We start from the raw sequence: 57,671 nt of genomic DNA on the forward strand, positions 1-57,671 counted from the left end.
GCTGGCGTTATGTACAGCCTATCCTGTCGTTTAATCAGGACCCGCATGCGCTGTTTGGCTATGCTTGCGGAACCTGGGGACCGAAGGAAGCGGATGAGCTGCTGGCCCGTGACAATCGTGCCTGGCGTTTTCCGTGTTCAAACCTGACCAACACTGAATATTGCGAGCTTTAATCATGACTGAGCTGAAAATTCATGACAATGCGGAAGCGGTTGTTCAAAGTCTGGCTGATGAGATGATGGCCATCAGCCAGCAGAATACGCCGGTTCATATTTCGCTTTCGGGTGGCAGCACACCGAAGCAATTGTTTTCGGCATTGGCACAAGCCCCGTATGCCGAAGGTGTGAACTGGAAAAATCTGCATTTCTGGTGGGGTGACGAGCGTTGCGTTGCACCGGATGATGCAGAAAGCAACTATGGTTGTGCACAGGCACTGCTGTTTGATCACGTCGAAATTCCTGCAGAAAATATCCACCGCATCCGGGGTGAGGATGAACCTCAGGCTGAAGCCAAGCGCTTTGCTGAAGAAATGGCAGCAGTTATCCCGTCTGAAAACGGTGTGCCGGTATTTGACTGGATTCTGCTGGGCGTTGGTGATGACGGCCATACTGCTTCTCTGTTCCCGGGGCAGACAAATTACGATGAGCCTGCACTGAGCTTAGTGGCACCTCATCCGCAAAGCGGTCAGCTGCGTGTGAGTAAGTCTGCGCGTGTGCTGGAAGCCGCAAAACGTATTTCTTATCTGGTTATCGGTGCAGGAAAAACTGAGATTGTGGAAGAAATCCACACGCAACCTGCCGAAAGCCTGCCTTACCCGGCCGCAAAAATTCAGGCCCGTAACGGTAAAACAGAATGGTATTTGGATGCAGTAGCAGCCAGTAAGTTAGCGATTGGAGAATAAAAGAATGAAAGGTGATATTGGTGTAATCGGCCTTGCCGTGATGGGCCAGAACCTGATCCTGAACATGGATGACCATGGCTTTAAGGTCGTTGCGCATAACCGTACAGCTGCCAAAGTCGACGAATTTCTGAACGGCCCTGCAAAAGACACCAACATTGAAGGTGCTTACAGCCTGCAGGAGCTGGTGGACAAACTGGAAGCGCCGCGCAAAATCATGCTGATGGTGCGTGCCGGTGATGTGGTTGACAGCTTTATTGAGCAACTGATCCCGCTGCTGGACAAAGGCGACATCATCATTGATGGCGGTAACTCAAACTATCCGGATTCAATTCGTCGTGTTGATTACCTGAAAGAAAAAGGCCTGCGTTTCATCGGTGCCGGTGTTTCCGGTGGCGAAGAAGGTGCGCGTTTCGGACCTTCTATCATGCCGGGTGGCGATGCTGAAGCATGGCCGTTCGTGAAGCCAATTTTCCAGGCGATTGCAGCTAAAACTGAACAGGGTGAGCCTTGCTGTGACTGGGTTGGTGAATCCGGTGCCGGTCACTTTGTGAAAATGGTCCACAACGGAATTGAATACGGTGACATGCAGCTGATCAGCGAAGCATATCACTTCATGAAGACCGGTCTGGGCATGACACATGATGAAATGGAACAGGCTTTCCGTGACTGGAATGAAACGGAGCTGAACAGCTACCTGATTGAAATCACAGCCGATATTCTGGCCTATCGTGATGAAGATGGTGAGCCGCTGGTTGAGAAAATCATGGACTCAGCCGGTCAGAAAGGTACGGGTAAATGGACAGGCATTAATGCACTGGACATGGGCATCCCGCTGACGCTGATCACTGAGTCTGTGTTCGCGCGCTGCCTGTCTTCCCTGAAAGACCAGCGTGAAGAAGCCGAGAAGCTGTTCAACAAGACTGTTGGTACGGTGGAAGGTGACAAGGCCGAGTGGCTGGAAGCAGTTCGTCAGGCACTGCTGGCATCGAAGATTATCTCTTACGCACAAGGCTTCATGCTAATGCGTCAGGCTTCTGATGAGAACAACTGGAACCTGAACTACGGTAATGTTGCTCTGATGTGGCGTGGTGGTTGTATCATTCGTTCTGCATTCCTGGGCAATATCCGTGATGCTTTCGAAAATGCACCGTCTCTGGCATTCCTGGGCTCAGATCCGTACTTCAAAGCGATTCTGGACAACAGCATGAAGTCATGGCGTAAAGTTGCAGCGAAATCTCTGGAAATCGGCCTGCCAATGCCATGTCTGACATCAGCACTGACTTTCCTGGATGGCTATACAACTGCACGCTTGCCGGCAAACATGCTGCAGGCACAGCGTGACTACTTCGGTGCGCATACATATGAGCGTATCGACCAGCCTCGTGGCCAGTATTTCCACACCAACTGGACCGGTACAGGTGGTGACACTGCATCCACAACTTACGACGTATAAGTTCAACGATCAGTGACGACAGAAGGAGCCAGCAATGGCTCCTTTTTTGTCACTCTTATTTGGGGCTTCTGAGAACTTTCTGGGATTTCAGAAAGGGGAAAGGGGCCTCCCTGGCCCCTTTGAGATAGCCTTCGCAAGCGGAGATAAGGCAAGCAAAGGCGGACGCGCTCTTGGATGGAGTAACGCTCGGTCTTAAGCCTTCTGATAGGCTTCGTTGTGTACGGCTGCAACTGCCCGGCCGGATGGGTCTGCGCTGTTTTTAAAGCTCTCATCCCACTCAATCGCTTTGGCTGAAGAACAGGCAATTGAAGGGCCTCCTGGTACACATTTGGCTGCGTCTTCCAGCGGGAACAATTCCTCAAAGATCTCACGGTACACATACGCTTCTTTGGTGGTCGGCGTGTTGTACGGGAAACGGAAGCGGGCAGTTTCCAGTTGCTTATCCGTTACTTTCGCTGCAGCAACTTCTTTCAGGGTGTCGATCCAGCTGTAGCCAACACCGTCGGAGAACTGCTCTTTCTGACGCCATGCCACGGACTCTGGTAACAGGTCACCAAAACACTCGCGGATGATGTGTTTTTCCATCTTGCCGTTGCCGCACATTTTGTCCTGCGGGTTGATGCTCATGGCGACTTCCAGGAATTCTTTATCCAGGAAGGGAACACGTGCTTCGATACCCCAGGCTGCCATAGATTTATTTGCACGGGCACAGTCGAACATGTTCAGAGCCAGCAGCTTACGAACGGTTTCTTCATGAAATTCCTGAGCGTCAGGCGCTTTGTGGAAATACAGATAGCCACCGAAGACTTCGTCAGCTCCTTCACCGGACAGAACCATCTTAATCCCCATGGCACGGATTTTACGGGACATCAGGTACATTGGTGTGGATGCACGGATCGTTGTGACGTCGTAGGTTTCGATGTGGTAAATCACATCCCGGATCGCGTCCAGACCTTCCTGAATGGTGTAAGTCAGCTCGTGGTGGACAGTACCGATATGATCGGCCACTTTTCTCGCGGCTTTCAGATCCGGTGCGCCTTCCAGGCCAATTGCGAATGAGTGCAGGGTCGGCCACCAGGCATCAGACTGTTCGTTGTCTTCAATACGGCGTGATGCAAACTGCTTGGTGATTGCAGAAATCACGGAAGAATCCAGACCGCCTGATAGCAATACACCGTAAGGGACATCGGTCATCAGCTGGCGTTTCACGGCACTTTCCAGTGCAGATTTCAGTCTCGCTTTGTCAGTAGCTGCGTCGGCGACCGTGCCATATTCCATCCAGTCACGTTTGTAGTAACGGACAGGCTCGCCTTTTTTGCTCCACAGGAAATGACCCGGAGGAAATTCACTGATGGTTTTACACACCGGAACCAGCGCTTTCATCTCAGAGGCAACGTAGTAGTTCCCATGTTCATCATGACCATGATACAGCGGAATGATACCGATATGGTCCCGGCCAATCAGGTAAGCATCTTCTTCTGCATCGTACAGAATGAAACCAAAAATACCGTTCAGGTAGTCCAGCAGCTCAGGGCCTTTCTCTTTGTAAAGAGCCAGGATGATTTCGCAGTCAGATTCGGTTTGAAATGGGTAGTCTGCAGCCAGCTCAGCCTGTAAATCTTTATGGTTGTAGATTTCACCGTTGACGGCCAGAATATGAGTACGGTCAGTGTTATACAGAGGCTGTTCACCGCTGTTCAGGTCGACAATAGCCAGACGCTCATGTGCAAGGATGGCTTTATCTGATGAATAAATACCAGACCAGTCTGGTCCGCGGTGACGCATTTTTTTCGACATTGACAGCGCGGTTTCGCGCAGGGCCGTTGGGTCACTTTTAATATCTAGAATCCCGAATACTGAGCACATACTGACTACTCCAACACATAGTTAAATAGGGGGAAACAAAGCCTGAATGAAGCAAGGGTATTGTTATTGTCCCTCAGCTTTTGTTCCGTTCTGATTGTTAAAATTGCGTATTCAACAAACAAAAGCAACCCAAAACCATCAATCAATGTAAAAAAGACATCTTTGGTGAATAATATTTAATAAAATTGGGTTTAGGTGAATTTTTTTTAAAATCGGCTGGTTTTTTGGGCGGGAATCCGAACGGCCACCTTGGTGGCCGCTCGGAAAATTCAGAGGAATTAAAAGGATTTGATATCTGCGGTGATTGATTCACAGACATGCCGGGCGAAACCGTTACCGGCTTCCCGGTAGATGTTGAAGGCCGCGTCAACACCCTGTTCGAGGAGTGCTGCTTCTTCATCTTCATACCGGGCAATCGCTGCGATTTTTCCCTTGTAGCCAAGCTGGCGGATTTGCTCAAGAGCAACAGTGTTTGCCTGACTGTGAGGCATCGCCAACAGGATCAGGCGGGTTTGGTGACGCGAAATCACCCGTGCCCAGAAATCCGGATCGGTTGCATCCCCAAGGATGACGTGGCGGCCTTCCTGAACATGGCTTTCTACGGCCTCTTCGCGGTTTTCGATACCGACGACCTGGGGACCGAAGCGGCGAACCATTTCTTCATAAGCCCCGGTGCCGATTCTGCCCATCCCAAGGATAAGGACTTGTTTCTTTCCTAAGTCGATGAGCCGGTCATTCGGATTCAGTTTTTCCGGCTCAAATTCCTTCAGCCATCGGGTACTTTCCAGATAGATTCGGTGGCTCAGGCTGTTCAGCGGAGCGGACAACAAGAAGGACAGTGACACGGCAATTGCAATGGCGACCAAAAAGTCGCCCGGCAGCCAGCCAAGCTGATAGGCAAGTCCGGCCACTATCAGACCAAACTCACTGTAGTTGAACAGTGTGAGTGTGCCGAGTAATGAAGTCCGGACCCTGAAATGGAACTTATGGAATACCAGATAGTAAAGTAATCCCTTCAGCGGCAGCAGCAACAAGAGCAGCAGTGCTAACAGGAACCCTTCCCAGGTGGGCGATTCTGCAAGTCCGATGTTCAGGAAAAAGAAAACCAGTAACAGTTCTTTCAGGTTAAAGAGTGACTTCGACAGTTCGGACGATTTGGGATGAGCTGCCAGCAGCATTCCCAGTACCAGTGCACCCAGATCTGCCTTCATGCCGACCAGACTGAAGAGCCCGGCCCCGGCAACCAGAGCAAGAAAAATGCCATAGAGAACCAGCATTTCTCCATGTCCGGCTTTATCCAGAATCTTGAACAGAGAGGGACGGAGTAAGGGTAAGGCAAACAGTGCCAGTGCAGTGATTTCGGGTAATTTGCCAGTTGAGGCGGTCAGGAAAATGACCGCGAAAATATCCTGCATAACCAGCACGCCAATGGCAAGGGTACCATAGGTCGCATTCAGTTCACCTTTCTCTTGTAAGGCTTTGATTGCAAAGACAGTGCTGGAAAAAGAAAGCGCGAAGCCGAGTAAAGCAAGTTGCGCGATTTCCAGGTCTTCAAGGATACCCAGCCCTAAGGTTTTGAGGGCGAAGAGGGTAAAGGTAAAGATAGCTGTCGTGAGAATGTTGTGTATCGTCGCTCCGGCCCAGACTTCTTTTTGCAGCAGGGTTTTAATGTCCAGCTTCAGACCGATGCAAAACAAAAGGATGGTGACCCCGAGATCAGCAATGGCACTAATCACGGGAGTGGTTGAATAGCCGAAAGAGTTCAGTACAAATCCTGCGACCAGGAATCCGACTAACGGAGGGAGTTTGCTTCTAAGCGCTAAATAACCTGCCAGAAAAGCAGCAATGATATAAATCAGATCCATAAGAAAGCTTCGTATCCAGAGCAATAAGAAATGATATCATTTCAATTGGTTGCATTTGTTGGGCCGAATATAACACAGGGTATGCCTTAAAAAAGACATACCCTGTCAACATAATAGTTTTCTAATTGTAACTGTTTTTAATCTTCAAGCAGGCGTTGCAACAGAACTCCGTTGAGCATCGCACGTTTGATCATCGAAAATGCTCCGATTGTGGGTTGCGTATAGAGCTGGGACTCCACAATTGGCAGTGACTGGTGGAAGGTAGACAGTGATTGTGTTTCGATACAACGTCTGATTGCCGGGAAAACAATATCTTTTGCGAGTGTAATGTTGCCTGCAACAACAATCTTTTGCGGATTGAACAGGTTGATTGTCATCGCCAGCGCTTTGCCTAGCTGGTTCCCCACTTTCACCAGCGCTTGTGTTGCAAGCTCATCACCTTGATTCGCCGCTTCACATATCGCCGGCATGGTCACGTCTTCCAGTTTGTGCAGGCTGCTTGGATAGCCCTGATCAAGCAATGCCTGAACGTGGCGGATAATTGCTGGATCGGCTGCAACAGTTTCAAGGCAACCGAAATTGCCACACTGGCACTTATCACCGAGAGGATCGATTTGGATATGACCAATTTCACCTACATTTCGGTTATAACCCAGGAAAACCTGACCATTGACGATGATTCCGGCCCCTGTACCACGATGGACACTGACAAGAATCGAATCTCTGCAGTCCTGACTTGCGCCAAAGTAGTGTTCGGCCAGAGCCAGTCCACGGATGTCATTCCCGACGAAACAAGACACCCCATATTTATCCGTAATGATATCGGCAAGTGCCAGAGGAGACTCAATCGTAATATTTGGCATGTACTCTACAATCCCTTTTTCAGGGTCGATGAGTCCGGGGAGAGTGATGCCAAATGCGATGAGTTCTTTCAGGATGGACTGATTCGCACTGATAAACTGGCGGATATGCTCCGAGAGTCCGTCGAGCAGTTCCTGCTGATTTGAGTAAGGAAAGTGATGAGCCGTTCCTGCCAGGCTCTTACCGCTCAAATCGTAAAGCGTCATTTCGATATAATCGCGACCCAGCCGGATAGCAATCGAGTGGAAAGGCGCTGACTCTGTTGTGAGAGAGATTGCGCGACGGCCACCTGTCGAAGCTTGTTGTGCGACCTCTTTGATGAGGCCGCGTTCAAGCAATTGGCGGGTAATCTTGGTCACACTGGCTGGCGCTAATTGACTGACGTCTGCCACTTGAATTCGAGAGATAGGGCCTTGCAAGTCAATGAGCCGGTAAACAGCAGCACTATTCAGCTGTTTCACCAGGTCGACATTACCGATTTGTCCGCCAGTCATAGTTAAGTTTGCTCGTATTTTCCGTTAACCACTGTCGCCCTGACACGGAAATCACGATCAAAAACAGCCAGGTTAGCCACCATGCCTTTTTTGACAGCCCCCAGTTTCTTATCCACACCAATGGCGCGGGCAGGGTACAGGGTAGCCATACGAATCGCTTCGTCCAGGGCGATACCTACATGTTCAACACTGTTCTGAACGGCTTCAATCATCGTCAGTGCAGAACCGCCAAGTGTGCCGTTTTCATCAACACACTTACCATCACGGTAATATACTTTCTTACCAACAAAAATAAAGTGATCTATGTCTGCTCCTGCTGGTGCTGTCGCATCCGTCACAAGAATCAGTTTTTCCCTTTTAATTCTGTGAGCTATACGAATATTGGCATAGTCAACGTGAAAGCCGTCAGCAATGATGCCAGTGTATACTTCTGGCGTATCGTAAATAGCTCCGACCATTCCCGGTTCGCGTCCGGCAATGGGAGTCATCGCATTGAACAGATGCGTACTGAAAGTGATACCTGCAGCAAAGCCTCTGCGAGCTTCTGCGTATGTTGCGTTCGTATGGCCTGCAGAAACTACAATGCCGGCCTGGGCCAGTTTCTCGATATGTTTAGCGGGGGTCTGCTCCGGAGCCAGGGTCACTTTGGTGATGATATCAGCGTTTTCACACAAGAAATCAATCATCTCATCATCTGAACGACGGATGTGATCAACACTGTGGATCCCTTTTTTCATCACATTCAGGTAGGGCCCTTCAAGGTGAAGACCCAATGAATGGTTTTGGTAATTTTCTTCATACTCACGGGCAGCGAAAACGGCAGCTTTCATGTCATTATCTGACGAGGTGATCAGGGTCGGAAGAAAGCTGGTGCAACCTGACTTGAGGTTGGCTTTGTGCATGGTGTGAATTGTGTCAGCTGTGATTTCATCGTTGAACATCACGCCACCACAACCATTCAACTGAAGGTCAATAAAGCCAGGAGACAGGTTCGCCCCATCCAGATTCTGGATAGGAAGATCAGCAGGTAGCTCTGCCTCAGGGCATACAGCGCGAATGTTCACTCCGTCAATAATAACAGCGTGGTTATCCAGCACATCGCTACCGGTAAAAATGCGGCAGTTGGTCAGCGCGTACATGAACATGTCCTATTGATTAAAGGTGTTTGATGTTTTCTGCTTCCAGTTCCTCAAAATAACGAACTGTTTTCACTTTCAGCTCCTGCGTTGCAGGTTCATCACAGACGATCAGAGATTTCGGATGCAGCTGCAAGGCAGAAACCGTCCAGAGGTGGTTTACACAGCCCTCAACAGCGGCTTCAAGTGCCAGAGCCTTGTTATGGCCTGTTACCAGAATCATGACTTCTTCCGCATCCAGCAGAGTACCGACACCGATAGTCAGTGCATACTTGGGTACTTGTTTCATATCGCCATCGAAGAAACGAGAATTAGCAATACGTGTGTCTTCGGTCAGGGTTTTAATCCGGGTACGTGATGCCAGGGAAGACGCTGGTTCATTGAATGCGATATGGCCATCGTTGCCAACACCGCCCATGAACAGATGGATTTTTCCGTAAGATTTAATCTTCTCTTCGTAACGCTTGCACTCTGCTGAGTGGTCATCGGTATTTCCGTTCAACAGGTTTATGTTTTCTTCTTGAATATCAATATGATTGAAGAAGTTGTTATACATGAAACTGCGGTAGGATTCCGGATGGTCAGAAGGCAGGCTAACGTACTCATCCATGTTAAATGTGACCACATGCTTAAAACTTACTTCACCAGCATTATAAAGCTCAATCAGACGCTTGTAGGTTGCCAGAGGCGTACCGCCGGTAGGCAGGCCAAGTACGAAAGGACGATCAGCAGTTGGCTTAAATTTATTAATACGATCAACGATATAACGTGCTGACCACAAACCAACTTCGCGTGCGTTGTTCAGTGGGATAAGTCTCACGGTAACACCTCATTGCTATAAAAGAATACTCGAGAATTTTAGCTTTATATCCGATTTCTTTCGAATGATAAAATAAGTTTTATGACCGGGCTAGCAAAATCGTGTAAACAGCGCAGGTGCTGGTGATTGGGATCACAAATGATAACGTTTTAATTTGCGGGGCGAAATTAAAGGCATAAACTGCAACTAACTTAATCGGGTAACTAAAATAAGTTATCTAAACCGCATCTAAGAAAACCATAGGGGGAACTAAGGGTGAATATTCTTGGATACTTTCAAAAAGTAGGTAAGGCGTTGATGGTGCCAGTCGCCACGCTGCCTGCCGCCGCAATACTCATGGGTATAGGTTACTGGATTGATCCGAACGGCTGGGGTGCCAACAGCGCACTGGCAGCTTTCCTGATCAAAGCCGGCGGCGCGATTATCGAAAACATGTCTGTCCTGTTTGCTGTCGGTGTCGCGTACGGTATGTCAAAAGATAAAGATGGTGCAGCAGCACTTTCTGGCTTCGTTGGCTATCTTGTTGTCACCACTCTTTGTTCTCCAGCGGCCGTTGCTCAGATTCAGGGTATCGACCTAAGTGCTGTTCCTGCGGCATTCGGTAAGATTGAAAACCAGTTCGTCGGTATTCTGGTCGGTATCGTTTCGGCTGAGCTGTATAACCGTTATTCGACGGTTGAACTGCACAAAGCATTGGCTTTCTTTAGCGGTAAGCGTCTGGTTCCTATCCTGACTTCTGTTGCAGGTATTTTCCTGGCATTCGTTCTGATGTACGTCTGGCCACACGTCTATGGCGGTCTGGTTCACTTTGGTGAAGGAATTCAAGGGCTGGGTGATGTTGGTGCGGGTCTGTATGCATTCTTCAACCGTCTGCTGATCCCTGTTGGTCTGCACCACGCACTGAACTCAGTATTCTGGTTCGATGTTGCAGGTATTAATGACCTGCCTAACTTCCTGGGTGGCGCGAAGTCTATTGCTGACGGTGTGGCGGTTCCTGGTCAAACCGGTATTTACATGGGTGGTTTCTTCCCAATTATGATGTTCGGTCTGCCTGGTGCTGCACTGGCGATGTACCATACAGCGAAGCCTGAAAACAAAGAGAAAGTTGCTTCTATCATGATTGCTGCTGCTTTTGCTTCATTCTTTACTGGTGTGACTGAGCCGCTGGAATTTGCCTTCATGTTCCTGGCCCCTGCGCTGTACGTTGTTCACGCAGTTCTGACGGGTATCTCCGTTTATATCGCAGCAAGCATGCAGTGGATTTCCGGTTTCGGTTTCTCTGCAGGTATGGTCGATATGGTTCTGCAATCTAAAAACCCGCTGGCGACACAGTGGTATATGCTGATTGTCCAGGGGCTGGTCTTCTTTGCGATTTACTATGCAGTCTTCCGTTTTGCAATCGTGAAGTTCAATCTGAAGACTCCTGGTCGTGAAGATGCTGATGCCGACGAAGCTATTGGCGCAGGTTCTCAGGAAACCGGTGAGCTGGCGAAACAGTACCTGAAAGCACTGGGTGGTCATGGCAACCTGGAAAACATTGATGCTTGTATTACTCGTCTGCGTCTGACACTGAAAGACAGCAGTCTGGCTGACGAGAAAACACTGAAAGCACTGGGTGCCATGGGTGTTGTGAAACTGGGTTCAAACAACCTGCAGGTAATTCTTGGCCCACTGGCCGAAATCGTTGCGGGTGAGATGAAGAAGATCCCGGCATCAGAAGACCTGTCTGCGGTAAAACTGCCGTAACTGACAGCTCATCTGAGCTAAAAATCGAGTGAAAAGTGAGGCCGGCCCAAATGGGCCGGTTTTTTTTCGCTCTGATCATGAATCAATGCATACTAATTGTTGAGTCATGGCCTGTATTTGTGGATCATTACAGGTTTGAAGATCCTGTTAGCACACGAGGTGTTATTGATGAGTGAATCTGAAGCTCGTCCAAGCAATTTTATCCGCCAAATTATCGATGCGGATTTAGCCAGTGGTAAGCACACCAGCGTCCACACACGTTTTCCGCCTGAACCGAATGGCTATTTGCATATTGGTCACGCAAAGTCTATCTGTCTGAACTTTGGTATTGCTCAGGATTACCAGGGACAATGTAATCTGCGTTTTGATGACACGAACCCGGAAAAAGAAGACATTGAATACGTAGAGTCAATCAAGAAGGACGTAAACTGGCTGGGCTTTGAGTGGAGCGGTGAGATTTGTTACTCATCTAACTACTTTGATCAGCTTTATGCATATGCTCTTGAGCTGATTCAGAAAGGGTTGGCTTACGTTGATGAGCTGACGCCAGAGCAGATGCGTGAATATCGCGGTACTCTGACTGAGCCGGGTAAGGAAAGCCCATACCGTGATCGCCCGGTTGAAGAAAACCTGGCTCTGTTTGAGAAAATGAAAAACGGCGAAGTTGAAGAAGGAAAAATGTCGCTTCGTGCCAAGATTGATATGGCTTCACCGTTTATGGTGATGCGTGATCCTGTGCTGTACCGTGTTCGTTTTGCAACGCACCATCAGACCGGTGACAAATGGTGCATCTATCCGATGTACGATTTCACGCACTGTATCTCTGATGCGCTGGAAAACATTACACATTCACTGTGTACGCTGGAATTTCAGGATAACCGTCGTCTGTATGACTGGGTGCTGGATAACATCACAATCGATAGTCGTCCACGTCAGTACGAATTCAGCCGTCTGAATCTTGAATATACAGTGATGTCGAAGCGTAAGCTGAACCAGCTGGTGACAGAGAATCTGGTTTCGGGTTGGGATGACCCGCGTATGCCAACAATCTCTGGCTTACGTCGCCGTGGTTTCACGTCAGCTTCGATTCGTGAGTTCTGTAAGCGCATTGGTGTGACCAAGCAGGAAAACACCATTGAAATGAGCTCTCTGGAATCCTGTATTCGTGATGATCTGAACGAGAATGCACCGCGTGCGATGGCTGTTCTGGATCCAGTGAAACTGGTGATTGAAAACTTCGGTGACACTGAAACCCTGAAAATTGGTAATCACCCGAATAAACCAGAAATGGGCGAGCGCGATGTACCATTCAGTCGTGAATTGTATATCGAGCGTGAAGACTTCCGCGAAGAAGCCAACAAGAAGTATAAGCGCCTGGTACTGGGTAAAGAGGTGCGTCTGCGTGGCGCTTATGTGATTAAAGCTGAGCGTGTTGAAAAAGACGCTGAAGGTAATATCACCACAATCTTCTGTAGCTACGACCCTGAGACTCTGGGTAAGAATCCGGAAGATGGCCGTAAAGTGAAAGGCGTCATCCACTGGGTCTCGGCTGAGCAGGCAGTACCGGCTGAGATTCGTCTGTATGATCGTCTGTTCAATGTGCCAAATCCTGGTGCTGCAGATGATTTCGCATTGACAATTAATCCAGAGTCACTGGTTGTGATGAAGGGCTTTGTTGAGCCAAGTCTGGCAGAGGCCAAACCTGAGTATGCTTTCCAGTTTGAGCGGATGGGCTATTTCTGTGCGGATAACAAAGATTCGTCTTCGGCGCATTTGGTGTTTAACCGTACAGTGGGTCTGCGTGATTCCTGGGCGAAGATTGCTGAATGATGATCTTCAGGCTGGCTTCTATGTCAGCCTGAATCTGAGCGAAACAAAAAACCAGCCGAAGGGCTGGTTTTTTTATGAGGTTGAAAGATGGTTATTTTTTCTCGTCGTGCAGACTTTCATCTTTGTTGCAATCACCTGCAGTACAATGGCCGTACAGATATAAACTGTGGTTTGTCAGGCGGATGTTGTAGCTTTCAGCAATCTGCTTTTGTCGTTCTTCAATCAGATCATCTGAAAATTCAATGACTTTTCCGCAATCAAGACACACAAGGTGATCGTGGTGATGCTGGGTAGAAAGTTCAAAAACTGACTTTCCGCCTTCAAAATGGTGTCGAGTGACAATGCCTGCATCGTCAAACTGGTTCAGAACACGGTAAACAGTGGCCAGGCCAATCTCTTCACCAATATCGATCAACTTTTTGTACAAATCTTCAGCACTGATGTGTTGACACTCAGGATCCTGAAGTACTTCCAAAATTTTCAGGCGCGGAAGTGTGACTTTTAGACCTGCTTGTTTAAGTGCTTGGTTGTTATCTGACATTCGAGTTTCCTTTGGCTAGCCGTAACAATGAAAATGGAGGTTACGGTAGTCTTTCGCATATCTGTTCATTATAAGTGACGACAGCACAACAATAAACCTTAATGCTGAATGGGTCTAGGAAAGTTGTGACTTTAATTCGCCTGATATAAATGTTAAAAAAACGTACTATACTCATCGTACCAGATCATAGGGAAGTGAAGGCGTGTACAAGTTTTATAAGCCTGGCATTGTAAAATTTGCCTTGAATATCTGGCCGCCATTTTGGGGGGCCGGCATTCGGATTCGACGGATCAGTGAGGATTTTCGCCATGTAGAAATCTGCCTGAAGTTAAGATGGTGGAATAAGAATGCAAACCGGACGCAATATGGCGGCAGTATTTTTTCGCTGACGGATCCAGTCTATGCGCTGATGCTGATGGGAATTCTCGGGAAAGAATACTTTGTCTGGGATAAACAGGCAGAAGTGAATTTTCTGAAGCCGGGTCAGACCGATTTAACGGCTGTTTTTACGATTTCAGACCAGTATGTTGATGAAATCAGACGTTCGACAGCATCGGGTGATAAGTTTTTTCCTGAATTTGTTGTGCATGTCATGGATGCAAAAGGAGAGGTTGTTGCTCAGGTGAAACGCGTGCTTTATGTGAGAAAAAAACCGCAGTACCGGGAAACTGATTCTGATGAGCAGCAAAATCAAAGCGAAGCTTTGGTAAATGAATGAAAAAAAACGCGCGAAAGCGCGTTTTTTTAAAGTTGTAGAGGGATGTCGCTTAGTCAGCTAGTTCAGCTAGACACATTTCTTCGTAGATTTGTTTCACCCACTTTTCAACACGCTCATCCGTCAGTTCTGGTTGACGATCTTCATCAATGCACAGACCGACAAAGTGGCTGTCGTCTACCAGCGCTTTTGAGGCTTCAAATTCGTAGCCTTCAGTCGGGAAATGACCCACGATCACGGCACCACGCCCTTCAACGATATCACGGACTGTACCCATGGCATCACAGAAGTACTCGGCGTAATCTTCCTGATCACCACAGCCAAAAATTGCGACCAGTTTGTTCTCGAAATCGATGCCTTCCAGTTCAGGGAAGAAGTCATCCCAGTCACATTGAGCTTCACCGTAGTACCAGGTCGGGATGCCCAGCAGCAGCAGGTCGAAGTTTTCAATATCTTCTTTGCTGCTCTTAGCAATGTCTTTGACTTCAACCAGATTTTTACCCAGTTGCTTTTGGATCATTTTAGCGACGGCTTCTGTGTTACCTGTGTCGCTACCAAAGAAGAGTCCTACACTCGCCATAGTAGAGATTACCCGTGTTTAAGTTGTTGGCCGCCAGCTATGGCTAACGGCATCAGAAAATGAACAGGCTGTCGGTCACTCTGGTGCTGATACGCGCCTGAAAGTATTCGTTGCAGCGATCGTGGTGTCGGCTGTTGTGAAAACCTTAAGATTGCCCTTTGGGTTTGCTTGAGCTGAAAAAAGCCGAAACCTCAGGTTTTAACCGATGCCAACGCCTTCCATTGTGAATTGAATCACGCCTTTAGATATGAATCCGAAGCACCCTAAGAACAAGACCAGCCAGACGATTTTACGACCAAACGGAGGCACATTGCCTTGCTTGAGGACATCTTTGATTGCCATACCAATGAAAAAGAAGATAGTAGCGAACAAGAAATCCAGTCCAACTGATTCCAGCAGGTCCATGTGCTCGTATAACATCTGTTTCTCCTTCGCAAGTTTCATCCTTGCATCCGGCGCGCACTATAGCATAGTGTGCCGGATGTGTTAATTCTTAAGGCCTTGTAAAAAGTTCAGAATGATACGGTTCACGGTTTCTGGTTTTTCTGCATGCAGCCAGTGGCCTGTATTCGCAACCATGTGAGCTTTGGCATTCGGGAACTGACCCATAATGGCTTCTCTGTGTTCAGGCTGAATGTATTCGGAGTTCTGTCCTTTGATAAACAGCGTCGGACCCGTGAATGGTGAAATCGTTTCCCAGCCCATGATTGTACTGTAATTGGCAATCAGAGCCTCAACATGGAAGCGCCAGCGGAAGCCCTCATCAGTTTTATAAAGTGATTTCAGCAAAAACTGCCGGACACCAGCTTCTTCAACATGCAATGCAAGGTAGTGTTCAGCATCTTTGCGGCTGGTCACGGTCTGATTGTTCACGGCTTGCAAACCGGCGAAGACGTTTTCATGACGGTGTACATGATAAGCGACAGGTGCCATATCCAGTACAATCAGACTTTTGATGCGTTCCGCAGCCAGCGCTGCCATTGTCATTGCGACTTTTCCGCCCATGGAATGGCCGATGACAGTGAAATTTTCAATATCCAGTTGATTCAGTACGTCAAGAACATCCTGTGCCATCTCCTGGTAAGTAAGGTACTCACTATGAGGGGAGCGCCCATGATTACGAAGGTCAACACTGATGACCTGGCAGGTATCTTTCAGTGAACGGGCCAGAATGCCAAGATTATCTGCGCTGCCAAAAAGGCCATGGATGAGCACGACAGTCTGGCCTTGCCCCTGAATTTGATAATGAAGATTCACAGACTATTTCTCTTGTAGTTAACGCTTTGGCGTAGAGTATACCTTCGCTTCACGTTATAATCTCCCGGTGATTTTTTAACGGAACGATAATGAACACTACGATGAAAACTATTGAGGTTGACGAAGAGCTATATCGTTATATTGCCAGCCAGACCCGGCACATCGGTGAAAGTGCGTCAGATATTCTGCGTCGGTTACTGAAGGTGGATGAAGCACAGCATCATCAACCGGTCATGCCAGTCCGCCCAAAGGCAGCACAAGCGATTGTTGTCAGCAAAGATGCTGGCAATCTGCCGCAGTCTGAAGACAGAGTGAAAGCGATGCGCTCTTTGCTGATTTCAGACGAATTTGCCGGCCAGGAAAAAGCGATTGGTCGTTTCATGCTGGTGCTTTCGACACTCTATCGTCTCGATTCTCAGGCTTTCACCGACGCCACAGAAATCAAAGGTCGTACTCGCGTTTATTTCGCTGATAGTGAAGAAAAACTATTGAACAGCGGTAAAACGACCAAACCGAAAGCCATTCCTGACACACCATTCTGGGTGATCACCAATACGAATACTGATCGTAAACGTCAGATGATTGAGCAGCTGATGCAAAAAATGCAGTTTACTCAGGACATCATCGACAAAGTTTGCGGTGAAATTTAACCGCTGCTGATACAGCAAAAAACTCGTACAAGGGATATGTTCATGGCGATTCATCCTCGTGCCGGGCAGCGCGCCCGGCAAGAAGACATGCATAACATTCCGGCCCTGGTGGCCAATTATTTTTTGATTGAACCGGATGCATCTGAACCGTCTCAGCGGGTCGCATTTGGAACTTCAGGCCATCGCGGCAGTGCTGACAAAGGTACATTTAACCAGTTTCACATTTGGGCGATTGCTCAGGCTGTGGCTGATGTACGCCGGGAGCAGGGGATCACGGGTCCGCTGTTTTTGGGGAAAGATACGCATGCTTTATCTGAGCCCGCATTTCTTTCTGCTCTGGAAGTACTGGTTGCCAATGATGTCAAAGTCATTGTCCAGATGAAACAAGGCTATACGCCAACTCCAGGGATATCGCATGCCATTCTGACTTATAACCGCCAACATGCGGATAAAGCGGATGGGATTGTGATCACACCTTCGCACAACCCACCACAGGATGGCGGGATTAAGTACAATCCTCCTCATGGCGGTCCTGCCGAAGGTGCGCTTACGACTGCGATTGAAAATCGCGCAAATCAGCTGATTGCTGATGGCCTGGTTGGCGTGAAGCGTATTCCTGTTTCTGAAGCCCTGTTAAGTGAATTCGTCTCTGAGCAGGATCTGGTAGCACCTTATGTGGCTGATCTCATCCATGTCATTGATATGGCTGCCATTCAACAGGCGAACCTGAAACTTGCTGTGGACCCGCTCGGGGGTTCCGGAATTGAGTATTGGCGTGCCATTGGTAGCCACTACAATCTGGACCTGACGCTGGTGGATGAATCGATTGATCCGGCGTTCCGGTTTATGAGCCTGGATAAAGACGGTGTCGTTCGCATGGACTGCTCGTCTCCTTATGCGATGGCGGGCCTGCTTGCCCATAAGGACGATTATGATCTGGCATTTGGAAACGATCCTGATTTTGACCGCCACGGCATCGTGACACCGGCAGGACTGATGAATCCGAACCATTTCCTGGCTGTGTGTATTGATTATCTTTATCGCCACCGTCCGGAATGGAAAGCGACGGTTGCTGTTGGTAAAACACTGGTTTCCAGTGCCATCATTGATCGGGTCGTCGCTGATTTAGGCCGTGAATTGTGTGAGGTCCCTGTAGGCTTCAAATGGTTTGTTGATGGCTTGTACAGCGGTGAGCTGGGCTTTGGTGGTGAAGAAAGTGCGGGAGCGTCTTTCCTGCGCAAGGATGGAACACCTTGGTCAACGGATAAAGACGGCATTCTGCTTTGTTTGCTGGCGGCTGAGATCACCGCGGTGACAGGCATGAATCCGCAGCAATATTACCAGGCCTTGACCGAGAAACATGGTGAATGTTGCTACAGCCGCTTGCAGGCAGTTGCAAACGGCGAACAGAAAGCTGTGTTGAGTAAACTGTCGCCGGAAATGGTGAAAGCAGAAATGCTGGCAGGTGATGAGATTACTGCTCGCCTGACGCATGCGCCTGGAAATGGTGCTGCGATTGGCGGACTGAAAATTACCACCAAGAACGGTTGGTTTACGGCGCGTCCGTCGGGAACAGAAGAAATCTATAAGATTTATTGCGAAAGTTTCAAAGGTGAGGCGCATTTGCGCCAGATTGAAGCGGAAGCGCAGGAAATTGTCAGTACAGTTTTTGCTGACGCTGGTCTGTAGTGTCCCGGTGAAGTGTGTCTATGAAACCCGCAGATGACTGCGGGTTTTTTTATGGTTTTCTGACAGGATTTAAAGCTGCGCTGCGGTGTTTATCCCGGTTATGCAGTGGCCAGTGGTCGGGCACAATGAACCAGACGCGATTGCACGCATCGATACCCTGAGTGGGAACGGTGATCGTACTTATATCCATTTCAAGCTTTGTTGGAACATAGGCCGGCGGCGTCAGCCATTCACGTTTGGACAGTGTTCTCAAGGAGAGCGTGTCTGCCTGTGATTGGAAACACCATAAGCCTTTATTAACGCAGGGGTTAATGGATAAGCCGGAACCTGATTCTTCATGCCGAAAGTGGTCAAAGAGCCTTCCCTGCACAATCAGACGCTGGCACACCGGCTGTCCCAGCGTTTCTGCATATTGGGTCTGATAGGCTTGATGACTTGTCATAGCCAGTTGATGATCAACCATTCGGTTGATTTTTCGGTCCAGGTTGTCTGCTGAGTTTGGCCCTAACCAGCGATTTTGGTGAGCCAGATAAAATTTGATGGCCACTTCCCAGTGTTCCAGTTGATTCATGGACTTGTTGAAAACCAGAAAATCAATTGCGCCAAGTGTACGCTTGTCTTCATGAAGCTGCAGTTCTTCAGCGACCAGTTCGAAATCAGGATGGTGGATGATCAACTGTTGCCAAAGCCACTGATAATAAAAGCCAAGCCGCTGGTTCCCCTCATAGCTCACATGTGCCGGAATGACTGCCCGTTTTCTGAAATGAGCGAGCCAGGCATCATCAACCTGATGGCTGATGTCCTGGGTCAGGACAGGAATGGTCAGGACACTCTGAAAATCTCTGTCGTGAACATTGCGTTCTTTTCTTTCACTTTTTATGAAATTTGTCATCAATATTTGTCTGAATTCGATTGTTTACCAGTTTTTAACAAGAATAAAACAAAATAAAAGTAGTAAAATTTCAAAAACGCGCTACAGTGTAGAGGTATGACCAGTTAGCAAATCAGGAGGCAATGATGTTTACACCTTTATCAACTCAACAAATTATCCTGCGCCGGACTTTTGTTGTGATCGCGGGCGTGCTGAGCTTTCCGATTTTGATGCTGATGCCGACCTCTATCAAGTCACGTGTTTACAGTTATCTGCATAAGGTCTGGCTGAAAACCAGCACAAAACCTGTCTGGCTGAAGCAGTCAGAGCATGGTGTTCAGGAACTTTACTAAGCATACCAGCATACTGGTGTTGCTGTTGAAATGCTGCCATCGGCAGCATTTTTTATGACAAATGGGCAATAAGACCCAGTCCCGAGCTCGTTCTGACTGGTTCTCTCCTTGCTGAGTTGGTTAAAATAAATGTATCAGCTCTGAAGGAAGCACGCATGAACAACCTTAAACTCGAATCAATTCTGAATACTTTACTAAGCCCGCATTTGATCAGGGATTACTGTCCTAATGGTTTACAGGTTGAAGGGAAAAGTGAAGTTCAAACCATTGTCGCTGGTGTGACAGCTTGTCAGGCTTTAATTGATCGCGCTATCGAGATGAAAGCGGATGCATTGTTGGTTCACCACGGATACTTCTGGAAAAATGAACCGGCAGAAATTCGTGGCATGAAATACCGTCGCATCAAAGCGCTGATTGAAAATGGGATTAACCTGTATGCCTACCACTTGCCTCTGGATGTCCATCAGGAGTTAGGGAATAACGCCCAGCTGGCTGAGCTGCTTGGAATCAAGCATTTAGGTGGCATGGAGCCGGGTAATCCCCATCCTGTAGCTGTTTATGGGGAGTTTCCGACACCGCTTACCGGTGAACAGCTGGCGACCCGGATTGAGAAAGCATTACACAGGAAACCGCTCCACATCGGAGAAGGTGGGGCCGCCGAGATTAAGACGGTTGGCTGGTGCACCGGCGGGGGTCAGGACTTCATTGATCAGGCGGTTTCATTAGGGCTGGATGCTTATATTACCGGCGAAGTTTCTGAACGGACTGTCCATACAGCCCGGGAGCAGGGTATTCATTTCTACAGTGCCGGCCACCACGCCACTGAACGTTATGGCGTTGAAGCGTTGGGCGAGTGGTTAGCTGACGAACATCACCTGGATGTCACATTTATTGATATCGATAATCCGGTATAAGTTCGCAGGCTGAGGTTGAAGAAATAAAAAAGGTTGAGCAGAAGCTCAACCTTTTCTTTTCACAGCGTATATTTACTGTATTACTCACGCTCATGCAGCGGTTGGAAATCTCGCTGCTGATGACCAGTGTACAGCTGACGCGGACGACCGATACGGTTGTTCGGATCACTGTGCATTTCGTTCCAGTGTGCAATCCAGCCAATGGTACGGGACATTGCAAAGATCACTGTGAACATAGAGATAGGAATCCCAATGGCTTTCAGAATGATGCCAGAGTAGAAGTCTACGTTCGGATACAGTTTCTTATCAATGAAGTACTCATCAGACAGTGCAATACGCTCAAGCTCCATCGCGACATCCAGCAGTGGATCATCGATCTTCAGCTCTTGCAGTACCTCATGACATGCTTCACGCATGACGGTTGCACGCGGGTCATAGTTCTTGTAGACACGGTGACCGAAGCCCATCAGACGGAATGGGTCGTCTTTATCCTTCGCACGTTCGATATACTCTGGGATATTTTCAACACTGCCGATCTCTTCCAGCATCCGCAGACATGCTTCATTTGCACCACCATGCGCCGGGCCCCACAGAGAAGCGATACCAGCAGCAATACATGCAAACGGGTTTGCACCCGAAGAACCTGCCAGACGAACGGTTGACGTTGAGGCATTTTGCTCGTGGTCAGCATGCAGAGTGAAGATCTTGTCCATCGCTTTCGCTACAACCGGGCTGACTTCATATTCTTCACATGGTGTTGCGAACATCATGTGTAAGAAGTTTTCCGCGTAGTCCAGATCGTTGCGAGGGTAGATGAACGGCTGACCAATTGAGTACTTGTAACACATGGACGCCAGAGTTGGCATTTTAGACAGCAGGCGGAATGCAGTAATTTCGCGGTGCTCGTCGTTATTAATGTCCAGTGAATCGTGGTAGAAAGCTGCAAGTGCACCAACAACACCACACATCACGGCCATTGGGTGAGCATCACGGCGGAAGCCATGGAAGAAGCTTGCAATTTGCTCATGAACCATCGTGTGGCGGGTCACGGTTTTACGGAATTGCTCGTATTCGGCGCGGGTAGGAACTTCGCCGTACAGCAAGATGTAACAGACTTCTAAATAATCAGCGTTATTAGCCAATTGGTCGATCGGATAGCCACGGTGAAGCAGCACACCTTTCGCACCGTCAATGTACGTAATTTGAGATTCACATGATGCAGTAGCTAAGAAACCAGGGTCGAAGGTAAAGTAGCCAGATGCACCGAGTTTACGCACATCCAGTACTTCCGGACCTAGTGAGCCCCCGAGAATCGGCAGTTCGACCGGTGCTTTCCCTTCAATATGAAGAGTAGCTTTCTTGTCTGCCATAACAATCTCCTTTGTTATTTTATAATCCTCATCCGAAATCGGATGTGCCGTCTTTGTACAGCTCGGATATGTTGTTGTCAATTCCTCTTCATGGGAGTGTGCGCTTGTTAATAACTTTAAGTAAAAGCGGGCGTATATCTCAAACCGTGTTAGAGGTCATGTAACAGGGTTTGTAATTGATTGTTGCGAGGCGTATACTCGGCGGCAGGTCTCTGGTTCTGCCATCGCCAGAAACAATGATAAAGTTATTAGTAATATTAGCGACTTAAGCTGAAACGACTTTTGCTTTGCTGTACATAGACTTGTGCTAATTAAGTGTAGCGCAGTTGTTGTGCCTTTGTTGCGCTGTTTTGGCGTACGCATGCCGGAGGTTTTATAAAAATAAAACGCTTCTATGGAGCTGAGTGGGCAAAGACCGTGAAAGTTAATAAGACAAGACCTGTCAACCTCGACCTACAGACGATTCGCTTTCCGCTGACAGCGATCTCGTCTATCCTGCACCGTGTATCGGGCGTGATCACTTTTATTTCCCTTGCCATCCTGCTATGGCTGCTAAACCTCTCTTTATCTTCTCCTCAGGGATTTGCGGAAGCCGCTGAAATTGTCGACAGCTTCTTCGTCAAATTCGTCCTTTGGGGTGTGCTGACAGCACTGTTCTACCACATTGTGCTGGGCGTGCGTCACCTCATCATGGATATGGGATATTTTGAAGAGCTTGAATCAGGGACCACGAGTGCGAAAATCAGTTTTGCAATTGTGGCGGTTCTGGCCGTATTTGCAGGAGGCCTGGTATGGTAAGCAACGTTTCTACTGTCGGACGTAATGGTGTTCACGACTTTATCCTTGTTCGTGCAACTGCGATTATCCTCACTCTTTACACCATTTATATGGTGTGCTTTTTCGCTTTTGGCCCTGAGCTGAACTATGAAACCTGGACGGCGTTCTTTTCACAACTGAGCACCAAAGTCTTCACGATGCTGGCTCTGGTATCTGTGTTGATTCACGGTTGGATCGGTATGTGGCAAGTGCTGACAGACTACATTAAACCTGCGCTGCTGCGTGCTGGTCTGCTGCTCGCGATTGTCGCTGTGCTATTTGGTTATCTGTTTTCTGGTTTCTTTATTTTGTGGGGTGCGTAAGTGAGCATTGCAGTTCGAGAGTTTGATGCCGTAGTAATCGGTGCTGGTGGTGCAGGCATGCGTGCAGCACTACAAATTTCTGAGCAGGGCCTGAAATGTGCGCTGCTTTCTAAAGTATTCCCAACCCGTTCTCATACCGTATCTGCGCAGGGTGGTATCACCGTTGCGCTGGGTAACTCCCATCCGGATAACTGGGAATGGCATATGTATGATACCGTGAAAGGTTCTGATTACATCGGTGACCAGAACGCGATCGAGTACATGTGTAAGAATGGTCCTCAATCTGTGATTGAGCTGGAGAAAATGGGATTACCTTTCTCCCGTTTTGACAATGGCCGTATTTATCAGCGTCCATTCGGTGGTCAGTCGAAAGAGTTCGGCGGCGAGCAGGCTGCACGTACAGCTGCAGCGGCTGACCGTACCGGCCACGCATTGCTGCATACGCTGTATCAGCAAAACATTAAGCATAAAACAACCATTTTCTCTGAGTGGTATGCCCTGGATCTGGTGAAAAACCAAGATGGCGCAATCCTGGGTTGTACAGCTCTGTGCATGGAAACCGGCGAGATTTGTTATTTCAAATCGAAAGCGACAATTCTGGCAACTGGTGGTGCAGGCCGTATCTACCAGTCAACGACGAACGCGCATATTAACACCGGTGATGGCGTGGGTATGGCACTGCGTGCAGGTGTTCCTGTTCAGGACATTGAAATGTGGCAGTTCCACCCAACCGGTATTGCAGGCGCTGGTGTTCTGGTGACTGAAGGTTGTCGTGGTGAAGGTGGTTATCTTCTGAATAAAGACGGTGAGCGCTTCATGGAGCGTTATGCACCGAATGCGAAAGATCTGGCGGGTCGTGACGTGGTGGCACGTTCGATGATGGTTGAGATCCGTGAAGGTCGCGGTTGTGATGGTCCATGGGGCCCGCATATTAAACTGAAACTGGATCATCTGGGTAAAGATGTTCTGGAATCTCGTCTGCCGGGTATCCTGGAACTGTCCCGTACCTTCGCACACGTTGACCCTGTGAAAGAGCCGATTCCGGTCATTCCAACCTGTCACTACATGATGGGCGGTGTACCGACTCAGGTTTCCGGTCAGGCAATCAAGCAAGATGCAAACGGCCAGGATGTTGAAGTTCAGGGTCTGTTCGCCTGTGGTGAAATTGCATCGGTATCTGTACACGGTGCTAACCGTCTGGGTGGTAACTCCCTGCTTGATCTAGTGGTCTTCGGCCGTGCAACTGGTTTGCACCTGGGTGAAACACTGGCGGCACAAGCGGAAGCACGTCCGGCAACTGAATCTGACATCGAAGCTTCTCTGTCACGTCTGAATCGTTGGAACAACACTCAGAAAGGTGAAGATCCAGTTCAGATCCGTAAAGATCTGCAATCTTGCATGCAAAACAACTTCTCGGTCTTCCGTGAAGGTGCAGCAATGGCCGAAGGCCTGAACCAGCTGAAAGAAATCCGTGAGCGTCTGAAAGAAGCGCGTCTGGATGATACGTCTTCTGAGTTCAATACACAGCGTATCGAGTGTCTGGAGCTGGATAACCTGATGGAAACCGCTTACGCGACGGCTGTTGCAGCGAATTACCGTACTGAAAGTCGTGGTGCTCATGCACGTTTCGACTTCCCTGAGCGTGATGATGCGAACTGGCTGTGTCACTCAATTTACAACCCTGAGACTGAGCAAATGTCTAAGCGTGACGTAAATATGACCCCGGTTCATCGTGAAGCATTTCCGCCGAAAGCGCGGACATACTAAGGGAGGTAAACAACATGAAACTGAATTTCTCTATTTACCGTTATAACCCTGACGTAGATAACGCGCCACATATGAAAGGGTACACGCTGGAAGTGCCTGAAGGTTCCGACATGATGGTACTGGATGCGCTGATTCTGCTGAAAGAGCAGGATCCGACACTGGCATTCCGCCGTTCTTGCCGTGAAGGTGTTTGTGGTTCTGACGGTATCAATATGAACGGTAAAAACGGACTGGCTTGTATCACGCCGTTGTCAGCATTGACAGACAAGAAAACAATTGTCATTCGTCCGCTGCCGGGTCTGCCTGTCATTCGTGACCTGATCATTGATATGGACCAGTTCTATACCAACTATGCCAAGGTGAAGCCGTTCCTGATTAATGAAAGCGAGCATCCGCCAGCACGGGAAAACCTGCAATCGCCGGAAGAACGTGCGCATCTGGATGGTCTGTATGAGTGCATCATGTGTGCTTGCTGCTCGACATCGTGCCCGTCTTTCTGGTGGAACCCGGATAAATTCATCGGTCCGGCTGGTCTTCTGGCAGCTTACCGCTGGCTGATTGACAGCCGTGATACGGCGACTGAAGAGCGTTTGTCTGATCTGGATGACGCATTCAGTGTATTCCGTTGTCACAGCATCATGAACTGTGTCAGCGTTTGTCCGAAAGGACTTAATCCGACGAAAGCGATTGGTAACATCCGTTCGATGCTGCTGAAGCGCGCGGTGTAATTCAAAAGAATTATCGATATGCCAGCTGAGTTTCAGCTGGCTTTTCAGCCCGGTGAACGACCGGTGCAAGTGGCGATAACAAGTGGTTAAGGGAAAACAATGCAGAACGGCGTTATGAAGGCTTGGCTCGAGTCTTCACATCTGGCTGGCGCCAACGCAACTTATGTAGAAGACCTCTACGAGTTGTATCTAAGCGACCCAGAATTAGTTGACGAAGAATGGCGTCACGTTTTTAGTGAATTGCCTGTTGTGAATGGTGTTGCCGTCGAGCAGCCGCATTCACGTGTTCGTGATTACTTCCGGCGTTTAGCGAAAGAAACGACCTTTTTAAGTGCTAGCGTCAGCGATCCTGATGTTGATGCCAAACAGGTGAAGGTATTGCAGTTGATTAACGCATACCGTTTCCGTGGCCATCAGCATGCAAACCTGGACCCGCTGGGATTATGGCAACAGGAACGAGTTCCGGACCTGGATCCTGCTTTCCATAACCTCACAGCGGAAGATTTTGATCAAAGCTTCAATGTCGGTTCGTTTGCCGTAGGCAAAGAGACAATGAAGCTTTCTGAGATCTATGAGGCGCTGAAAAAAACCTACTGTGGTTCGATTGGTGCTGAGTATATGCACATTACCGACACGGAAGAAAAACGCTGGATTCAGCAGCGTCTGGAATCTGTGATTGGTCAAGGCACTTTCACTCAGGAAGAGAAATTAACGTTCCTGGACGAACTGACTGCCGCTGAAGGTCTTGAGCGTTATCTGGGTGCGAAATTCCCGGGTGCCAAACGTTTCTCGCTGGAAGGTGGTGACGCGCTGATCCCGATGATGAAAGAACTGATCCGCAGTGCTGGTAACAGTGGTGTGCGTGAAGTTGTCATCGGAATGGCCCACCGTGGTCGTCTGAACATGCTGGTGAACGTTCTGGGTAAAAAGCCACAGGATCTGTTTGATGAGTTCGCGGGCAAACACGGTGAGTCCTGGGGGACCGGTGATGTGAAATATCACCAGGGTTTCTCTGCAGACTTTGCAACACCAGGCGGTGATGTACACCTGGCTCTGGCCTTTAACCCTTCTCACCTGGAAATCGTCAACCCTGTGGTTGTTGGTTCTGTACGTGCCCGTCAGGACCGCCTGGGAGACAGAGACGGTTCTATGGTTCTGCCAATCACCATTCATGGTGACTCTGCGATCGCGGGACAGGGTGTGGTTGCTGAGACGTTCAACATGTCTCAATCACGCGGCTACCGTGTGGGCGGTACGGTCCGCATTGTGGTGAATAACCAGATTGGTTTCACAACCTCAAACCCGCATGACACCCGCTCAACTCAGTACTGTACTGATATCGCGAAGATGGTTCAGTCACCAATCTTCCACGTCAATGCAGACGATCCGGAAGCTGTTGCATTTGTGACCCGTCTGGCGCTGGATTTCCGGAATGAATTCAAACGTGATGTTGTAATTGATCTGGTCTGTTACCGCCGTCATGGCCACAACGAAGCGGATGAGCCGAACGCGACCCAGCCGCTGATGTACCAGAAGATCAAAAAACACCCGACACCACGTAAGATCTATGCTGATGCACTGGTTGATGAAACGTGTATCAAAGCAGAAACTGCAACTGCACTGGTGAATGAATACCGTGATGCACTGGATCGCGGTGAATGTGTAGTGAAAGAATGGCGTCCGATGACGCTGCACTCTGTCGACTGGTCTCCATATCTGGGTCATGACTGGACGAAAGAGTGGGCAAATAAAGTCGGCAGCCAGCGTCTGCATGAACTGGGTCAGCGTATTTGCCAGTACCCTGAAAGCCATAAATTGCATAGTCGTGTACAGAAACTGTACAACGATCGCCAGTCTATGGTTGCCGGTGAGAAAGACGTCGACTGGGGTATGGCTGAGACTCTGGCCTACGCAACGCTGGTTGATGAAGGCCACCGCATCCGTATTACGGGTCAGGATTCTGGTCGTGGTACCTTCTTCCACCGTCATGCGGTTCTGCATAACCAAACGGATGCCAGTACTTACATGCCGCTGGCGAACATCCATGACAAACAAGGTCCATTCCAGGTTTTCGACTCCGTCCTGTCGGAAGAAGCTGTACTGGCCTTTGAATATGGTTACGCAACGGCTGAGCCTGGCGGTCTGACAATCTGGGAAGCACAGTTTGGTGATTTCGCCAATGGTGCGCAGGTTGTGATTGACCAGTTCATCAGTTCCGGTGAGCAGAAGTGGGGCCGTATGTGCGGTCTGACCATGTTGCTGCCTCATGGTTATGAGGGACAGGGTCCAGAGCACTCCTCTGCACGTCTGGAACGTTATCTGCAGCTTTGTGCTGAGCAGAACATGCAGGTCGTGATTCCTTCCACACCAGCGCAGGTTTATCACATGATCCGCCGTCAGGTACTTCGCCCGATGCGTCGTCCGCTGATTGTGATGTCTCCGAAGTCGCTGCTGCGTCATCCGCTGTGTACATCCACCATGGATGACTTGTCTGAAGGTAATTTCCAGCCGGCGATTGGCGAGATTGATGCGTTGGATCCGAAACAAGTAAAACGTGTTGTCCTGTGCTCAGGCAAGGTGTATTACGATCTGCTGGAACAACGTCGTAAGCGCGAGCAGACGGATGTTGCCATTATCCGAATTGAGCAACTGTACCCATTCCCGAAAGAGGATGTGGAAGCTGCTCTGGCTGATTATCAGCATGTGACTGACTTCGCATGGTGTCAGGAAGAGCCGCAAAACCAGGGTGCCTGGTACAGCAGCCAGCATAACTTCCGTGCCGCTCTGCCTGCAGGCGCGCAATTAGAGTATGCCGGCCGCCCAGCGTCAGCTTCACCTGCCGTTGGTTATATGTCAGTACACTTGAAACAACAGAAAGCGTTGATTGACGACGCTCTGAACACAGAACAATAAGCCCAGAGCTGGAACAAAAAGGACAAACTGAGATGACAATCGAAATTCTGGTTCCTGATTTACCTGAATCAGTAGCAGACGCAACCGTAGCAACCTGGCACAAGAAGCCTGGTGATGCAGTCAGCCGTGACGAAGTTCTGGTCGATATCGAAACTGACAAAGTCGTACTGGAAGTGCCAGCGCCTGAAGATGGCATCCTGGAAGCGATTTTTGAAGAAGAAGGTACTACGGTACTGACCAAGCAGCTGCTGGGTAAAATCAAAGCCGGTGCTGTTGCCGGTGAACCGACGAAAGATGTACCGGCCAGTGCTGAAGCTTCTCCGACCAAACGTACAACCGCGTCGCTGACAGAAGAAACCAATGATGCCCTGAGCCCAGCGGTTCGCCGCCTGATCAGTGAGCATGGTATTGATGCTTCTGCAGTGAAAGGTACTGGCGTGGGTGGCCGAATTACCCGTGAAGATGTTGAAGCTTTTGTGAAAGGCGGAAAATCTGCATCAGCGGCTGCACCAGCTGCTGAAGCGAAGGTTGAGGCACCATTGGCCCATCGCAGCGAAAAACGTGTTCCGATGACTCGTCTGCGTAAGCGTATCGCCGAGCGTCTGCTGGAAGCGAAAAACAGCACAGCGATGCTGACAACGTTCAACGAAGTCAACATGAAACCAATCATGGATCTGCGTAAGCAGTACAAAGACATCTTCGAAGAGCGCCACGGTATTCGTCTGGGCTTCATGTCTTTCTACGTGAAAGCTGTCGTTGAAGCGCTGAAGCGTTTCCCTGAAGTGAATGCGTCGATTGATGGTGATGATGTTGTTTACCACAACTTCTTCGATGTCAGCATTGCAGTATCGACACCACGTGGTCTGGTTACTCCGGTTCTGCGTGATTGTGACAAGCTGAGCCTGGCTGAAATCGAGAAGGGCATCCGTGAACTGGCGATCAAAGGCCGTGACGGTAAGCTGACTGTTGATGAGCTGACCGGCGGTAACTTCACCATCACAAACGGTGGTGTATTCGGTTCTCTGATGTCTACACCAATCATCAACCCGCCACAGGCTGCAATTCTGGGTATGCATAAGATCCAGGATCGTCCAATGGCGGTAAACGGTCAGGTTGAAATCCTGCCGATGATGTATCTGGCCCTGTCTTATGACCACCGTCTGATTGATGGTAAAGAGTCTGTAGGCTACCTGGTGACCATTAAAGAGCTTCTGGAAGACCCAACACGTCTGCTTCTGGACGTGTAATTACTGTGCTTGACTCCGCCATCCGCATGGGTGGCTGAGTCAAGCCAGAATGACTGAAGAAGAAATGCCCAAGAGCATTTCAATGGATATAACACGTCCCACAGGGATTAGAGAACGGATAGAACATAATGAATCTGCACGAATATCAGGCAAAACAACTGTTTGCTGAGTATGGCCTGCCAGTTCCTGAAGGCTATGCATGTGATACCCCACAAGAAGCTGCTGAAGCAGCAGGTAAAATCAACGGCAACAAATGGGTTGTCAAATGTCAGGTTCACGCTGGCGGCCGTGGTAAAGCGGGCGGCGTAGAACTGCACGACACCAAAGACGGTGTTAAAGAATTTGCTCAAAAGTGGCTGGGTAAAAACCTGGTGACTTATCAGACAGATGCGAATGGTCAGCCTGTCACTAAGATTCTGGTTGAAGAAGCGTCGAACATTGCCAATGAACTGTACCTGGGTGCAGTAGTCGACCGTGCAACCCGCCGTATCGTTTTCATGGCATCCACTGAAGGTGGTGTTGAAATCGAGAAAGTTGCGGAAGAAACACCGGAACTGATTCATAAAGCTGCCATCGATCCGCTGGTTGGCCCGCAGGCTTACCAAGGCCGTGAACTGGCATTCAAACTGGGCCTGAAAGGCGACCAGATTAAGCAGTTTGTCAAAATCTTCATGGGTTTGGGCGAAATGTTCGTTCAGTACGATCTGGCCCTGCTGGAAATCAACCCGCTGGTCATCACTGGCGAAGGTAACCTGTTGTGTCTGGACGGTAAAATCAACATCGATTCCAACGCACTGTACCGTCAGCCAAAACTGCGTGAAATGCATGATCCTTCTCAGGAAGATGCCCGTGAAGCCCACGCTGCACAATGGGAACTGAATTACGTCGCTCTCGACGGTAACGTTGGTTGTATGGTGAATGGCGCAGGTTTGGCCATGGGTACTATGGACATCGTGAACCTGCACGGCGGTAAACCTGCAAACTTCCTGGATGTTGGTGGCGGTGCAACCAAAGAACGTGTCGCAGAAGCATTCAAGATCATCCTGTCTGACGACAACGTCAAAGCTGTTCTGGTGAACATCTTCGGCGGTATCGTACGTTGCGACATGATCGCAGAAGGTATCATCGGCGCTGTGAAAGAAGTCGGTGTGACCGTACCGGTCGTTGTTCGTCTTGAAGGTACTAACGCTGACCTGGGTCGCGAAGTACTGGCTAAGTCTGGTCTGGATATCATTGCAGCTGAGTCGCTCACGGACGCAGCTCAGAAAGTTGTTGCTGCTGCGGAGGGCAAATAAGAATGTCTGTATTAATTAACAAAGACACTAAAGTAATCTGTCAGGGTTTCACCGGCGGTCAGGGTACTTTCCACTCTGAGCAGGCAATTGCATACGGAACGCAGATGGTTGGCGGTGTATCTCCGGGCAAAGGCGGTACAACTCACCTGGGTCTGCCAGTATTTAATACAGTTCGTGAAGCCGTTGAAGCTACAGGTGCAACGGCATCTGTGATTTATGTACCGGCACCTTTCTGTAAAGATGCAATTCTGGAAGCGATCGATGCAGGTATTCAGCTGATCGTGACGATCACTGAAGGTATCCCTACAACTGATATGATCGACGTGAAAGTGAAGCTGGAAGAAACTGGCGTTCGCATGATCGGTCCAAACTGTCCGGGTGTGATCACGCCTGATGAATGTAAGATCGGTATCATGCCGGGCCACATTCACAAGAAAGGTAAAGTAGGTATCGTTTCCCGTTCAGGTACGCTGACTTATGAAGCCGTGAAACAAACCACTGACGAAGGCTTCGGCCAGTCAACTTGTGTTGGTATCGGTGGTGACCCAATCCCAGGTTCAAACTTCATTGATATCCTGAAACTGTTCCAGGAAGATCCTGAGACAGAAGCGATCGTGATGATTGGTGAAATCGGCGGTACTGCTGAAGAAGAAGCAGCAGCATTCATCAAAGAGAACGTGACCAAACCAGTTGTTTCTTACATTGCGGGTGTCACTGCGCCTCCGGGTAAACGTATGGGTCATGCGGGCGCTATCATCTCTGGCGGTAAGGGTACAGCAGACGAGAAATTTGCTGCACTGGAATCCGCGGGTGTGAAGACTGTGAAGAGTCTGGCCGAGATTGGTAAAGCACTGCGTGAAGTCACTGGCTGGTAATCAGCGAGAGTCCTTACGGAAGATGAAACCCGCCTCATGGCGGGTTTTTTTGTCTTCGGCTCAGGAAATCGCTTGCGTTAAAACAAAAGACTCAGCCATTGGCTGAGTCTTTTTGAAAAAGAGGTGACAGTGTTTCTTAGTATTTGAAGCGAGTGGTCAGCATGATCTGATCGCCGTAGACATCGTTGATACGGCCTTCTGCACCAACAGAGAACAGTTCGGTCGCATGGAAACGTCCATAGATGGAACCAAATGTCTCTTCAATTTTGTGGACGTTGATGTGACCAACTTTCGCACCGACTTCAAGCTGCGGACCTAACCATTGACGTACGCCCAGGTTTACTTCCATACCTGTTTTACCAACGGTCTCGTCAAAGCGGTCACGGTTCTTGATGTTGCGCGCTTTCAATTCACCGGTCAGATCTGCCCAGTTGTTGATAGGAGCATGGAAGCCGACGCCTAAGGCGATATCCCAGTCGTTTTCGAACTCAGAATCTACGTGGCCAGTTAAATGAGCATTCGGATGGATAGACTTGCTGAAGCCTGCACCATAGGTCAGCGGGCTCATACCAATGCGCACTTCAGTATAGTCATAGCTGAAGTTGCTCATTGTATTTGCCGGATTTGCTTGTGCTGCAGAAATGCATGACAACATCAGTGCAGCAGCGGTTAACGTTTTACGCATGAATCTTGATCCAAAGGACAAAAATGAATTGGATTATTTTAATCAACTCGTCCCTGCAATAACAGGTTGGCAAGGGCATAACTGCTGTATTCCAGGGACAATAGAGCAAAAATGTAGCAAAAATCACATATTTGTGATCGTTGACAAACTTTTCAAAAACGGAATCACCTGCACAGATGCAGGATTTTTTTATTGTACAAGTTCGTTGCCCGACTGTTCTCCATCTGCAAAACGACTGAGATTCGTGAGCGTCGTATCGGCAATATTCGCCAGTGCTTCTTCGGTCAGGAAGGCCTGGTGTCCGGTGAACAGAACGTTGTGGCATGAGGACAGGCGACGGAAAACATCATCCTGAATCACGTCATTGGATTTATCTTCGAAGAACAGATCTTTTTCGTTTTCGTAAACATCCACACCCAGAGCGCCGATTTTCTGGCTCTTCAGAGCTTCAATCGCATCTTTGGAGTTGATCAGTTCGCCGCGGCTGGTGTTGATGATCATGACACCATCTTTCATTTTGCCGAACGAAGCAGCATTCAGCATATGATAGTTTTCTTTGCTCATCGGGCAATGAAGGGTAATAACATCTGCTTTGCTGTAAATGTCTTCAAGCGTGGTATAGGTTGCGCCCAGTTTTAAAGCTTCCGGATTCTCGAATGGATCGTAGGCCAGAAGGTTCATCCCCAGTCCTTTCAGGATATGCATGGTGGCGATACCAATCCGGCCGGTACCGATGACGCCGACGGTTTTACCGTAGAAATTGAAACCGGTCAGGCCGTCCAGCGAGAAATTTGCATCCCGGGTGCGCTGGTAAGCACGGTGAATTTTCCGGTTCAGGCTCAGCATCAGGCCGATAGTGTGTTCTGCAATGGCCTGAGGCGAATAGGCCGGTACACGCACAACCTGAACACCATACATTCGGGCTGCATCTAAATCGACTTTATCAAATCCGGCGCAGCGCATGGCAATGATACGCACACCCAGCAGAGACAACGCTTCAATCACAGGTTTACTCAAATCGTCGTTCACAAAAGCACAAACGGCATCGTAGCCGTGGGCCAGTTTAACCGTTTGAAGATTCAGCTGAATGTCAAAGAAGTCGAGGTCCAGGTTAAATTGCTGGTTACTTTTATTGAATGAAATCTGGTCGTACTTTTTTGCACTGAACACGGCGACTTTCATCATGGTCTCCCGGAGAAGTAAAATTGTGATCCAACCGCAACTTTCCCACAGTCAATGGCGTAAGACAAGCAGAATAGTCGTGTCGTTAGGGCGATAAAAGTCCTTGATCCATAGAGCAAAGATAGGGTTTGTAATACACTCTTTGCATTCAACCCGAAATAATCATTGGAAACAGATATGTTAGGAAAAGTTGGTGCGGTTGCCGGTGCGGTGGCTGTCGCATTGTGCTGGCCATTAGCCGTCGGTCAGATTGGTGAACGTATTTATCAGGACACAGTCGGAGAGTACGACAGTCCTTATGTTGAAGTGACAACGGAAAGCTACGATCGCGGTTATCTGAGTTCGCATGCCATTTCTAAAATTGCGCTCAAATCCAGTTGGAAAGATCTGTTTGAAGAGCAGGGCTGGCCAACTGAATGGCACCTTGCCCATGACATCCGGCATGGTTTGTTTGGTCTGTCGTCTGACAGTACGCTGGTCGTTGATGACGCCGTGGCGCCTCAGGTGACAGCCTGGTGGGGAAGTGATGCTGTACCACTGACACTCAAGACAACCACATTACTGACCCGAAAAACGGACCTCAGTTTAACGCTGAATCCTTTCGTCTATCAGGATGAGGAAGGCAATACCTTTAAGTCTGAGCCCTGGACTTTCACCGGAGAAGTTTCTGCTGACGGTAACGGTCATTTCAGCTATGCCCTGAAAGATGCACAATTGAAAACAATCACCGATGAAAGCATGCATGTGTCTGGCCTGCAGGGCGGCGGTCAAGGCCGATGGGATGGTGGTTTCTGGATTGGTGATCAGCACCTTCAGCTGGATAAGCTGCGGTTTACGAATCACCTGACCGAACAGTCTGTTGACCTGGACACCATCAAAGTGTCTTCGGTTAATACATTGATGCAAGGTGAGCAAGCGGCCGAAGAGAAGGCAACCACCAATACGACACTGAATAACCGAAACCAGCTGAGTGTGTCTTCTCTGCTCAGTCTGGACGGTAAGCAGTACCAGAATTTCAATGTGGATTTGCTGCTGGCGGATCTGAATTATGACGCAGTGACTCGCCTGAGTGTCATGGGTGAAGATCTGGACGGGGAGCTCACGCAGGAGCAAGCTCAGGATGTCATACTGGCGCTGGATTTACTGATTGCCAAAGGGTTGACGGTGAATCTGAAGGACATCAGCATTGAGGCACCGGAAGGGCCGGTTGCCGGGCATGTCCGGCTAACCGTACAGCCCGGGTTAGCGAGAGCTTCTCAAAATCTGTCGCAAATTTCTTCAAAACTGGATGGTGAACTCTATTTGGAATTTCCGTCTGTGTTGTTGAATACCGTTGAAGGCATGGAAGCGCAAACTGAACGACTGGTGCAGAGTGGTGTGCTCACCCTGAAAGAAGACAGAGCTTATCTGTCGCTCAAACTGGCAGGTGACAAGGTGATTCTGGGGAATGGTGACCAGTTGCCATTGACCATGTTCATAAGCCTGCTTCTTTCTTAAGACCGATTCATCGGCAACAGCAATGCATAAAATAGAATGTTTCGATTTAGACATTTTGCTGAGATCGACGACACTTAAGTTATCGGCGCAGGGATAAGAAGTAAGTGAACGTCCTGCCTGCGAGTCTAAGAAAATCATTCAGGGGGATGCATGGAGTCTATCAAAGTCAGAGATTACATGAATACACGGCCAGTCACTTTCGAAGCTGGTATGTCACTGTCTAAAGCTTTGGACAAAATGCTGACATCCAAGCAGATTGGCGGGCCCGTGATTGATGAATATCGAAGAGTCGTGGGCTTTGTGTCAGAACAGGATTTTATTCAGAAACTGTTGAAGGTCGGTTACCACTGTCAGGATACTCATACCGTTGGTGATGTCATGCGAACGGAGGTACTGACGGTCACTCCGGACACCAGCATCATCGAGCTGGCGGACACCATGTCCGGTCAGAAACCGAAGCTTTACCCAGTCGTTGAGGGTGGGCGTCTGGTTGGTATTATTACCCGTCGGGATGTGCTGTCAGCGATTAGTGATCAAATCAGTGACTGTTTCAAGCATCCGGTTTAAGAACTGACAGTTTACACATGAACAAGGCGCCTCCGGGCGCCTTTTGTGTCTTCGGCCGGAAATAGCCGTGCACATAACTTCAGAGATAAAACAGACTTGACCTTGGAGTTGCCTCCAAGGTTTATAGTGAAGGTAACACAAGCCAGCATTGAGTCTTTGAAGGAGAAAAGCATGTGTCATCAATGTAATAACAAAAAAATGCATGTTCACAGCGTCAAACCTGCAGGCAACAATACCAGTGTCCGCATTGAACAGGGGACTGCCTCAGCATCAGCAGTCTCAAGCAGCACCTCAATGTCTGCCGGGACGGGCGACTGTTGCGGCGGAGCCTGTGGCTCAGGTGATGCTGAGGACAGTGACCCCGCCAGAGGCCCCGGTCAGCATCAGCCTGTTCGAGTGACTGAACCGAAAGTTTCGTCACTGTCTAGAATCAACCATCTCAAACCCGCCCGTTTAGCACCAGACTCAGCTATTTTGAGTCCGGACCTTCGCTTCGAACGTATTACGGATGACGCTGCCGAGTCATCAGCCTTTGATGACATCCCATCAGGCTCAGATCTGCAATTGAGCTGGCAAATTCAGGGCATGGACTGTCCGAGCTGTGCCGGGAAACTTGAAAAAGCCGTTCGGTCGGTCGAAGGTGTCAAACATGTCTCTGTTGCTTTCGCGACGGAAAAACTGCTTGTGTCAGGGGCATCTGCCAGCCTGATGGCGGATGTTGAAGCGGTAGCAAAAGCTACCGGATTTCCTTTGTTGCGGCCGCAGGAGAAAGAGGCTGAATCGGGAAGTATTCTGAAAACATACGGTATGTTGATTCTGACGACGGTACTGGTTGTTCTTTCCTATCTGATTTCGACGCAGTCTGAGTTGTTTGGCCTGGCGGCATTTACGGCCACTACCCTGGTGGGATTAGCGCCGATTTTGCGTAAAGCCTTTCAACTGGCAAAAAATGGTTCTCCTTTCTCAATTGAAACCCTGATGAGTGTGGCAGCTGTCGGTGCGCTGTATCTCGGGGAAACGGCTGAAGCGGCAATGGTGTTGCTCTTGTTCCTGCTGGGTGAGCAGTTGGAAGGTTATGCGGCCTCCCGCGCTCGCAGTGGTGTGAAGGCACTGATGGCACTGGTGCCGGAAACCGCAAAACGGGTCAATGCTGACGGCACAATTCAGGACGTCGTGGCAGATCAGCTGCAGCCGGGTGACGTGATAGAAGTTGCGCCTGGCGCAAGATTACCTGCTGATGCGGTCTTGATGGATCAGGCGGCCAGTTTTGATGAGAGTGCGATGACCGGAGAATCCGTGCCGGTGGAGCGTTTTTCAGGAGAAACCGTGCTGGCGGGTTCCTTGTCGGTGGAGCATCTGGTTCGCCTGAAAGTTGTCTCTGAACCGGGTGAGAACGCCATCGACCGTATATTGCATCTGATTGAAAATGCAGAAGCCAGTAAAGCACCGATCGAACGTTTTATTGACCGTTTCAGCCGCTGGTATACGCCAGCGATGATTGCGCTGGCAACCCTGATAGTGCTGATCCCGACACTGTTCCTGGGGCAGTCCTGGGATGAATGGCTGTATAAAGGCCTGACATTACTGTTGATTGCCTGCCCTTGTGCACTGGTGATCTCCACACCGGCTGCAATTACGTCGGGGCTTGCCGCAGCGGCACGACGCGGTGCTTTAATCAAAGGCGGGGCAGCTCTGGAGCAGTTAGGGCAGGCTCAGGTGGTGGCATTTGATAAAACCGGTACCCTGACTCAGGGCAGACCTCAGGTCACTGATATCCTTGCCTGGCAAGGAGAAACCTCTGATGTGCTGGCGCAGGCGGCAGCTGTGGAAACGGGGTCTTTGCACCCGCTCGCGAATGCTGTGATCGAGAAAGCACAGCAAAGTGATGTGCCTGTGATTGCCGCAGAAAATCGCAAGGCACTGCCGGGTCGCGGTATTCAGGGGATTGTGAACGGCCACACCATTCAGCTGCTGGCACCGGATCGTCTGGATGATGACATCATGTTATCCCAGTCACATCTCGACGATATCGCGCGACTGGGTGATGAAGGGAAAACGCTGGTGGTTGTACTGCGCGATCAGGTGCCTGTCGGACTGATTTCCTGGCGGGATAATCTGCGTGAGGATGCCATGGATGCCGTGAAGCAGCTGGCCGCGATGGGCGTGAAGTCCTTGATGCTGACCGGGGACAACATGCGTGCCGCCCGGGCGATTGCCGCTGAAGTGGGGGTGGATTTCAGAGCCGGGCTCATGCCGGAAGATAAAGTCAGAGAAGTGGCGGAGTGGAGTCACCATCAGCGGGTGGCAATGGTGGGCGACGGCATTAATGATGCCCCAGCCATGAAGATGGCACATGTCGGCGTCGCCATGGGCAGCGGTACGGATGTTGCTTTGGAAACCGCAGATGCAGCGCTGACGCATAACCGCCTGAGTGAACTGCCCGAGATGATCAGTCTGTCCCGTAAAACACTAGCTAATATTCGCCAGAATATTACGCTGGCCCTGGGGCTGAAGCTGATCTTCCTCGTGACGACCTTGTTCGGCTGGACCGGCCTTTGGCTGGCTGTACTGGCAGACAGCGGGGCGACCGCTTTGGTGACCGTGAATGCACTGCGGCTGTTAAGGTTTAAGCCGGCCCCGAAAGAATGAGTATTCACGATCGCTCCCAGGCGTGATGGCTGAATTCAGCCTGCTCAATGGAACCAACCAGCTGTCCGGAGTGCGGCTCTCCGGACAGCTGTCGTTTGTATCAATCCGACAGTTTCAGCATGTGATTGTCCGGTGCTAAGGGGAAATAATAAAACCTCAAACCTGAGAGGGTTGCACTGCGATTGTTGCGCGTTGTTTTTTGTCTAAACAGATGAAGAGCAGAATAACCAGGCCGCATAAACCACTCATGATCTGAAAAACAGCCGGTCCTCCCCAGTGATCCAGCATGATTCCGCCGATGTAAGGCGCGCAAACATAGCCCAGAGCGTTCAGGGCGGCTGCCCCATAGTAGGTGCCTTTCAGGTGTGCAGGTGCGATGTTATCGATCTGAATCGTCATGAGCGGGAAGATGATGGTCTGGCCAAAGCTCATGGTGACAGCGACGGCAATCCATCCCCAGTACATTGTCACCGAATTGTACGCACAGAGTATTTGAGCGAATGCGAAGAAAACAATCCCAATGATCATTTTCAGATGGATCGAGAGTGACGCAAGCTTTTTCATGAAAATAAACTGGAATGCAATGGTAACGAATGAATTCGCTGCGACCATCATAGAAACTAAAGACATCAGGTTGTCTGCATTTTCAATGGTCAGGTACTGAATTAAAGTCGAGTCTTGCTGACCATAAATAAAGAGTATGATGATGTTTGAAATGATTATGAGCAATAATAATTTATCATGCCAGAGCGATTTGAATATTTCTCGTAACGGTGGCTGACGTGAGTGATGAATTTTCTCCGATTTTATATTTTCTTCTTGAGGGGCATTCATCCAACATAAACACATCGCGATGAGAAAAATCAGATATGAAAACGCGGTGATGAAAAAGTTCGAAGGTTCTCCCTCGATACTCAGCCACACTCCGGTTAACGGTCCGATTGCACTGCCGATATTGATCGCAAAATAGCGAATATGGAAAGCAAACTCTCTTTTATTTTTATCATGGATAATATCGCCGAATAAAGCGGAAATGGTGGGTTCCCACATTGCACGGCCAATGGATGAAAGTCCAATCGCAATCAGATATCCCCATACAGAGTCGAAAACAGCTAACATGCAAAACGCAATGATGTTCAGGATTCCGCTGAGTAATAAAATTAATTTTCTTCCGATGAAATCAGAAATAACACCAACAATCAGCCCAAGGCAGACAGAAATAATGCCTGCGATTGATAAAAACGTACCGACTTCACTCGCGGAAAGGTGGTGTTTCTGAATCAGGATGATCGATATATACGGCCATACCATATAAAAGCTGCCCCGTGTCACGAAGACACCAAAAAGCAGCACCCAAATGAATTTGGGAAGCTTATTCATTTCATTCCACATCGGATTTACCCGTTTCAATGTACTTGTGTTTGTTGATTCAGCACCGGCTGGCGTCACATCGTTTCCATCATGAAAATATTTTTCACAAAGTTGAAGAAACAACCTGAATTTTGCGGGCAAAAACAGTGACTGCCTGAAGCAGTGATAAACTACACTTGTGATACTAAACGCATAACTTAATCAAGTGTTTCTCGAATGTAAATTACAGTGAGTGACATTATTTGATGCTGGATGAACTTTACTCAAAATGAGTTCTTTGTTTTCAGTGGCCTAATCGGAAAAAAACAGCCTGAAAACAGCGGAAAAAACACCAAAGGGGCCGGGAAAACATTCGGCATTCAGCAGTATGGCTCAGCATGTTGTGGGTGAGTGTAACGGTTGCTGATGCACAGATAGTTGATGAAACTTACCCCACTTTTACATTCACAATGTGATCTATGATCTCTTTTTCGATTTCGGTTACATTTTGCTGTCATATTGTTGTGATCACCATCAATAATGTTGGTGCGGCAATGGGCTATGGTTAGCGGGTATTCGAGAGTTCAAGTTGTTGAATAAGATCCAGGCCACCACAGAGTGAGCCACACAATAAAGGATAGAATTATGTCTGAGAACGCTGTTTTCCATCTGGGTGTTACGAAATCTGACCTTCAGGGTGCTGAGATTGCCATCATTCCAGGCGATCCGGCTCGTGTTGAAAAAATCGCGAACCTGATGGATGAGCCAGAATTTCTGAACAGTGCTCGTGAGTACACCCTGTACCGTGCGAAGCTGGATGGCCAGTCTGTTGTTGTGTGTTCTACCGGTATCGGTGGCCCGTCTACGTCGATTGCTGTTGAAGAGCTGGCGCAACTGGGTGTGCGTACCTTCCTGCGTGTCGGGACAACAGGTGCAATTCAGCCAAACATTAATGTTGGCGACATGATTGTGACCACAGGTTCAGTTCGTCTGGATGGTGCCAGCCTGCATTTTGCGCCAATGGAATTCCCGGCGGTTGCTGACTTTGAAGTTGCAACGGCAATGAAAGAAGCCTGTGATGCAGAAGATACAGCGGTCCACACGGGCGTGACTGCTTCCAGTGACACCTTCTACCCAGGTCAGGAGCGTTACGACACATTCTCTGGCCGTGTTGTTCGCCGCTTCCAAGGCTCTATGAAAGAATGGCAGGACATGGGCGTACTGAACTTTGAAATGGAGTCAGCAACCCTGCTGACCATGTGTGCAAGTTCAGGTCTGCGTGCAGGCTGTGTGGCGGGTGTGATTATCAACCGTACACAGAAAGAAACGCCTGATCACGCGACACTGAAAGAGACAGAAGCCCGCGCGATTCGCGTTGTGGTTGATGCTGCCCGTCGTATGCTGAAAAAATAATTGTTCTGAATTGATTCAGAGCTGAAACAAAAAACCGATGCCTGGGCATCGGTTTTTTTGATCTGGACTGAAAGTGATTACAGCATTCGGTTGGCCTGACCACCTGCGGCTTTGAACCAGGTGTGCAGATGTTGTTCCAGATCGCCCAGCTGTTCAGGGCCGATAATGGCCAGTCCCAGATCTTCAGCCCGGACCAGATCGTGATGACGCAGCGGACGGAAGCTGACCAGCATTGCCCGGGCTTGCAGGCCACCCAGCAAATCACGCAGCGATTCCAGTTTATACAGGGTATCGTCACCGTCGTCGCGCATGCCCTTGGTTTTACATTCAATGATGTGCAGTTTGTTGTTCACTACGGTTGCGACATCCAGTTCGTTCCGGACTTCACGGTCGCCAATCTGACGGTAAACCTGAACGCCAAGTGAGTGATCCTGAATGGTCGGCAGTTTGCTCTGAATGGCTCTTACCGTACTGTGGACCAGGTTCTCCAGCCATTCGCCGTTGGCAAACCGTCGGGCTTCTTCGTGTTTGAACGTCAGGACACCCTTGTCGTAGCTCGCCAGTCCAGTTTCCTGCAGGTCATTGATCAGCTGGGCAAGTTCTTTGTAACCCTGCTGTTTTTCGCTCAGTTCGACGTCCAGTTTCTGTTCTTTCCGGCAGGTGGTCGCCAGATAGTTCAGGGTTGCCAGACCCGGTCCGAGTTCCAGTGCCGAACTGGCCCAGCGCTGTCCTAAATCCCACAGTTGCTGGTTCAGTGCTTCCGGGACCATGGTTTCCGGAAGTTCTGCCCGTGCACCGAAAATGGTCAGATAGTCGGTTAACTGAATCCGGTCTTCGACCTGTTGTTGTTCCCGGTCTGACGGGAACAGCCAGCACATTTCATCGCTGAAAGGCTCAATCACATAAATGGGCCACTGATAACTGCGGAAAACCTCATAGGCAGACAGCAACCGGTGGCGCAGACCGCAGCTGGCATTGAACCAGACTTCGCAGCCGCTTTCTTTCAGGCGGGCAGCCAGTTCATTCAATCGGCTGCGAATCGTTGTGATATTGATAGAGTCGGGAATTGTAAAAAATTCGGTCTGGATATCGCGGGGTGTCAGAATGGAGCTCAGTCGCTCAAAAGTTTCCCGCTGTGATTCGGTACCAATAAAGATCATTTTCCCGGCAGGAACACCGTGGTCTAAAAGCGGGGTGATCAAGCGGACCGGGTCCTGATCAATAATGCCAACATGAGTAATCATAATTATCCTTTTGTGCTTCGGCTGATACCGGCAAAAATGAGGGAACAGAAAACGGCCGGTACCTGCTTCGGAGTAAGCTTTTATTTTATATGGGTGCATGGAAAACTTTTTTCAAGCACTTAAAAAAAGTATCGGATATCTCAGGAGTTTTTGTTGGCATCCTGTCAATTTGTTGCATTTTTTCTGTAAGGTACTGTTGCAGGTCACTGGCAAGACAGTGACAATACGGCGTTGACAGAAAAAGCCTTTTGCATGGCGCACGAAAATATTCTATGGCACAGAAACTCACCATTCTTGATATAGCGAAGCTGGCCGGTGTGGGTAAATCCACTGTTTCCCGGGTGCTGACGCAAGATCCCCGGGTCAAACCTGCGACCCGTAAAAAAGTCGAAGAAGTCATTCGTGATTCAGGCTATGTGCCGTCGAAATCAGCGCAGTCGATGCGTGGAGGCTCCAGCAAAGTGATTGGCGTGGTGGTGTCGCGACTCGATTCACCGTCTGAAAATAAAGCGGTCCGAGGTATTCTGGCCGTGATCTATGCGGCTGGTTATGATGCCGTGATCATGGAAAGCCAGTTCAGCGCTGAGAAAACCCGCGAGCATCTTGCCGTGCTGGAAAAGCGTAATGTGGATGGGGTGATCGTCTTTGGCTTTTCGGGTTTTGACGACACGATCCTGAATGGGTTTGCACAGCGTGCTGTTGTGATTGCCGTCGATACCGATTCGGTTTCATCCGTCAGTTACGACAATCAGGGGATGATCCGCCTGGCGATGCAGCAGCTGGCTGAGCAGGGGCTGAAACAAATCAGTTACATCGGTGTGGATCCCGCCGACCGGACCACAGGACAGTTTCGTCTGGATGCTTATCTGGCAACCTGCCGGGAGCGTCAGATTGAGCCCTGTTATCAGACAGGCGAACTCAGTTACGACAGTGCCTACAAGCTGACGGATAAAGTCCTGAATGCGCAGACGCAGGCCATTGTCTGTGCCAGTGACACATTGGCGATGGGCGTCGCCAAGCGACTTCAGGAAATTCAGCGGACAGAGGTGATTGTCTCTGGCGTGGGGGCAACGGATCTGCTGAGTTTTATGTTTTCCAATACGTTCAGCATTGACCCGGGTTACTTCGATGCGGGTCAGCGCGCAGCCCAATTGTTATTGCAGCATTTGCAGCAGGGCGCTGCCATTACCCATCTGATCCAGCAAGCCAGCGCACCTTCCAGTTCCTAACGATCAGAAATCCAGGCCAGGACTAACTCAAGCCAGAACTAACTCAAGCACACTTTTATCAAAGTCCCTGCGTTCGCATCAGTGGACGCATTCTCGGACAAGTCTGCGAACACTGTCGTGAACGTGATCCGGGTTTTATGTCTATCCTCAAACAGGACACAGTTCGTGAGTTGTCACACAGTTTGGGAACATTCCCATTTGCAATTCTTTTGGTCAGGTTCATCATTAGCGGTGTGTTTTGGGAACATTCCCAATTTAATAAAGACGATAACAACATCCCCCTGTGTACCTACGACTTAAACGGATATCGGCATGAGTAAAATCGACCAACAGCAGATAGAACAGCTCGTCGCCCGCATCGGCGGCGAGGCGAACATTGTCAGTGTCAGCCACTGCCTGACCCGGCTGCGCTTTGTGTTACAGGACCCGAAACAGGCCGATACGGCCGGGCTGGAAGCTTTGCCTATGGTGAAAGGCTGTTTTACCAATGCCGGTCAGTTTCAGGTTGTGATCGGAACCGAGGTTGATCAGGTTTACAAGCAAATGAATGCCATGATGGGCGGCAAAGCAGCCAGCAAAGATGAAGCGAAAGTGGCTGCCCGTCAGAACATGAGTTTGCTGGAGCGCGGTATTTCCCATCTTGCCGAAATCTTTGTACCGTTGCTGCCAGCCATTATCACCGGTGGTCTGATTCTGGGCTTCCGCAATGTCATTGGCGACATTGCCATGTTCGACGGCAAGACACTGACGCAAATCAGTCCGTTCTGGGCGCAGGTGCATGCATTCCTGTGGCTGATAGGCGAGGCAATTTTCTTCTTCCTGCCGGTCGGCGTGTGCTGGTCAACCGTAAAAAAACTGGGCGGGACGCCGATTCTGGGGATCGTGCTGGGGGTTACACTGGTGTCTCCTCAGCTGATGAATGCGTATCTGATCGGGAAACAAGTGCCGGAAGTGTGGGACTTCGGCTGGTTCGTGATTGAGAAAGTCGGGTATCAGGCGCAGGTCATTCCGGCGATGCTGGCGGGGATTGCACTGGCCTTTATCGAAACACGGCTGAAGCGCATCATCCCGGATTACCTCTATTTAGTGGTTGTGCCGTTTATTTCCCTGATTACCGCGGTGGTGCTGGCTCACGCCCTGATTGGCCCGTTTGGCCGGATGCTGGGTGATGGGGTGGCTTATATAGCTAAAGCCGCTATGACCGGCGACTTTGCAATTTTGGGTGCTGTACTGTTTGGTTTCCTCTACGCGCCTTTGGTGATCACGGGTATTCACCACACCACCAATGCTGTGGATCTGCAACTGATGCAGGACATGGGCGGCACGCCAATCTGGCCATTGATTGCCCTGTCGAATATCGCACAGGCGTCGGCTGTGGTCGGTATTATCATCATCAGTAAGAAAGAGAACGAGCGTGAGATTTCGGTCCCGGCGGCTATTTCAGCCTACCTGGGGGTCACGGAACCTGCGATGTACGGCATCAATCTGAAATACAAGTTCCCGATGTTGTGCGCAATGATCGGTTCAGCGCTGGCAGCAGCGATTTGTGGTGCATCCGGCGTGATGGCGAACGGCATCGGTGTCGGCGGTCTGCCGGGTATCCTTTCAATTCAGCCGCAGTACTGGCTGGTTTATCTGCTGGCGATGGTGGTGGCCATTGTTGTGCCGCTGGTCCTGACGCTGGTGATGTACAAACGCGCTGCGGTAAAAGGTCAACTGAACAATCAACAACCACAAACAGCATAACGTCATTGAACGGCAGCAAAGCTGCCGTTTCTTTTCAAGGCTAGGTCACATGACAAAAACAACTCAACCCTGGTGGCGGACAGCCACGGTTTATCAGATTTATCCGAAAAGCTTTGCTGACAGTGGAGACAAAGGCACCGGCGATCTCAATGGGATCACGCAGCGGTTGCCTTATTTGCAGGCACTGGGTGTTGATGCCATCTGGCTCACACCAGTCTATGCATCGCCGATGATTGATAACGGGTACGATATTTCCGACTACTACAGCATCAACCCGGATTTCGGCACCATGGCCAATTTTGACCGCCTGCTGGATGAGGCCCGTCAGCGGGGTATCCGTATCATCATGGATATTGTTGTCAATCACACCTCCACAGAGCATGCCTGGTTTCAGCAGGCGCTGGCAGATAAACACAGTCCGTACCGGGATTACTACATCTGGCAGGATGCAGTAGACGGCCGGGAACCGAATAACTGGCAGTCGAAATTCGGCGGGAACGCCTGGGAATGGCATGAACCCACACAGCAGTATTACCTGCATCTGTTTGCCAGAGAACAGGCGGATCTGAACTGGGAAAATCCGAAAGTTCGGGAGGAAGTGAAGCAGGTTATCAGCTTCTGGGCTGAAAAAGGGGTCGATGGTTTCCGGCTGGACGTGATCAACCTGATTTCCAAGCAGCAGGATTTCCCCAGCGATGACCACGGAGACGGACGCCGATTTTATACCGATGGCCCCCGTGTTCATGAGTATCTGCAGGAAATCAGCGCGGATGTGTTTCAGAAATACGGGTCAGTCACCGTGGGTGAAATGTCATCGACGACACTGGAACATTGCCAGCAGTACTCGGCGAAAGACGGTAAAGAGCTGTCGATGGTTTTTAACTTCCATCACCTGAAAGTGGATTATCCGGATGGTGAAAAGTGGAAACTGGCCCCGATGGATTTTCTTGCGCTCAAGCAGTTGTTCAGCCACTGGCAACACGGATTGCACGATCAGGGCTGGGGCGCACTGTTCTGGTGTAACCATGATCAGCCGCGGGTGGTCAGCCGCTTCGGTCAGGATGGGGTGTACCGCGAACAGTCTGCCAAGATGCTGGCGACCTCGCTGCACATGATGCAGGGCACACCTTATGTGTATCAGGGCGAAGAGCTGGGGATGACCAATCCGGGCTTTAGCCGGATTGAGCAGTATCGTGATGTGGAAAGCATCAATATGTTCCGTATTCTGACCACTGAACAGGGACTGAGTGAAGCGGAAGCCCTGGCGATCCTGGCTCAGCGTTCCCGGGATAACTCCCGGACACCGATGCAATGGGATAACACGAGGCATGCCGGGTTTACTCAGGGAACGCCCTGGATTGATGTGGCAGAGAATTATCCCCGCATTAATGCCGGGCAGGCGCAGGCTGACCCGCAGTCCGTTTTCCATTACTACCGAAAATTGATTGCGCTGAGAAAACAGGTGGCGGTGATTGTTGAAGGCGATTACACCGATTTGCTGCCTGAGGATCAAGCGCTGCATGTATACCGTCGCCGGACCGGGGAACAAACCCTGATCTGCCTGAATAATTACACGGCAGAGCTGGTGGATTTCGACCTGAGTACTGTCATTGGTGCGGATGGCGCGCTGGATTTCAGCCGGGGGAAAACGCTGCTGTGCAATTATGAGGATGCAGAAGCCTCAACGGTCAGCCTGGCCGGCAAACTGTGTCCTTACGAAAGTCGTGTCTGGCTGTTTGAAACGGCTTGATGCGAGAGGAAAATAGTCTGAATCAGAGAAGAAAGGCCTCCCGGTTGGGAGGCCTTTTTTTGAACAGAAGGTTCAGGCTTGCGGTAACTGGGAAAGCAGCAGCCACAGCGCCAGCAAGATAAAAATACAGCCCATGAACTTGTTCTGGTTCGCCCGGAATTTTGCGTTTCTGAGCAGCGGCTGTCCCAGTGTGCCCGCCAGAACCACCAGCAGCAGATTGAATGCCAGTCCCATGACGTTCAGCACCAGTCCGAGTGCCAGCATTTGCTCTCCCGAACTGGCTTCAATCTGGCCGGAGACAAACTGAGGCAAAAACAGGACGAAAAAAATCAGTGCTTTCGGGTTCAGCAGGTTGCTGAAGACCGCGCGACGATACAAGGCGCGTGCCAAGCCTTTCTGTGCTTCCACAGTCGGCGATTCTGCCGGCTGGCTGCGCAGGCAATCCCAGCCCATTTTCAGCAGGTAAGCTCCGCCCAGATAGCGCAGTGCTTCCAGTGCGATGGGGCTCATGGCAATCAGTGCCGAGACCCCCATGGCGGCCAGAAACGTCAGAATCAGGCCTGATGTGGCATTGCCAAGACTGGCAAATAATCCGACCCGTTTGCCATAGCTCAGGCTTGAACTGGCAATCAGCAGCATGTCTGGCCCGGGCACCAGCAACAGAGCTACCACCGCAGTCAGGTACAGTGGCAGTGTCGTGAAATCAATCATGGTATTCAGTCAATTGAACAGGAACGAGGAATGGGCTGGATTCTATACCATTACAGGCATAACTGAAGATAAATTATGCCTGAAGTGGTTTGATTGGCTGAATATGTATCAGTTTAAGGTTGATATCGCTACTTCAGATTTACTTGCCAGTCATGTCGGCCTGCTGGGTTCTGGCGGCCAGTTTATTGGCCATTGAATGCAGTTCCGGCAGCATCCGCTGGATCAGAAACAGCTGTTGCAAAATCAGGCGGACCGACTGATCGTCGCCTTCCCGCCACGTCGCCAGTGCCTGTTCCAGACTGCTGTCCGTTTCCGGTGGCGGGGCGCAATGTTTGTCTGCCAGTCGCTGTGCCAGCGCTTCCAGCTGGAGATGGATCTGGCTGTGTGCCTGGGCGATCAGCTTGTGAGTTTTGTGTTCATCGAGCTGAGTCCGGTGTGCGCCCAGCGTCGAAATGTAATTCAGCATGGCATGGTTGAGCGTGAGAAAGCGAAAGCATTCTTCGATGGCCAGCCGGTAGCGGCCCGGTTCGGCCAGCATATTACTGATGGCCGTGCTGAGCTGAGCATCCGTGTTGTGAGCCTCGCGGCGGGCGACCCGGTAGTTCAGGCTGTCTTTCTTCCCAATCCGGTACTGGCCGATGATCTGAGCCAGATAATCCCGGTTGGTAGTGACGGCCGCAGCCATGATTTTGTGCAGCCGGCGGGATTGCCAGTCAGGCAGAATAAAAGTGACCGCCAGTACTGCGAGCACACAGCCGACTAGTGTATCGCCCAGACGGGGCAGCATGACCGCAAACCCGGCGCCTAACTGGTTAAAGCAGAACAGAACCAGCAGGGTGATAAAGCCGGTTGCCAGCGTATATTGCTGATTGCGCAGGATAAAGAAAGCGACCCCGGCAAGAATCATAAGCACCAGTTGTCCTTCCTGACCCGGAAACAGATACAGCAGAGGCAGGCCAATGAGCAGACCGCCCAGTGTTCCGATGATCCGCTGAGTCAGCTTCTGACGGGTCGCGCTATAGTTGGGCTGACAAACAAACAGCGTGGTCAGCAGGATCCAGAAGCCGTGTTTGAGGTCCAACAGCTGGATCACGCCGTATCCGACAGTTAACGCAATGGCGATGCGGATTGCATGGCGGAACAACTGACTGTCGGTATGCAGCTGACTTTTCACCCGCTGCCATAACCCGGCCAGTGTATGGGCTTCAGAGTCTGCCAGCTCAGTGTCTTCCTGTGGCTCGCTGACATCCGGGTTGTTGAGGTTCGTGAGCTGACGTTCGACGGTTGCCAGATTACTGAACAGATAATCCAGCTGAACCAGAAACGATCGCCAGTCCGGATTTTTCTGCGCTTTCAGGTAATCCAGCGATTCCTTCAGTTCATCCAGCGCCAGGCTGTTGTCGAGGCTGTGGCGATAGTGGTGTCCCATCGCCAGGCAGTGGCTGATCTGCCGGCACGCCGCAGCTTGCTGGTGCATCAGATCCTGAAAACGGAACAGGATATCGCTGCGGCGAAACGCTGCGGCTAAATCCTGATAGCGCTGGTGGGAAGAACTGATTCGCTCGTGAATATCCTGAGCGTGAAAGTACAGACTCAGAAAACGATGCCCGCGCTGATTCGGCTGGACGCGTTTGGCCCGGTTCAGCAGCGTCATCTTGACCTGATTCAGTGCGGAAACAACTCTCGCGTTACTGCCGGCAGCCTGAATACGCAACTGCTGGGGATCCAGATTCTCAACCGGCCGGAACCAGCGGCTTTTGTCATCCAGATAATCGGCGAGAGCTTCAAAAACGCTGGCCAGGCTGTGCTGGACAGCCTGATTCGGCCAGAGCATCTGCCAGATTAGGGAAAGCAGCCCGTAGCCGCTGGCACCTGCCAGCAATAAGACCGGCTGGAACCATAAATCCTGACTGTTTTCGGCACCGAGCATGGTGTAAATCGCCAGCAGCAGCGAAGCAAAAGCAATACTGGCATAGCGCGTGCCCATCGCGCCCAGCATCATGAAGGTGAAGCTGGATGTGAACAAACCGATGGCAAAAAGAACGGGCGAGTCAAACAACAGCTCGACCGACAGGGACGCCACCAGAAAGCACAGCAGCGTCATGGTCAGGGCTTTCAGTCGTCCGGTCAGGTTGTCATCTGTTTCTGCCAGCGCCGATGCAATGATGCCGAGGACTAATGGGGTGACGGCTGTCGTCGCATTCAGATACCAGCAGGGGATAACAGCACAAATCAGGGCGATGGCAACACGGGCACTGAGCTGGAAGCGTTCTTTGGCCCAGTAGCGACGAATGGGCATGAGCAGGGAGCGTTTTATCATTGCATATCCGGTAAGTGCCGAGACAGAACACAGTTTTGAAGCGGCAGACATTTTTGTCTCAAATTTTACGTAAATAAGGTGCTTACCGCTATGGTCTGTGTACAGATCTTGATAATCTTCTCGCTCGGTAAAACAAGGTGTCAGGATACAACATGCGATTAACAGCCAATTGGCTTGCACAATGGTTGGTGCAGGGAGATTTTTGCAGCATTGAACTGGGGGAAGAGCAGGTGCTGCTTGAGAGCCTGGAAGGAAGCGAAGTCCTGTCGTTCGATGACTGGGACGGCTCCGTGACGCTGCACCGCGGAGTGATGTGGGGGGCCTTGGAACTGACCTCAGCCGATCAATCCGCCAGCTGGACCATCCATGGCCTGCCCTGGCAAGCCTGCAAAGACTTCGCTGAACACCTTGTCAGCACTTACCGTCACTGGGCCCGGGGCCGGGTAGAAACGTTAGATCAGCATCTGCCGAAGATGCTGTCTGACATTGATGCTTTTATGACGGAGCCCGGCTATAAGCGCCGCTCTGCTCACCTGAATTTACAGGATTCTTTGCATACGGCTCTGAGAGAAGCCGGACTGACCGATGAACTGGCGGCGTCCTTCCGTCCGATGGCCTTCGAGCGCATTTCTCCCTGGCTGGAAGATGATCCGGCGTGGGTTGAGGAAGCCAACCAAACCTGGATGCAAACGGAAACTGAGAAATGGTCTTCCTGGTTTGACCGCATTGAATCGTCGCCGCTGAATATATCTCAGCGTCAGGCTGTATTGCTGAATCAGGACCATAACCTGATCCTTGCCGGTGCCGGTTCGGGAAAAACCAGTGTTCTGGTCGCCCGGGCCGGGTACCTGCTTGCCAGCCAGCAGGCGGAGCCGGGTGAAATCCTGTTGCTGGCTTTTGGCCGAAAAGCAGCCGAAGAAATGAGTGAACGACTGACCGAAAAAGTCGGGCGTGGGATCCGGGTGGCGACCTTCCACAGTCTGGGATGCCAGATCATTCAGGCCGTCGAAGGGGAATTACCTGCGGTGTCTCCTCTGGTCCTGGACGAACAGGCGCGTAACGAGTGGCTGTCGGCCTTACTGAAAGATCAGTGGCAGAATGAGGCTGCCGCCAAACGCTGGCAGAAACATCTGACCCAATGGCGTTTGCCGGGTTTCCGGGGGGATAACTCGATGGAAGAGCAGGCCCGGAGCGAAGAGTTACTGAACTGGGTCTGGCGCCATCTTGAACTGTTCGGACAGCACGGCGGGAATAAATCCGTGTTGTCGGCGCTGGTGGACAGTGCACTGGGTCATGACGACAAAGTGCAGATGAAAAGTGAACTGGCGCTGTTGTGGCCCTGTTTTAAAGCGTACAGCCAGCAGCTGAAAGCCAATCGTCAGATTGATTTTAATTCAATGATCCAGACCGCCACTGAGTATGTGAAACAGGGTAAGTTTGTACCGGAATGGCGTTTCGTGATGGTGGACGAATATCAGGATATTTCGCCGCACCGGCTGGCGCTGATTGATGCCATTTGCCAGCCTCTACGGGAAGGCGCACTCGCACCCACGCTGTATGCCGTCGGGGATGACTGGCAGGCGATTTACCGCTTTGCCGGGGCGGATGTCAATCTGACCACGGGATTTGAACAGCGGTTTGGTGCCAGCCATGTGATGGAACTGGATATGACTTATCGCTTTAACAATATGATCGGTGAAGTCGCGAATCTGTTTATTCAGCAAAATCCGCAACAGCTGAAAAAGTCACTCAAGAGTTTCAAAAAACAGAAACGCAAAGCGGTGACGCTGCTGGCGCAGGATTTGCTGGAACAGGAACTGGTTCAGGTGGCTTCAAAAGTGAAGAAAGAAGTCACAGTATTGCTGCTGGGGCGGAATCATGACCACCGGCCGGAAAAACTGGCGGACTGGCAATCGCAGTGGCCGCAGTTAAATCTTCAGTTTATGACCTGCCATGCCAGTAAAGGTCGTGAAGCTGATTTTGTGTTCGTGCTCAATGCCAACCGGGGTGTTTTCCCGGCACCTGACAGAGACCGGGGTCTGCTGGCCTGCCTGCAATCCGGCGGTAATGAAGGGATTGCTGATGCGGAAGAACGCCGGTTGTTTTATGTGGCAATGACCCGGGCCAAGGAGCATGTGTGGATTTGTGCCAACCCGGAAACCATTTCTCCTTTCATTCATGAAATGATTGAGGATCGTTATCCGGTCAATAATAAGATCAAAAAACCGGGCCGTTAGTCTGCCCACAGGTCAGCACCTGAACTAATCCAGCACCACGACCAGTTTGCCGCTGTGCTGCTGGTTGTACAGCTGCGTCAGCCCGTCTTTCAACTGATCAAAGGGAAACAGCTTATCCAGCATCGGGTCCAGTTTCCCTTCCGCGACCAGATTACTCAGGCTGTTTCCGATATCGGCCAGATGACGGATATCCTCCGGCGCACCATGGGCATAAGTCCCGTGGAGCGCTACTTCGTGCATGCTGATGGCTTTCGTTGTCGCGAGCAAGGGCACCTGGTTAAACTGGTCAGCGACCATCACAATCTGCCCGTTGTATCGGATCAGCGAACTCATCAGACTGCCCGAGCGGGCGGAGACGCAGTCAATTACGGCGTGCAGCAGTCTGTCTTCAGTCAGTTCAATAAGGCGTAATGCGACATTTTCTTTGTCTGTATCAATCACGGCATCCACGCCGTAACTTTGTAATCTGGCATGATGCTGCTTTGCCGCAATGGCATAAACGGTGGCATCGGCCAGCTTGGCCAGTTGTGCCGCAAAGCCCCCGACGCCACCGCCTGCACCGGTGATCGCTATCCGTTGTCCCGGGGCCAGACGGAGCTTGTCATGAACGGCCAGCCAGGCGCTGTAGCCTGCAGAAGGCAGCGCTGCAGCCTGCTCAAAGCTGACGGAGGCCGGTAATCGGCTCAGTGCGTCGGTTTTGCAGCAGACATATTCCGCGAATCCGCCGCACTGGCGCGGGTCGAGGAAGGTAAAGACCCGGTCCCCGGGCTTGTATTGTCTGACCCGGGATCCGACAGATTCAATGGTTCCCGCGATATCCATCCCCATGACCTGCGGATAATCCCAGGTGGCATACCCCCAATGGGCAAGTTTGTAATCGATGGGATTGAGGCCTGCTGCGGCAACCTGAATCCTGACTTCTGCCGGACCGGGTTTGGGGCGGGTTGTTCGGGTCAGTTGCAGACAATCCAGTCCGTTGGGTTCTGTCAGGGTCCAGGCTTTCATAGGCCACCATAAGGTAACAGTTTGTTTTTGGTATTGATTGAAAGCATATACCGAAAAATGGGGCTTTGCCTGCCGGGGAGCCTCGCGCTGAATCGGGAGGATGGGTTCATGTCCGGACAGGAGGAGCAGGAAACTCAGAACCCGGATTGGTGTTGTTGCGGCATGCCCCGGATCCCCGCTTTCGCGGGGATGGCGTTGATTGGTTGAGGAAAACGACTATCTGACGATGTTCAATTTGCTGCCGGTTTCAAAATCGGTATTAAACGTGAAGGGGGCTGAGACCGGACGTATCATGAGCTGAGATTAAGAAAGGCGCTCAGCCAGATAGGCTTCGTAATCCGGGATCTCAATCAGCACTTCCTGATCCATCATGCTGGATTCGATCATGAAGTTGGCGCTGGCACGGTTGGTGGCAACCGGGATATTCCAGACCGCGGCAATTCGAAGCAGGGCCTTGACGTCCGGGTCGTGCGGAACCGCATTGAGCGGGTCCCAGAAGAAGATCATCATGTCGATTTTGCCTTCGCAGATCAGGGCACCCAACTGCTGGTCGCCCCCCATCGGGCCGCTGAGCAGGCAGTTCACAGGCAGTCCGGTTTGCTTGGCTAACAGGTGCCCCGTTGTCCCTGTTGCATAAAGGGTATGCTGAACCAGCTTTGTTTTGTGCTCCTCAACCCAACGCTGCAAATGACTTTTACAGTTATCGTGTGCGACAAGGGCAATGTGTTTGCGGGCCTGCATCTGGCGGGTAGTTGCTTGCATGGGTTACTCCGTTAACTCGGTAAAAACGTCGTTTAAAGAGATACTAAGCGCGCTGTCATTAACTTGTCCAGAGAATATCCGCGACAGGGAGGGCAGCGTCGCAGAAGCCGTCAAAATGAAGGCGATTCCCTTGCCATACCTGAATCATAGCCCGCTAATCATGATGATGAGAGATCAGCTGATCAAAACGTTCATGACCATGAAGGGTTTCAAAATCAGCCTCGTCACGCGCTAGCTCTACCAGAAATGCACTGCCCTGAATGGCTCGCTCAAGATCCGAGACGGCCTGATCTTCGGCACCCAGACAGGCGTAGGCACAGGCTCTCTGATACAGTGCATTTGCATTCGTACCGTCGACTTCCAGAACCCGGTTACAGATACTCAGCGCCCAGTGGAATTCACGGATTTCCATGGCGGCGTCGGCTTTGTGAGTTAAAGCTTCCAGATCGCCCGGTCGCAGCTTGAGAATTTCATCATAGACTTCCATTTTTTGCTCGGCCGTTTGAGAGCTCTGTGCCCGCAGCCAGAGGTTGTGAACCTCGTTGATGATTTCAATCTCTTTATTGTTCTGCGCGATAATGCGGGTTTTTCTTTTCAGATCTCGTTCCAGCATCTGGAATTTCTTCTCATACTGTTCGGTGATTTCCTGCAGCTGCTGATCGGCCATTTTTTTGGTATTGACCTTGATTTCTTTCAGCGATTGCCAGCCGACCAGGGCAATCAGCGAAGCTGCACCTGCGATCAGATAGAAAAAGTAAGTGACGGTCACGTTCGCGTAGCTGAGCGATTTGTCGGCAACGGCCAGTTCCCGATCGGTGAATGAAACCGTCAGGCGACGTTCCAGATCTTGCTGATCCTGGCGCAGGGATTTCAGCTCATCCATGATGTACCTTTCCATCAATGGCTTATCCAGAGTCGGTTGTTCCGAATAGGGAACCTCTTCTTCTTGCGCCATGGCCGGAAGGGCAAAGAGGAGACAGAAGGCAGTGGTGTACAGCAGTTTCAGCATGATGTTTTCCTTGTCACTGAGTCGCAGAGTGAAAGTTGTTACAAGCATAACTGATTGAGATCGCTATCTCTAATCTGTGGCTTCAAACCAAGATATTCTCTGCGTTTCGAAGATTTTTCATGCACTCACATCGTCCGGAGGGGGTTCCGTTCGTTAAAGAGGGGCTGACTGCGGGCCGGGAATGGTATACTCACGTCATACGCGGTTAATTACAGGCAGAGTGTCGTGAGTCAGGATCAGGAAATTGAAGTCGAAGCCCTTGGGATAGAGGTCTCCGCCCAACCCATTGAGCTGTATAAAGTGTTGAAAATCGCCAATGCTGTGGGTGGTGGCGGTGAAGCCAAAATGGCCATTGCTGAAGGCTACGTGGCCGTGAATGGTGAGCTGGAACAGCGCAAGCGCCGGAAAGTCTATAACGGTGACGTGATTGAATTTAACGAGGAGTTTTACGTTGTGCTGTGTGATCAACCGGTGACAGAAACGGTCAGTGAGCCGGTTGTGAAGCCGAAAGCAGAGAAGGCTCAGCAAACCGCGAAAAAACGCCCAGCCAGACAGGCAAAAAATAAAGCGGCAAACAAGGGCGGGAATGCAAAGTCTAAAACCCGTCAGCCTGCAACGATTGGAAAAGATGCCGATCAGCAAACCGGGCGAAAACGCTTGATGTTCTGATTGAGAGCGGCAATATTTTCTGGCTCAGGCCAAATCGGTTGTGCTGAATCAATTGCAGTCGGTTTGGAAATTCCTGAGCCAGTTGTTACAAGTCAATCGAATAAAATCAACGTTCTCAGACTTTATTACAATTCACTTTTATTTATCCATGTTTGATTTAATGATGGATTAGTAAATATAGATGTCGTAAATTTTAGGGTGTTTTCCTCCCCAATATTCACCGGATGTACAACCAGCAATCCAGAAACTGACTTTTTTCTGTGCCATATGTGCAGCTAACAGGGCACTGTAAAAACGGTCGCTGGATTTTGAATCATCAAGTTCAGCAATATAGGAGCCTGACTTCTCGCAGTTTTCTGTATTGACTATTGGTTGTGAAAAGGTGACCCGGACGAAATTGCTGCCGGGTTTCACATAGAGTTGGGTAATGTATCCCTGAGCCGACATTGCATTTGCTAATGCCATTCCCGGAGTGAATAGCAATAAAAATAAAAAGATCATTTTTTTCATGACAGATTCCTTTGTGAAATAACCAATGTATTTATCAGTAAAATGAAGGCAGGTGGGCAGAATACCGCTGTGTTGTGACAGATTTAAGGTAATCTGGCGCGGGATTCTACATTATGATTCCGAAATGAAAAGAAAACTTTTCAATGAGAAATAAATTGAACTCAAGACCGGTTATTTATCTTTGAACGTGATTGTTCAATGTCATCAATATCATTTCAGATGTCCCGAAAAAACAGGCTGGTTGTAAATAAGGCGTGGATACATCGCAACCTGTTTTTTATGGACGTCATTATCTTGATGCGTACCTTGATGAAGCCATCCGTTTATTTCATCCACTTCACAATAAAATCCGCGATCGTTTGGGGCTGGTTTAAATCCAGAACCGGCAAGGGATGAACTTCATTTGGCTCACAGGTAGCCAGTGCAATGATGTGATGATCCTGCGGGTAGAGCAGAGGTTTGCCGTAATCCGGACGATGAATTTCGATTTTGGCGATGGGCTGATCACGAAAACCTTCGACCAGAATGATGTCCAGCTGGCACTGATCCAGTTGCTGTAAACATGCCACAAGCTCAGGCTCTCTTTGTGCAGGCTCCGGATATTCAAAGAAAAGAATATTCCGGTGGGGTGTCGCCAGCAGTAATTGATCGCTTCCGGCATGACGGAGCCGGTAGCTGTCTTTTCCGGGGGTGTCCGGTTCTACATCATGATGACTGTGCTTGAGCAGGCCGACCCGCAACCCATGCGCTTTCAGGCAAGGGATGATCTGTTCAATGAGGGTTGTTTTGCCTGAGCCGCTGAACCCGGCAAAGCCGATGACAGGTACCATAGTCACTCTTTGGTCTGTTTTTGTATGAGAGACACTAAAATAACATGATAGTGATGGCCGACACAGTCGTGCGTGAGCGGAAATCACGATGGACTGTGACAGATCAAACCGGAGGCACACATGGCGGATTTATTGGTGTGGCAAGGCGATATCACGACGCTGGCTGTGGATGCAATTGTGAATGCTGCCAACAACAGCCTGCTGGGTGGCGGCGGTGTTGATGGTGCAATTCACCGCGCGGCTGGCCCGCAACTTCTCGAAGAGTGCAGGCGTTTACATGGGTGTAAAACCGGAGACGCAAAAATCACACCGGGGTATCAGTTACCTGCCAAGTGGGTCATTCATACGGTGGGTCCGGTCTGGCACGGAGGCGGGCAGCAGGAAGCGGAAATTCTGGCAAATTGCTACAGAAACTGTCTGGCACTCGCCG

50 protein-coding genes (2 of these 50 only partly in view) are annotated in these 57,671 nt (G+C 50.1%); 28 read left to right on the forward strand and 22 right to left on the reverse strand.

Going from position 1 to position 57,671, the window contains the following annotated elements; all coding sequences use genetic code 11:
- The 3 genes in view from zwf to gnd are tightly spaced (at most 4 nt apart) and all read left to right on the forward strand, a layout consistent with a single transcriptional unit that may run on beyond the window.
- Positions 1-173: the 3' portion of a glucose-6-phosphate dehydrogenase gene (gene zwf, locus ACYP03_RS01400; protein WP_248143798.1), read on the forward strand. 1,327 nt of this gene lie to the left of the window's left edge; 173 of the gene's 1,500 nt are visible here — the last part of the coding sequence; its start codon lies beyond the left edge, outside the window; the stop codon is at positions 171-173.
- 2 nt (positions 174-175) lie between these two features.
- Complete coding sequence (gene pgl, locus ACYP03_RS01405; RefSeq protein ID WP_459778223.1) at positions 176-901, forward strand: 6-phosphogluconolactonase; 726 nt, start codon at positions 176-178, stop codon at positions 899-901.
- Between the two features lie 4 nt (positions 902-905).
- A complete protein-coding gene (gnd, locus tag ACYP03_RS01410) occupies positions 906-2,354 on the forward strand; it encodes a decarboxylating NADP(+)-dependent phosphogluconate dehydrogenase (protein ID WP_459778224.1) in 1,449 nt (482 codons plus the stop codon).
- Between the two features lie 192 nt (positions 2,355-2,546).
- Here the strand turns inward: gnd and asnB are convergent, their stop codons facing one another.
- From asnB to nagB, 5 genes are all read right to left on the reverse strand, one after another.
- Positions 2,547-4,220 (reverse strand): asparagine synthase B, encoded by a 1,674-nt coding sequence (asnB, locus tag ACYP03_RS01415; RefSeq protein ID WP_459778225.1) that lies wholly within the window; start codon positions 4,218-4,220, stop codon positions 2,547-2,549.
- A gap of 278 nt (positions 4,221-4,498) precedes the next feature.
- Complete coding sequence (locus tag ACYP03_RS01420; protein ID WP_248143802.1) at positions 4,499-6,085, reverse strand: cation:proton antiporter family protein; 1,587 nt, start codon at positions 6,083-6,085, stop codon at positions 4,499-4,501.
- Between the two features lie 137 nt (positions 6,086-6,222).
- The gene (gene nagC, locus ACYP03_RS01425) at positions 6,223-7,440 is read right to left on the reverse strand and encodes a DNA-binding transcriptional regulator NagC (protein ID WP_459778226.1); all 1,218 of its coding nucleotides are present in this window, start codon (positions 7,438-7,440) and stop codon (positions 6,223-6,225) included.
- A 2-nt stretch (positions 7,441-7,442) separates the two neighbouring features.
- Entirely contained in the window at positions 7,443-8,579 is a 1,137-nt protein-coding gene (nagA, locus tag ACYP03_RS01430) for an N-acetylglucosamine-6-phosphate deacetylase (protein WP_248143804.1), read from the reverse strand.
- Positions 8,580-8,595: 16 nt separating this feature from the next.
- Positions 8,596-9,396: a glucosamine-6-phosphate deaminase gene (gene nagB / locus ACYP03_RS01435; RefSeq protein WP_459778227.1), complete on the reverse strand. Its 801-nt coding sequence runs from the start codon at positions 9,394-9,396 to the stop codon at positions 8,596-8,598.
- 255 nt (positions 9,397-9,651) lie between these two features.
- Here nagB and nagE point away from each other — a divergent pair, with 255 nt between their 5' ends.
- Both nagE and glnS read left to right on the forward strand, forming a co-directional pair.
- Positions 9,652-11,142 carry an N-acetylglucosamine-specific PTS transporter subunit IIBC gene (nagE, locus tag ACYP03_RS01440; protein ID WP_248143806.1) on the forward strand — a complete coding sequence of 497 codons (1,491 nt, stop codon included), beginning with the start codon at positions 9,652-9,654 and terminating at the stop codon, positions 11,140-11,142.
- 168 nt (positions 11,143-11,310) lie between these two features.
- Positions 11,311-12,972, forward strand: coding sequence for a glutamine--tRNA ligase (gene glnS / locus ACYP03_RS01445; protein ID WP_459778228.1), 1,662 nt, complete (start codon positions 11,311-11,313; stop codon positions 12,970-12,972).
- A 91-nt stretch (positions 12,973-13,063) separates the two neighbouring features.
- Here the strand turns inward: glnS and fur are convergent, their stop codons facing one another.
- Positions 13,064-13,513, reverse strand: coding sequence for a ferric iron uptake transcriptional regulator (gene fur, locus ACYP03_RS01450; protein WP_248143808.1), 450 nt, complete (start codon positions 13,511-13,513; stop codon positions 13,064-13,066).
- 202 nt (positions 13,514-13,715) lie between these two features.
- Between fur and ACYP03_RS01455 the strand changes: the two genes are divergently transcribed.
- A complete protein-coding gene (locus ACYP03_RS01455) occupies positions 13,716-14,231 on the forward strand; it encodes a DUF4442 domain-containing protein (protein ID WP_330960661.1) in 516 nt (171 codons plus the stop codon).
- Between the two features lie 49 nt (positions 14,232-14,280).
- On the opposite strand, the gene fldA is transcribed toward ACYP03_RS01455, so the two are convergent.
- The 3 genes from fldA to ACYP03_RS01470 form a co-directional block, all read right to left on the reverse strand.
- Positions 14,281-14,808, reverse strand: coding sequence for a flavodoxin FldA (gene fldA / locus ACYP03_RS01460; RefSeq protein WP_036748804.1), 528 nt, complete (start codon positions 14,806-14,808; stop codon positions 14,281-14,283).
- Between the two features lie 198 nt (positions 14,809-15,006).
- Positions 15,007-15,228: a DUF2788 domain-containing protein gene (locus tag ACYP03_RS01465; protein ID WP_248143810.1), complete on the reverse strand. Its 222-nt coding sequence runs from the start codon at positions 15,226-15,228 to the stop codon at positions 15,007-15,009.
- A gap of 66 nt (positions 15,229-15,294) precedes the next feature.
- Positions 15,295-16,065 carry an alpha/beta fold hydrolase gene (locus ACYP03_RS01470; protein ID WP_459778229.1) on the reverse strand — a complete coding sequence of 257 codons (771 nt, stop codon included), beginning with the start codon at positions 16,063-16,065 and terminating at the stop codon, positions 15,295-15,297.
- 101 nt (positions 16,066-16,166) lie between these two features.
- On the opposite strand from ACYP03_RS01470, the gene seqA reads away from it, so the two are divergent.
- Together seqA and pgm are read left to right on the forward strand one after the other, a co-directional pair.
- The gene (gene seqA / locus ACYP03_RS01475; protein ID WP_459778230.1) at positions 16,167-16,715 is read left to right on the forward strand and encodes a replication initiation negative regulator SeqA; all 549 of its coding nucleotides are present in this window, start codon (positions 16,167-16,169) and stop codon (positions 16,713-16,715) included.
- 42 nt (positions 16,716-16,757) lie between these two features.
- A complete protein-coding gene (gene pgm, locus ACYP03_RS01480) occupies positions 16,758-18,404 on the forward strand; it encodes a phosphoglucomutase (alpha-D-glucose-1,6-bisphosphate-dependent) (protein WP_459778231.1) in 1,647 nt (548 codons plus the stop codon).
- Positions 18,405-18,453: 49 nt separating this feature from the next.
- Here the strand turns inward: pgm and ACYP03_RS01485 are convergent, their stop codons facing one another.
- Positions 18,454-19,296 (reverse strand): DUF1853 family protein, encoded by an 843-nt coding sequence (locus ACYP03_RS01485; protein WP_459778232.1) that lies wholly within the window; start codon positions 19,294-19,296, stop codon positions 18,454-18,456.
- A gap of 125 nt (positions 19,297-19,421) precedes the next feature.
- On the opposite strand from ACYP03_RS01485, the gene ACYP03_RS01490 reads away from it, so the two are divergent.
- The gene (locus ACYP03_RS01490; protein WP_248143815.1) at positions 19,422-19,628 is read left to right on the forward strand and encodes a DUF2517 family protein; all 207 of its coding nucleotides are present in this window, start codon (positions 19,422-19,424) and stop codon (positions 19,626-19,628) included.
- A 155-nt stretch (positions 19,629-19,783) separates the two neighbouring features.
- Positions 19,784-20,542: a Nif3-like dinuclear metal center hexameric protein gene (locus ACYP03_RS01495; protein ID WP_330960657.1), complete on the forward strand. Its 759-nt coding sequence runs from the start codon at positions 19,784-19,786 to the stop codon at positions 20,540-20,542.
- Positions 20,543-20,622: 80 nt separating this feature from the next.
- Here the strand turns inward: ACYP03_RS01495 and ACYP03_RS01500 are convergent, their stop codons facing one another.
- Positions 20,623-21,912: a citrate synthase gene (locus ACYP03_RS01500; RefSeq protein WP_248143817.1), complete on the reverse strand. Its 1,290-nt coding sequence runs from the start codon at positions 21,910-21,912 to the stop codon at positions 20,623-20,625.
- 417 nt (positions 21,913-22,329) lie between these two features.
- On the opposite strand from ACYP03_RS01500, the gene sdhC reads away from it, so the two are divergent.
- The 8 genes from sdhC (at position 22,330) to sucD (ending at position 31,876) form a co-directional block, all read left to right on the forward strand.
- The gene (gene sdhC / locus ACYP03_RS01505) at positions 22,330-22,710 is read left to right on the forward strand and encodes a succinate dehydrogenase cytochrome b556 subunit (protein ID WP_248143818.1); all 381 of its coding nucleotides are present in this window, start codon (positions 22,330-22,332) and stop codon (positions 22,708-22,710) included.
- The gene (gene sdhD, locus ACYP03_RS01510) at positions 22,704-23,051 is read left to right on the forward strand and encodes a succinate dehydrogenase, hydrophobic membrane anchor protein (RefSeq protein WP_036748814.1); all 348 of its coding nucleotides are present in this window, start codon (positions 22,704-22,706) and stop codon (positions 23,049-23,051) included. The genes sdhC and sdhD overlap by 7 nt, the downstream gene beginning before the upstream one ends.
- A complete protein-coding gene (gene sdhA / locus ACYP03_RS01515) occupies positions 23,052-24,818 on the forward strand; it encodes a succinate dehydrogenase flavoprotein subunit (protein ID WP_248143820.1) in 1,767 nt (588 codons plus the stop codon).
- A gap of 14 nt (positions 24,819-24,832) precedes the next feature.
- Positions 24,833-25,546, forward strand: a complete 714-nt coding sequence (locus ACYP03_RS01520; protein WP_248143821.1) for a succinate dehydrogenase iron-sulfur subunit — start codon at positions 24,833-24,835, stop codon at positions 25,544-25,546.
- A gap of 99 nt (positions 25,547-25,645) precedes the next feature.
- The gene (gene sucA, locus ACYP03_RS01525) at positions 25,646-28,459 is read left to right on the forward strand and encodes a 2-oxoglutarate dehydrogenase E1 component (RefSeq protein ID WP_330960656.1); all 2,814 of its coding nucleotides are present in this window, start codon (positions 25,646-25,648) and stop codon (positions 28,457-28,459) included.
- 32 nt (positions 28,460-28,491) lie between these two features.
- Positions 28,492-29,706, forward strand: coding sequence for a 2-oxoglutarate dehydrogenase complex dihydrolipoyllysine-residue succinyltransferase (gene odhB / locus ACYP03_RS01530; protein WP_248143823.1), 1,215 nt, complete (start codon positions 28,492-28,494; stop codon positions 29,704-29,706).
- A 128-nt stretch (positions 29,707-29,834) separates the two neighbouring features.
- Positions 29,835-31,001, forward strand: a complete 1,167-nt coding sequence (gene sucC / locus ACYP03_RS01535) for an ADP-forming succinate--CoA ligase subunit beta (protein ID WP_248143824.1) — start codon at positions 29,835-29,837, stop codon at positions 30,999-31,001.
- A 2-nt stretch (positions 31,002-31,003) separates the two neighbouring features.
- A complete protein-coding gene (sucD, locus tag ACYP03_RS01540; RefSeq protein ID WP_248143825.1) occupies positions 31,004-31,876 on the forward strand; it encodes a succinate--CoA ligase subunit alpha in 873 nt (290 codons plus the stop codon).
- Between the two features lie 136 nt (positions 31,877-32,012).
- Here sucD and ACYP03_RS01545 read toward each other — a convergent pair whose 3' ends face one another.
- Positions 32,013-32,561, reverse strand: coding sequence for a hypothetical protein (locus ACYP03_RS01545; RefSeq protein ID WP_248143826.1), 549 nt, complete (start codon positions 32,559-32,561; stop codon positions 32,013-32,015).
- A gap of 189 nt (positions 32,562-32,750) precedes the next feature.
- Positions 32,751-33,743 carry a 2-hydroxyacid dehydrogenase gene (locus tag ACYP03_RS01550; RefSeq protein WP_459778233.1) on the reverse strand — a complete coding sequence of 331 codons (993 nt, stop codon included), beginning with the start codon at positions 33,741-33,743 and terminating at the stop codon, positions 32,751-32,753.
- Positions 33,744-33,920: 177 nt separating this feature from the next.
- Between ACYP03_RS01550 and ACYP03_RS01555 the strand changes: the two genes are divergently transcribed.
- The 3 genes from ACYP03_RS01555 (at position 33,921) to ACYP03_RS01565 (ending at position 38,456) form a co-directional block, all read left to right on the forward strand.
- On the forward strand, positions 33,921-35,240 hold the full coding sequence (locus ACYP03_RS01555; RefSeq protein ID WP_459778234.1) for a DUF945 family protein: 1,320 nt from the start codon (positions 33,921-33,923) through the stop codon (positions 35,238-35,240).
- Between the two features lie 150 nt (positions 35,241-35,390).
- Positions 35,391-35,807, forward strand: coding sequence for a CBS domain-containing protein (locus tag ACYP03_RS01560; RefSeq protein WP_248143828.1), 417 nt, complete (start codon positions 35,391-35,393; stop codon positions 35,805-35,807).
- A gap of 171 nt (positions 35,808-35,978) precedes the next feature.
- Positions 35,979-38,456, forward strand: a complete 2,478-nt coding sequence (locus tag ACYP03_RS01565) for a zinc/cadmium/mercury/lead-transporting ATPase (RefSeq protein ID WP_459778235.1) — start codon at positions 35,979-35,981, stop codon at positions 38,454-38,456.
- A gap of 156 nt (positions 38,457-38,612) precedes the next feature.
- Here the strand turns inward: ACYP03_RS01565 and ACYP03_RS01570 are convergent, their stop codons facing one another.
- A complete protein-coding gene (locus ACYP03_RS01570) occupies positions 38,613-39,905 on the reverse strand; it encodes an MFS transporter (RefSeq protein WP_330960653.1) in 1,293 nt (430 codons plus the stop codon).
- A gap of 546 nt (positions 39,906-40,451) precedes the next feature.
- On the opposite strand from ACYP03_RS01570, the gene udp reads away from it, so the two are divergent.
- The gene (udp, locus tag ACYP03_RS01575) at positions 40,452-41,219 is read left to right on the forward strand and encodes a uridine phosphorylase (protein ID WP_248139371.1); all 768 of its coding nucleotides are present in this window, start codon (positions 40,452-40,454) and stop codon (positions 41,217-41,219) included.
- 77 nt (positions 41,220-41,296) lie between these two features.
- Here the strand turns inward: udp and ACYP03_RS01580 are convergent, their stop codons facing one another.
- The gene (locus ACYP03_RS01580; protein ID WP_248139372.1) at positions 41,297-42,463 is read right to left on the reverse strand and encodes a Card1-like endonuclease domain-containing protein; all 1,167 of its coding nucleotides are present in this window, start codon (positions 42,461-42,463) and stop codon (positions 41,297-41,299) included.
- A gap of 272 nt (positions 42,464-42,735) precedes the next feature.
- On the opposite strand from ACYP03_RS01580, the gene treR reads away from it, so the two are divergent.
- The 3 genes from treR (at position 42,736) to treC (ending at position 47,188) form a co-directional block, all read left to right on the forward strand.
- A complete protein-coding gene (gene treR / locus ACYP03_RS01585; protein WP_459778236.1) occupies positions 42,736-43,692 on the forward strand; it encodes a trehalose operon repressor TreR in 957 nt (318 codons plus the stop codon).
- 312 nt (positions 43,693-44,004) lie between these two features.
- On the forward strand, positions 44,005-45,438 hold the full coding sequence (gene treB, locus ACYP03_RS01590; protein WP_459778237.1) for a PTS trehalose transporter subunit IIBC: 1,434 nt from the start codon (positions 44,005-44,007) through the stop codon (positions 45,436-45,438).
- 49 nt (positions 45,439-45,487) lie between these two features.
- Positions 45,488-47,188, forward strand: a complete 1,701-nt coding sequence (treC, locus tag ACYP03_RS01595; RefSeq protein ID WP_459778238.1) for an alpha,alpha-phosphotrehalase — start codon at positions 45,488-45,490, stop codon at positions 47,186-47,188.
- Between the two features lie 72 nt (positions 47,189-47,260).
- Here the strand turns inward: treC and ACYP03_RS01600 are convergent, their stop codons facing one another.
- Positions 47,261-47,899 carry a LysE family translocator gene (locus ACYP03_RS01600; RefSeq protein ID WP_248139379.1) on the reverse strand — a complete coding sequence of 213 codons (639 nt, stop codon included), beginning with the start codon at positions 47,897-47,899 and terminating at the stop codon, positions 47,261-47,263.
- 139 nt (positions 47,900-48,038) lie between these two features.
- Entirely contained in the window at positions 48,039-50,219 is a 2,181-nt protein-coding gene (gene yccS / locus ACYP03_RS01605; protein WP_459778239.1) for a YccS family putative transporter, read from the reverse strand.
- A gap of 152 nt (positions 50,220-50,371) precedes the next feature.
- Here yccS and helD point away from each other — a divergent pair, with 152 nt between their 5' ends.
- Entirely contained in the window at positions 50,372-52,456 is a 2,085-nt protein-coding gene (helD, locus tag ACYP03_RS01610) for a DNA helicase IV (protein ID WP_459778240.1), read from the forward strand.
- Between the two features lie 24 nt (positions 52,457-52,480).
- On the opposite strand, the gene ACYP03_RS01615 is transcribed toward helD, so the two are convergent.
- From ACYP03_RS01615 to ACYP03_RS01625, 3 genes are all read right to left on the reverse strand, one after another.
- On the reverse strand, positions 52,481-53,461 hold the full coding sequence (locus tag ACYP03_RS01615; RefSeq protein ID WP_459778241.1) for an alcohol dehydrogenase catalytic domain-containing protein: 981 nt from the start codon (positions 53,459-53,461) through the stop codon (positions 52,481-52,483).
- 303 nt (positions 53,462-53,764) lie between these two features.
- Complete coding sequence (locus ACYP03_RS01620; protein WP_248139383.1) at positions 53,765-54,223, reverse strand: methylglyoxal synthase; 459 nt, start codon at positions 54,221-54,223, stop codon at positions 53,765-53,767.
- Positions 54,224-54,377: 154 nt separating this feature from the next.
- Positions 54,378-55,178: a TPR end-of-group domain-containing protein gene (locus ACYP03_RS01625; RefSeq protein ID WP_459778411.1), complete on the reverse strand. Its 801-nt coding sequence runs from the start codon at positions 55,176-55,178 to the stop codon at positions 54,378-54,380.
- 279 nt (positions 55,179-55,457) lie between these two features.
- Between ACYP03_RS01625 and ACYP03_RS01630 the strand changes: the two genes are divergently transcribed.
- Complete coding sequence (locus ACYP03_RS01630) at positions 55,458-55,901, forward strand: RNA-binding S4 domain-containing protein (RefSeq protein WP_459778242.1); 444 nt, start codon at positions 55,458-55,460, stop codon at positions 55,899-55,901.
- Positions 55,902-56,069: 168 nt separating this feature from the next.
- Here the strand turns inward: ACYP03_RS01630 and ACYP03_RS01635 are convergent, their stop codons facing one another.
- Together ACYP03_RS01635 and mobB are read right to left on the reverse strand one after the other, a co-directional pair.
- On the reverse strand, positions 56,070-56,411 hold the full coding sequence (locus tag ACYP03_RS01635) for a hypothetical protein (protein ID WP_248139388.1): 342 nt from the start codon (positions 56,409-56,411) through the stop codon (positions 56,070-56,072).
- Positions 56,412-56,734: 323 nt separating this feature from the next.
- Positions 56,735-57,241: a molybdopterin-guanine dinucleotide biosynthesis protein B gene (gene mobB / locus ACYP03_RS01640; protein ID WP_459778243.1), complete on the reverse strand. Its 507-nt coding sequence runs from the start codon at positions 57,239-57,241 to the stop codon at positions 56,735-56,737.
- A 120-nt stretch (positions 57,242-57,361) separates the two neighbouring features.
- Between mobB and ACYP03_RS01645 the strand changes: the two genes are divergently transcribed.
- Positions 57,362-57,671: the 5' portion of an O-acetyl-ADP-ribose deacetylase gene (locus ACYP03_RS01645; protein ID WP_459778244.1), read on the forward strand. The gene runs 200 nt beyond the window's last position; the window shows 310 of its 510 coding nt (coding positions 1-310); its start codon is at positions 57,362-57,364; its stop codon lies beyond the right edge, outside the window.

This window comes from Photobacterium sp. R1 (assembly GCF_054600795.1).

Excerpts from the sequence above, each read along its gene's own strand:
- pgl (WP_459778223.1), top strand. The coding sequence starts at position 176 with ATGACTGAGCTGAAAATTCATGACAATGCGGAAGCGGTTGTTCAAAGT.
- gnd (WP_459778224.1), top strand. The coding sequence starts at position 906 with ATGAAAGGTGATATTGGTGTAATCGGCCTTGCCGTGATGGGCCAGAAC.
- asnB (WP_459778225.1), bottom strand. The coding sequence starts at position 4,220 with ATGTGCTCAGTATTCGGGATTCTAGATATTAAAAGTGACCCAACGGCC.
- ACYP03_RS01420 (WP_248143802.1), bottom strand. The coding sequence starts at position 6,085 with ATGGATCTGATTTATATCATTGCTGCTTTTCTGGCAGGTTATTTAGCG.
- nagC (WP_459778226.1), bottom strand. The coding sequence starts at position 7,440 with ATGACTGGCGGACAAATCGGTAATGTCGACCTGGTGAAACAGCTGAAT.
- nagA (WP_248143804.1), bottom strand. The coding sequence starts at position 8,579 with ATGTACGCGCTGACCAACTGCCGCATTTTTACCGGTAGCGATGTGCTG.
- glnS (WP_459778228.1), top strand. The coding sequence starts at position 11,311 with ATGAGTGAATCTGAAGCTCGTCCAAGCAATTTTATCCGCCAAATTATC.
- fur (WP_248143808.1), bottom strand. The coding sequence starts at position 13,513 with ATGTCAGATAACAACCAAGCACTTAAACAAGCAGGTCTAAAAGTCACA.
- fldA (WP_036748804.1), bottom strand. The coding sequence starts at position 14,808 with ATGGCGAGTGTAGGACTCTTCTTTGGTAGCGACACAGGTAACACAGAA.
- ACYP03_RS01465 (WP_248143810.1), bottom strand. The coding sequence starts at position 15,228 with ATGTTATACGAGCACATGGACCTGCTGGAATCAGTTGGACTGGATTTC.
- seqA (WP_459778230.1), top strand. The coding sequence starts at position 16,167 with ATGAAAACTATTGAGGTTGACGAAGAGCTATATCGTTATATTGCCAGC.
- pgm (WP_459778231.1), top strand. The coding sequence starts at position 16,758 with ATGGCGATTCATCCTCGTGCCGGGCAGCGCGCCCGGCAAGAAGACATG.
- ACYP03_RS01485 (WP_459778232.1), bottom strand. The coding sequence starts at position 19,296 with ATGACAAATTTCATAAAAAGTGAAAGAAAAGAACGCAATGTTCACGAC.
- ACYP03_RS01490 (WP_248143815.1), top strand. The coding sequence starts at position 19,422 with ATGTTTACACCTTTATCAACTCAACAAATTATCCTGCGCCGGACTTTT.
- ACYP03_RS01495 (WP_330960657.1), top strand. The coding sequence starts at position 19,784 with ATGAACAACCTTAAACTCGAATCAATTCTGAATACTTTACTAAGCCCG.
- ACYP03_RS01500 (WP_248143817.1), bottom strand. The coding sequence starts at position 21,912 with ATGGCAGACAAGAAAGCTACTCTTCATATTGAAGGGAAAGCACCGGTC.
- sdhD (WP_036748814.1), top strand. The coding sequence starts at position 22,704 with ATGGTAAGCAACGTTTCTACTGTCGGACGTAATGGTGTTCACGACTTT.
- ACYP03_RS01520 (WP_248143821.1), top strand. The coding sequence starts at position 24,833 with ATGAAACTGAATTTCTCTATTTACCGTTATAACCCTGACGTAGATAAC.
- sucA (WP_330960656.1), top strand. The coding sequence starts at position 25,646 with ATGCAGAACGGCGTTATGAAGGCTTGGCTCGAGTCTTCACATCTGGCT.
- odhB (WP_248143823.1), top strand. The coding sequence starts at position 28,492 with ATGACAATCGAAATTCTGGTTCCTGATTTACCTGAATCAGTAGCAGAC.
- sucC (WP_248143824.1), top strand. The coding sequence starts at position 29,835 with ATGAATCTGCACGAATATCAGGCAAAACAACTGTTTGCTGAGTATGGC.
- sucD (WP_248143825.1), top strand. The coding sequence starts at position 31,004 with ATGTCTGTATTAATTAACAAAGACACTAAAGTAATCTGTCAGGGTTTC.
- ACYP03_RS01545 (WP_248143826.1), bottom strand. The coding sequence starts at position 32,561 with ATGCGTAAAACGTTAACCGCTGCTGCACTGATGTTGTCATGCATTTCT.
- ACYP03_RS01550 (WP_459778233.1), bottom strand. The coding sequence starts at position 33,743 with ATGAAAGTCGCCGTGTTCAGTGCAAAAAAGTACGACCAGATTTCATTC.
- ACYP03_RS01555 (WP_459778234.1), top strand. The coding sequence starts at position 33,921 with ATGTTAGGAAAAGTTGGTGCGGTTGCCGGTGCGGTGGCTGTCGCATTG.
- ACYP03_RS01560 (WP_248143828.1), top strand. The coding sequence starts at position 35,391 with ATGGAGTCTATCAAAGTCAGAGATTACATGAATACACGGCCAGTCACT.
- ACYP03_RS01565 (WP_459778235.1), top strand. The coding sequence starts at position 35,979 with ATGTGTCATCAATGTAATAACAAAAAAATGCATGTTCACAGCGTCAAA.
- udp (WP_248139371.1), top strand. The coding sequence starts at position 40,452 with ATGTCTGAGAACGCTGTTTTCCATCTGGGTGTTACGAAATCTGACCTT.
- ACYP03_RS01580 (WP_248139372.1), bottom strand. The coding sequence starts at position 42,463 with ATGATTACTCATGTTGGCATTATTGATCAGGACCCGGTCCGCTTGATC.
- treR (WP_459778236.1), top strand. The coding sequence starts at position 42,736 with ATGGCACAGAAACTCACCATTCTTGATATAGCGAAGCTGGCCGGTGTG.
- treB (WP_459778237.1), top strand. The coding sequence starts at position 44,005 with ATGAGTAAAATCGACCAACAGCAGATAGAACAGCTCGTCGCCCGCATC.
- treC (WP_459778238.1), top strand. The coding sequence starts at position 45,488 with ATGACAAAAACAACTCAACCCTGGTGGCGGACAGCCACGGTTTATCAG.
- ACYP03_RS01600 (WP_248139379.1), bottom strand. The coding sequence starts at position 47,899 with ATGATTGATTTCACGACACTGCCACTGTACCTGACTGCGGTGGTAGCT.
- yccS (WP_459778239.1), bottom strand. The coding sequence starts at position 50,219 with ATGATAAAACGCTCCCTGCTCATGCCCATTCGTCGCTACTGGGCCAAA.
- helD (WP_459778240.1), top strand. The coding sequence starts at position 50,372 with ATGCGATTAACAGCCAATTGGCTTGCACAATGGTTGGTGCAGGGAGAT.
- ACYP03_RS01615 (WP_459778241.1), bottom strand. The coding sequence starts at position 53,461 with ATGAAAGCCTGGACCCTGACAGAACCCAACGGACTGGATTGTCTGCAA.
- ACYP03_RS01620 (WP_248139383.1), bottom strand. The coding sequence starts at position 54,223 with ATGCAAGCAACTACCCGCCAGATGCAGGCCCGCAAACACATTGCCCTT.
- ACYP03_RS01625 (WP_459778411.1), bottom strand. The coding sequence starts at position 55,178 with ATGGCGCAAGAAGAAGAGGTTCCCTATTCGGAACAACCGACTCTGGAT.
- ACYP03_RS01635 (WP_248139388.1), bottom strand. The coding sequence starts at position 56,411 with ATGAAAAAAATGATCTTTTTATTTTTATTGCTATTCACTCCGGGAATG.
- mobB (WP_459778243.1), bottom strand. The coding sequence starts at position 57,241 with ATGGTACCTGTCATCGGCTTTGCCGGGTTCAGCGGCTCAGGCAAAACA.